This is a genomic window from Metabacillus sp. 84, from assembly GCF_050107715.1.
Classification (GTDB): Bacteria; Bacillota; Bacilli; order Bacillales; family Bacillaceae; genus Metabacillus_B.
Genome location: NZ_JBNILN010000006.1, coordinates 1 through 57,671 on the forward strand (window position 1 = coordinate 1; position 57,671 = coordinate 57,671).

Here is a 57,671-nt window from a genome sequence, read left to right on the forward strand (position 1 = left end):
ATAGTCAACCAGCCTAAGATGCTATATGCACTGTCTTAGGAGGGGCAATGAGATGCCCCTGTCTTGAAGGCTGTTCAAAACAGAAATGGACTGCGAACGTTTAGTCATTCAAGAATCCCACCCGTCATACCGTAAGGTGTAGGGCTTGCGGCTTTAGCCGTGGGAGTCTCAAATAACTAAAGCATTATGAGAGTCTTATAAAGAGCAAAAAGTATGATTGCTCAGCTTTTTAACCATTATGAGGAGGAATGCATTTGAGGAAATTTACACCAATGTTTTGGATTGCAATCAGCATGGGGGCAATTTTTGTAGGATGGGGAGCCCTGTTCCCGAACAATTTATTAGAAGTAATGACCGGTATTAAAACGTTGTTCTTGGATAAGTTCGGATGGTTTTACCAGTTTTCAGCTTCTTTCTTTATTATTGCTGCCATCATCATCGCTTTCAGCAGGTATGGGAAAATTCGATTAGGAAAAGATGAGGATCGGCCCGAATACAGCACCCCGACCTGGTTTGCTATGCTGTTCAGTGCAGGTATGGGTATTGGACTCCTTTTCTATGGAGTTTCAGAGCCCGCTTCTCACTTTTCGACTCCGCCGTTCGGAGATGGAGGAACGGAAGAATCAGCCAGAGTTTCCTTGCGGTATACATACCTTCATTGGGGCTTTCATGCCTGGGCAATTTATGCGGTTGTAGCGCTGGCGCTTGCCTACTATAAGTTTCGTAAAGGGCTTCCTGGTTTAATGAGCGCCACATTGTATCCGTTAATAGGGGAAAAGACAAAAGGGCCAATTGGCTACGCAGTTGATATAATTGCTGTCTTTGCTACTCTGTTTGGAGTGGCCATTTCCCTTGGTATAGGAGCACAGCAGATTAACAGCGGTTTCAATTATTTATTCGGCTGGCCTGTTAACTTTACCACTCAGCTGATCATTATGGGTTTTACAACCATATTATTTATTTATTCCGCAGCAAGCGGATTATCTAAAGGAATTAAATATTTAAGCAATACAAATATGTTCCTGGCCGTTCTTTTATTCTTTGCTTTTCTATTTCTTGGTCCTACACAGTTTGTGCTTGAGCTGTTTTCTACGACATTTGGGTCATACGTACAAAACCTGCCGAGTATGGGATTGCGTTTTTCGCCTTTCAACCAAGAGGATAATCAATGGGTAAAAGACTGGACCATTTTTTACTGGGCATGGTGGATTTCGTGGACGCCATTTGTCGGAACGTTCATTGCAAGAGTTTCGAAAGGAAGGACGGTCCGGGAATTTATCCTTGCGGTCATCATCGCTCCAACTCTTGTGTGCTCTTTGTGGTTTGGGGTCTTCGGAGGGACAGGCCTCTATTTTGAACTCATTCAAGGTGCGGATGTATCAGGTCAAAGTCTGGAAACGGCGTTGTTTTATGTATACAAGCTGATGCCATTTGGAACGGTCCTGACTATTATTTCCCTTTTGCTCATCACCACCTTTTTTGTAACATCCGCTGACTCTGCTACTTATGTACTTGGTATGCAGACCTCAAATGGAAGTTTGAATCCTCCAACCCTGGTGAAAGTCAGCTGGGGACTGATTATGGCCGCTATTGCAGCGATATTAATGGGAACGGGTGGTGTAGAAGGGCTGCAGGCAGCCACGATTATTTCCGCGCTCCCGCTCGGGATTATTCTAATCTTTATGACGGCCGCTCTATTTAAATCCTTCCAGACCGAGCTTTCTTCCGCCAAAAAAGAGAAGGAGAACGTTGAAGAAACAGCTTCACATAAGAAAGCCCAGTAAGAGCCCGGCTTTAAAGAGCATGGGCGAACTTTGAATGGGAACAGTACATTTGTATAGTACATTTACGAAAGCAACACGCTGAAATGGCAGCCTTTTTGCAAGGGCTGCCATTTTATTTATTTTGTGCTGTCTGGAGCGGGTTACAACTTATGCCGCTGCATGATGCAGGCTCCCTTGAACTCCATTCTCAGACCTTCTCTTGATTATCCAGATTCAGTTTTTTATCGTTGCGGTCATCCAGTTTAATAGAAGTGATAAGCCGATCCGTTCCATCCTGAGTCAGTAATTCGCTGTGGACAAGCTTTGCAAGATCAAATAATTCATCCGCATTCCCTTCTATCACTGTCGATAAAGGCGTCACATCACAGTTAAAGCCTTTTTCTCTGATAATTGAAACGGCAAGTTCCACATTTTTCCTCATACTTGTATCATCTGTACCTACAGGGGTGATGGTTAATTCCAATACAGCCATAACTCTCTCCTCCTCATAACCGTTTAGTTATCCGTTACCCTCTCGGATAAAAATGAATCTTATTTCTAAAAGACTAGCAAATGATTTAACCTAAAAACGGATTAGCCTAATCAAAATTTTAAACCAATTAAAGATTGCAATCGCTTGCAGGTGAATGTAGAATGGACTCATATACTGGACCCGAAACGTTTTGGAGGTTTTATGGATGACTACAATTAAGGATATTGCCAAAGCGGCAGGGGTATCTGTAACCACGGTGTCCAGAGCATTGAATGGATATTCTGATGTCAGCGAAAAGACCAGGAAAAAAATTATTGAGATTTCTAAAGAACTTAATTACAGTCCGAACATTCTTGCCAGGGGTCTCGTCATGAATAAATCCAAAACGATTGGATTGCTTGTTTCCGGGTTTAATAAAGAAAGCGTAAAGGATAATTTCACGTTTGAAGTTCTTTCCGGCATTAACCAATGTGCTGCAGAAACAGACTATGACCTCGTGTTATTCAATACTAATTCTACAAAACAGAGAGAAAAGACTTATGCTCAGCTATGCCGGGAGAGAAGGGTAGATGGTGTAATCCTGCAGGGGATTAAAACTGACGATCCATATTTGCAGGAGGTAGTAGAGAGCAGCATTCCATGTGTGTTAATCGACATCCCTATTCAGACAGAACATGTAGGGTATGTTTCCACAGACAATTCATTAGGTGCCGAAAAGGCTGTCAGGCACTTACTGGAGCTCGGGCATCGCAACATTGCCATGGTTAATGGACATGACTTTGCCTATGTTAGCGAAGAACGTCTGAAGGGCTTTAAAAAAGCCGTATCTGATGCGGGAATTCCGGGGAGGGAAGAATGGATTGTCAATGGTGATTTTAAGGAATATGAAGCAGAAAAAGCGGTCTTTGAATTGCTTAAAATTCACCCTTGCATAACAGCCATTTTCTGTGCAAGCGATCTAATGGCTTTTGGGGCAATTAAAGCAGCGGCAAGGCTAAACCTTTCTGTGCCAGAGGATTTATCGGTAGTTGGATATGATGATATTCTGCTGGCAGGCTATGTGTCCCCGAGTTTGACCACAATCGCTCAAAACCGCGAAATGCTTGGATTTCATGCAGCCAGACTGCTTATGGACATGCTTAATAAAGACAGTCAGCCAGCTCACCTTCTTTTGGAAACCGAGCTTAAAGTACGAAAGTCAACTGCACCAGTCAAACATGGAGATTAAGCTGCCTGAGATACAGGACGATATAAACGGCAAGGACTAAAGAGCAGGAAGGATTTCAATTTTCATACTAAAGAAGCTATCGAGGCGTTTTATACATTTTCCGAAACGTTTCGGATAACCAGGAGGCAGACATGGACTATTTAGTTATAAAAGAAAATGATTTATTTTTACTATCAGAGCCTAACGGGGACATTACCCAAAACCATTCCTACGGCCTGGGCCTATACACTAAGGACACAAGGTTTCTCAGCAAAATGGAGCTTAAAATCAATGGGGAAAAACCTGTCCTCCTTTCCTCTGATGGTTCAGCGAATCAGGTATCGCGTGTGCTGCTTACAAATCCGCACATGGAAAGGGATGGCGAGCTGATCTTGTGGAGAGAATCAGTTCAAATCGAAAGAGAACGTTTTATATATGAAGGTGTTTTATATGAAACCATCTATCTGACAAACTACTATCCTAAAGCTGTGAAATTCACGATTGATTTGGCTTTTGATGCGGATTTTAAGGATATGTTTATCGTCCGGGGGTTCCAAAAAGGAAATGTCGGGGCAAAAACCGGTCAAGTATATGATGAAAATTCATATGAACTAAATTATTCCGGGTCCGACGATTTGGAGCGGACAACCAGAATATCATGGGACAAGTCACCGGATGAAGTAAAGGAAAATGGAGATTTCGCGTACAACTTCGAATTGGAACACAGCCAGGAGCAGGCTTTCACCATCATGGTACAGCCCGTCATTAATGGTTCATACGAAATTGGCATCCCGATTCCAGCGAACGAGGCGCTTGAAAAATTAACAGACTCGTATTCAGAATGGAACCGGCAAGCGCCGCTTATGAAGACAGATTTGACTCCATTGCAGCAGCTGGTGGACCGGGGATGGTCCGATCTGCGTGTCTTAATGACAGATATCGGACATGGAGGTTTCCCGGTTGCAGGTCTTCCGTGGTTCGGCGTTCCTTTTGGCAGGGACAGCCTGATTGCAGCTTTGCAAATGCTGTCATTTAATCCTGAGGCGGCTAAAGGTACGTTAAAAACGATGGCCAGTACCCAAGGGACAAAAGTTGATCCGTGGAGGGATGAACAGCCGGGGAAAATCATGCATGAGATGAGGTTTGGAGAGCTTGCAAACACAGATCAGGTTCCTTTCACACCTTATTACGGTACCATTGATGCGACACCGCTTTACCTGATCCTCCTGACTGAATATGTAAGATGGACTGGAGATTTACAGCTTGCTGAAGAACTGATGGACAGTGTGGTCAAAGCCCTTACCTGGATTGATGAGTTTGGGGACAGGGATGGGGATTTGTTCGTGGAGTATCATCAGGAATCAAGCAATGGGATCGCCAATCAGGGATGGAAGGATTCAGGTGACTCCATTGTCCACAGGAGTGGAGAATACGCGGAGACCCCCATTGCCCTGGCGGAGGTTCAAGGATATGTCTATCAGGCAAAAACGGGAGTTGCCGATCTATTTGAAGCACTGGATCTAAAGGATAAAGCAGCCGCGCTTAGAACGCAGGCGGAAGAATTAAAACAGGAATTTGAAAATAAATTCTGGATGGAAGAGCACCAATTCTATGCGATAGCGCTTGATCGGGATAAAAAACAAGTTGGAACCATCACTTCCAACCCTGGGCATGTTCTTTTTTCAGGCATGCTGGAAGAAGAAAGGGCAAAAGCGGTTGCTGACATGCTGACCTCGGAAAAAATGTTTTCAGGATTTGGAATCCGGACAATGGGAGAAGGAGAAGCAGGCTACAATCCGATGAGCTACCATGATGGAAGCATATGGCCACATGATAACAGCATGACCTTGATTGGAATGAGCAAGCTTAACCAGCATGAACAGGCAAAAACAGTTATATCCGGTTTAATAAAAGCAGCCAGCCAGTTTGAATATGAGCGCTTGCCGGAGCTTTTTTGCGGCTATTCATCTTCTATCGGAAAAGCAGTCAAGTACCCCGTTGCCTGTTCACCTCAGGCTTGGGCAGCTGGCACACCGCTCATCATCATCCAGTCCCTTCTGGGATTATTTCCGGATAGTCTGAACAAAAGAATCTATTTAAACCCCGTTCTTTTGGAGGAAATGAATGAGCTGCTTGTTTCCCGCATCAGAGTAGGAAAGGGGCATGTATCCATCAGACTGGTTAAGGAAGAAGGAAAAACAAAAACAGCCATAATTGAAAATACAACAGGCTTTGAAATTATTCAAAAGTAAAAGGGAGGAGTGCTAAACGGATGAAACAAAAAAAGTGGATATCCATGCTTGGCATTACGGCTCTATTAGGATTAGCGATCGCTTCCGGCTGCAGCAGCCAGGAAGCGGATAGCGGATTGAAGAAAACAGAACTCGTTATGAGCGGCTGGGGAGGCAATCCAGTAGAAAAGAAGCTTCTCGAAGAAGTGATTGCTGAGTTTGAGGAACTGCATCCGCATATTGATGTTAAATTCAATGTAATAAATGATCAGTATATGGATGTATTAAAAACCCGGCTTATCGGCGGCACAGCCGCAGATGTATTTTATCTGGATGCATTTGAAGCTCCAGCGCTAATGGAAACTGGAGCTGTAGAACCGCTTAATAAATATGTAACAGAAGATTTTGATCTGGAAGACTTTGAAAAACCCATGCTGGAAGCTTTCAAACAAGGCGAAACCCTTTATGGAGTCCCGAAGGATTATTCGACGCTCGCATTGTTTTATAACAAGGATCTGTTTAAAGAGGCTGGAATCAGTGAACCTCCAAAAACGTGGGAAGAGATGGAGGCTGCAGCGAAAAAGCTTACAAAGGAGGGCGATGTTTATGGACTTGGAGTCCTTCCTAATATTGAAAGGATGTATTACATGGCTGAATCAGGAGACGGACAGGTCATCACTGAAGATCGGGCAACCTTTGCCGATGACAAAGTGGTAAATGAACTTCAGCCCATCCTTGATATGCGCCTCAAAGATAAAACGGCTGCCCAGCCATCTGAAGCAGGGGCGGGCACCAATGCAGGTGAAATGTTCGGACGGGGTAAAGCAGCGATGGTTATGGAGGGGAATTGGAACATCCCTTATTTAGATGAAACCTTTCCTAATATCGATTATGGCACCGCAGAAATCCCAGCCATAGATGGAAAAAAGGGAACGATGTCCTTTACAGTCGGATACGCCATGAATGCCGAGTCAGATCATAAGGAAGAATCGTGGGAGCTAATTTCCTATTTAACTGGCAAGGAAGGAATGAAAAAGTGGACAAGCAAAGGTTTTGCACTTCCGACCCGTAAATCGGTTGCTTCAGAGCTTGGGTTTGATAAAGATGAATTGCGGGGGCCGCTTGTAAAAGGCGCGGAATACGCCACCGTCTGGCAGGACGGTCCATTTCTCCCAATTGTCATGAACAATTTCAATAACCAGTTTTTAAGTGCTTATTTAGGTGAACGGCCTTTAAAAGAAGCGTTGGAAGACGCTGAAAAACAAGCGAATAAAGAGATAAAAGTTACAGAATAAATAATGAAAATGAGAGGTGATGCTGTTTGAAAGCCAGCCGTTCAAGAAGAGAAGCAGGTCAGGGTTTATTTGTTTATGTCTCCTGCTTTGATTATCATCGGGTTATTTGTAATCGCTCCCATTCTTTACGCCGTATTTCTGTCTTTCAATAAAGTTGAACTAATTGGAACCTCCTCATTTGAATTTCGGGGATTAGACAATTATGCGAAAATAGCATTGGATGACAGAGCCATGATCGCACTTAAGAATACCGCCTTTTATGTGGCAGTTGTCGTACCGGTCCAGACGGTTCTGGCCCTTGTGCTGGCTGCATCGTTAAATGCAGGCATGAAAGGCCAAAAATTTTTCAGAGTCGTCTACTTTTTGCCGACCCTTACGTCCTCTGCGGTTCTTACCCTTATATTTATGTGGATGTACAATCAAAACGGACTGATTAATAAAGTCCTGGATTTTCTGCACCTGCCTACCTACAACTGGATTAATGACCCTAGTGTGGCTTTAATCGCTATCATGATTATGAACATATGGGCTACTGCACCATTTTATATGGTCATCTATTTAGCAGCCTTACAGGATGTGCCGGAGAGCTATTATGAGGCAGCAGAGCTTGACGGAGCAAATGCCTTCCAAAAGTTTTGGCATATTACAGTCCCGCATCTCCGTCCGGTGACGTCATTTGTGGTCATCATGGGACTGATTGGCACTTTCCAGCTGTTTGACCAGTCGTATATTTTTTCGGGAGGCTCTGGCGGACCAAACAACTCAACATTAACGGTCGTCCTGTTAATCTATCAATATGCCTTTAAAACACTTGGAACAATGGGCTATGCAACAGCACTGGCCTTTATGCTCGCATTGATCATCCTGGCAGCAACCCTGCTGCAGCGCAGGTTTTCTAAAGAAGAATCACTATACTGAGGAGGGGTTCTGTGAAAAAGAAATCATTTGGCAGAGGGGCTCTATACGCGATCCTGATTGGATATGCGATCATTACCATCATTCCGTTCCTGTGGGCACTTTCCTCTTCCTTTAAAACACTTGGGGAAATTGTAAGCGGTTCAATCAACTTTCTTCCTGAAACGTTTACATTAGAGAATTACAAACAAATTTTTACGACCGAGCCTCTTTTCGGGCGCTGGCTTTTCAACAGCCTCCTAATAGCTGTTCTGGGAACCCTGCTTAATTTACTGTTCAATTCCATGGCGGGATATGCTCTCGCCCGATTAAGCTTTCCAGGTAAGAAGAGTATATTTATCATTATTTTAGCGGTGCTGATGATTCCTTTCCAGGTTACCCTTATCCCTAATTTCCTTCTTTTAAAAGAGCTTGGGTGGCTCAATACCTATCAGGGAATGATAATACCCGGTGCAGTTAATGCTACGTTTATTTTTATGATGAGACAGTTCTTTATTAACTTTCCAAAAGAAGTGGAAGAAGCGGCAGCGATTGATGGCTTGGGTAAATTCGGAACGTTCTTCAGGATTGTCCTTCCATTGGCTAAACCGGCTCTTGCCGCCCAAACGATTTTCGTCTTCATGGCTTTCTGGAATGATTTTATGAGGCCGCTTGTTATTTTGGCGGACCCGGAAATGTTTACGCTCACTCTGGGATTAAACTCATTTAAAGGACAATACATCAGCTATTGGAATTACATTATGGCAGCATCCATGGTCTTCACCCTGCCGATTTTGATTCTTTATGCATTTTTTAATAAATACTTTGTAAAAGGAATTTCTTTCACGGGAGGGAAATAATTTGTTTCCGCGGCCGCAGAAAACTGCTGCAGTACCCTTTATTGATAGTGTCCGGGGGTCGGTCGGGGATGCTTTATTCAGGCCAATAAATTAGCCAGCCGCTTTTCACGCGGCTGGCTTTTGGTTATTTTGTTCTTCTCCTGGTTCGAATCAGAGAAAAAATGGTGATAAGCAGGGCTATTGCTGAAATGATTAAGCTCTCTTTAAGCAGAGGGGTCGTATACACAAATTCTATATCGTAGGTTCCTTTTTTCAAAGGGGTGCCGACGAAAGCATGGTTAACTGTGAGCGTCTTTGCTTCTTTTCCATTCACATATGTTTTCCAGCCTTTGCTGTAAGGAATGGATGTAGTCAGCATTCCATCCTGGATTGCTTCAATTTTTCCTTTGACCCTATTCTTTTCATAATGGATATCGGTTAACGACTGCTTTTGCAGCTGCTCTGCCTTGTCAGTGTCAATTTTCTGGCGATACACTTTAATGGAGGAGACACGATATTCACCTGGGTCAAGTTTAATGGTAACGGAATCTTTTTCATAGGAATGGCCAAGATTTATGACAAATCCTTTTGTAGGATAGGCATATTTGTTTTCAACAGGGAGCTTTTGAGTATGGATGCCTTCAACCTTCATATTGAAGCGCTCTCCCTGTTCCTGTTTCAAATCAGCCTCGACAAAGACTTCATCATCCGTTCCAATCTTCTGTTGATCTATAGGAATGGAAATGGTTCCTTTTTCATTGACAATAAAGATTTTTCCGGATTGTTTTACATTTTTCAATGTGAACGGCTTCTGCTGGTCAATCCGTTCTGAATCCAAGTTCTTGAAATTGAATTTTTCCCAGTTTAGTTCTTTTACCGGTTTTTCGGTATAAACAGCTTGCAGCAGCAGCTGATCCCGCTCAGTGAAGGAAAGCTTCTCCACATCATCTTCAGCAGCATATTGGGTCTGCATAAAACCAATTGGAAGGGCATAAGGGTTCTCATATACCGTTAGTGATTCATTTTGATCCACCATGTCAGCGTTATATACCGGAGCCGCGGAATCCTTCGGAACCATATGATATTTGACACCCATGTAGCTTTCCAAATAAAACCGATTGTTAAAATGGTTAAACTTATTAATGGAGTCATGATCGAATAACACATTATGGCGCTGCTTCAGAAAGTATTGAAGATTGCCGCTGAGAAGACTGCTGTAAGCTCCGGCTCCGTGATAATCCTGATACATCGGAGCGTTGTGGTATTTATTTCCATCGTTGATCATTCGATAGAAGCTTTGGTCGCTGCTTTGAATAGACCGGATGAGCTCAAGCTCAGCTTTGTTTTCAAGTCCCGGCTGGCTGAGGACCCCGCTGTCCATTGTGCTCTGTCCATAGAACGTTCCGAGCGATTTTTTAGAAAAAACAGCCTGTGTTCCAAATGTATTCAGTGCCAGGATCCCTGACAGGAAAAGATAGAAGGCTGTCTTGCCCATTTTTCCCGCGAGAAGGAATAATGGTAAGCATAGGGCCGTCAATCCTAATATGAGCCATTCATAGGATGCAAATGCTGCATTTCTGCTGTAAATGGGCGCAAACAAGCCAAAGCCTAAAACCAGGAATGGAATGAGTGCTCTGGAAGCCTTTATTTTCCCAGCGTTTTCTGCAATTCTGTCTATCAGGAATGCAGATGTTATTGAAACAGAAAAGATGAGCAAGTAGACCCATCGGCTTTGCATTTCTGATAATCCGTTAAAAAACGAGTGCGCAAACGGAATAAAATATAATACATACATGAAAAGGCTCATATACAAAAACGATTTTTCTCTCCGGTTTAAAAATGTGAAGCCAACCGTATATAAAAAGAGCATGGCTACCGGCAGGCCCAGAATGGAATAAGTACCGTCCAGGTTGAACGTCGTTTCCAAAATCCCTGCGTAATACTCCGGAGCGAATGCAAGCGGGACCTCATTTGCTTTTCCGCCGCGGTTTGCTTGAAAGAGCGCATAAATAGAAGGGATGAACGCTGCAGCAGCAAGCCCAAATGCAAGCAGATAAAATTTCCCCCATCCAAAGAAAAAGCGGAACAGGCCTTTAATGGTAAGAGTTTGTTTCGTACCGATAAAAGCAAAAACAGCGTAAATCAATAGAAACACACTGGACTTAAAGGCAAAGTAAAAGTTTGTAGAGAGCATGAGGAACAGGCCGGCTGTAAACAGCCCCCATTTCTTCTCCTTCATCCATCTTTCAAACCCAAGAATCATCAGCGGCAGCCATACCATGGAATCAACCATAAAATCCCAAAGCAGCGAATGCTTAAGGAAGAAAATCGATCCGCCATATAAAAGCGCTCCAATAATAGAGGCCATATAAGTCCGCTTCAGGTATTTCAGCAGGATAAACATGATTAGCATGGAACTAAAGGATTTTAGGATGCTGAGGCCTATTTTAAGCTGAACGACATGGAAGATTGTATCCATATTAAAGAAGGCAGAGGCCCAAAAAAACAGGGACGTGCTGTAGTAATAACCAAACTCACCGAATAAGTCACCGCCAATCCCGTAATTCCATGACCACATCATATTGCCGGATCGAAAGTTTTCACCCAGAAATTTGTGGAAGACAGCCATTTGGGAGAGGGCATCTGAATTAACTGTGAAGTAGGCATCAGATTGCAAAAAATAAAAGTGTGTCACAAAGGAAGCCACAAATAAAAATAAAATGGATAATGCTCCCTTTTTACTGAAAATCGTTTTCATATACAGTCTACTCTCCTATACAGCTTCAATCGGTAGAAGTGCTTGTTTCTTTTTTAGTTTTAAAGACAAATAGCTTGCTGACGGTGTAATTCAGAACAATCACCACAATGTTTACGGCGATTTTGGAAAAGGTGTCATTCACTCTGATCAATTCGACAAGCAGGATCATCAGCCCAAGATCTATAGCAAAAGAGGCCAGACGGAATCCTGTAAACGAGAGGGCTTCTTTTACCAGTGTTGGGAAATCGAATTCTTTGCTGGAAAAGACATAAAGTTTATTGGTGATGAAAGCAAACAGCACAGAAAGAATCCAAGCTATAGCTGTAGAAAATCGGTAATCGATTTGAAAGACGTTCAAGCAGACAAAATAAACGGCAAAATTAATAACAGTGGTCAGTACACCAAAAACGGCATACATGACCACTTCTTTTTGAGCAGGACTAAATTTACCGGACATGACGATACTCCTTTTCAGAAGCACGGTTTGTCACTTTTTCGTCGTTATATTCGTTCACAAAATACAAGGGACGTTTTTTCGTTTCATTGAAGATTCTTCCCAGATACTCTCCTATAACACCTAAAAACAGGAGCTGGATCCCTCCAAGGAAAAGGATAACTGCCATAAGGGATGGGTATCCGCTCACAGGGTCTCCATACAGCAAGGTTTTAGCCACGGTCCAAATCATAAAGATAAAAGCCAGGAATGATATAATCATTCCTGCGAAGGAAGAGACCCGCAGCGGAAAGGTCGTAAACGAAGTGATTCCTTCAATGGCAAGATCGGTTAATTTAAGATAATTCCATTTTGTCTCGCCGGCAGCGCGCGGATCTCTGTCAAAAAGAATTTCTTTTTTGTTGTATCCGATCCAGCTGAACATCCCTTTTGTATACCGCTGTGTTTCTCTAAGTTTCTTTAATGCCTCCACACAGCGGCGGTCAAGCAGGCGGAAGTCACCGGTATCCTCCTGAATCGGTATTCTGGTCGTTTTTCTGAGCAGCTTATAATACTGAGCGGAGGTCCATTTTTTCACCCGCGTTTCACCCGTTCGGGACCTCCGTCTGGCATAAACATCATCATAGCCTTCTTCCCAATAGCGGATCATCTCCGGTATCAGTTCAGGCGGATCCTGCAAATCCGCATCAAGAATGACGAGTGCGTCACCTGTTACATAATCCAGACCCGCAATCATCGCTACTTCTTTCCCGAAATTTCTGGATAAGTCAAGATAGTTTACCCGGTGATCCTTTTCCCTCAAAAATTTAAGAATGGAAAGGGTGCCGTCTTTACTTCCATCATTCACAAACAGTATCTCAAAATCATATTCTATTAATTCATCAATTACGCTGCTTACACGGCTATAAAGACTGTATAATACCTCTTCTTCATTATAAGCAGGAATCAAGATGCTGATTTTTTTCATAATCGTCTCCTTTAGTGTGAAGCCCTTGGTCATGCATATTAATATCACAATTTATCATTATACCACCATTAAAACAGATTGATAAGCGCTCCCCTATTTTAAAAGCTTTAAATTAGTTGGAGAAAGGGTATTTAGCGCACCAGGCGGCAGCAGTTTCCTAACAGAGCTTGACCTTAATTTAGACGATTAAAAACCTGCATGCTTTTTATTAAGGGATTGGGAATTGGAGATAAACAAAAAGTGGACTGAATCCAATACGATTCAGTCCATCATGTTACTCCTCATACTCATAATATAGCTCATCGGCATGCTTGCGGTCGTTTTTCTTCAGGAATGCCAGAATTAACTCAGGTCTCTTAATAAGCACCCAGTCTCCGAACTTGTCAAACTTCCTGGCAGAAGTGGTCATAGCAAAAGGAATAGTACCGAACAGCTTCTTATTTTTTAATCCCCAGATTGAAAGGCGTTTGGCAAAATCACAGTCTTCCGCCATTAACAAATCCTCATTGAATCCGTTGATGGCTTCAAAGTCCTTTCGGTAACACCAGAATATACCAACTGATATGAACCCGTATTTTATTAATACAGGGATGACTAGTGAGGTTAAGGACGCTGCCATTCCAATGGACAGCCTGTCAAACCAGCCCGTAACGCCCCCGCCGATGAACAGTCCTGATGAGAGCAATCGGTCTGCAATGGTTAACACGTATCGATTCATCCGGGTGTCCGCATCAATGGTAATGAGGATTTCCCCTCTTGCAAGCTTTGCTCCTGCGTTTCGGATTTTGGACAGGTTTTTGTCATCGTTTTTGATGGTTATGCAATTGTAGGATTTCGCGATCGCTTCTGTCCTGTCCGTACAGCGGTTTAATACAACAATGATCTCGACCCTGTCTTTATAAGGCTTTGCTGCTGCTATTATGGATTCAAGGCACTTGCCAATAAATTTTTCTTCATTATGAGCAGGGATAATTACCGAAAATTTGATCGATTCATCTTCCATCACTTCAACCCTTTCATACGAAATACATCATAAATCGGATCTGCTAATAAACGGGATAAGAGCCATATATCCCATTCTTCTAAAGGGAAAGCTTGCTGATAAAATTCAGGAATTGTCACAAACCGGTATTGCAGTTCCTTCAGGCTGCCTATAACTTTTGGAAGGGCAGCAACTGTATTGTTTCTGGCACCACTTCCGTACTCGGTGCCATCATGCATGAGAATAATGCTGTTTTTTCTCAGCGTAGCCAAAATTCGCTGGTGTACAAGTTCAGCAGGCATATATTCGAGCCAATCCAAACTGTTTACGTTCCATAGAACGTTCGTCATGCCCATTTCTTTAATTGTCTGCAGTGCCTGTTTGCTGAGCTTGCCGAAAGGGGGGCGAAACAATGCAGGGGACGCGCCAATGATGTGTTTTATTTGCTCTGAAGCAATGCTGATTTCCTCTTTAAGCTCTTTTTTTGAAAGAAGGGTAAGGTCCGGATGTCTCCGAGTATGATTGCCGATTATATGTCCTTCATTATCTATTCTCTTAGTCAGCTCCGGAAATTTCTCTGCTTCATTTCCTATGAGGAAGAATGTGGCCTGGACTTGGTAGCTTTTTAATACGTCGAGGATTTGATGAGTATATAAAGAGGGTCCATCATCAAAAGTGAGGCTAACATAGCGTTGAGATTTGCTCATGCGGTTCAACCTTCCCTTGTGCTGCTCCTTTTCTTTTTTTACGATGGAAAAGCAATTTTTAGGATAGTATATGACCGGTCACATTATATGCTTGTACGAGTGCCCTTTTTACAGATTCGGCCTTGGCAAGCGGGTGTAAGAAGAGGCTTTCCAGCCAGCATGAAAACCCTCGGGATGCTTGAAGCAGCCCGAGGGTTTTCGATGTGAATCGTCTCACTCAGCAGGCTTTTTTTAACAGCCCTTAGAGTTATTTCCCTGTAAACATCTGTGTCCAGTAATTCCCTTCTTTATTGAACCCGATGCCTATATTGGTAAATTCACTGTTCATAATGTTTTCTCTGTGACCTTGGCTATTCATCCACGCGTTTACCACTTCTTCCGGTGATTGCTGGCCTTGCGCAATGTTTTCTCCGGCTGTTTGATATTCCTGACCAAATTTTTTCATCATATCAAATGGGGAACCGTACGTGGGACTCGTATGAGAGAAGTAGTTGTTTTCCTGCATATCATCTGATTTTTCCTGGGCTACATTTGCCAGTGAGTTATCTGCTTTAAGCGGCTCTAACCCATTTTTTTGTCTTTCTTTATTTGTTAATTGGACCACTTGATTTTCGATTGAGGTCATGTCTTCGGCCTCGGGTTTCCCTGGCTGCTGATTTTGGTCAGGCTGCTGTCCCTGATTTGGCTGCTGTTCGGGGGGTGGTGTCTGATCTGGTGCCTGACCGTATCCCGGAGCTTGAGGGGTCTGTCCAGTGTCAGGCTGCTGTGGCATCGGAGCGCCGGGAATCATTCCATTTGGCAGCTGTCCTTCCATATTCGGCTGTGACTGATTGACATTTGAATAATCGACGTTTCTGGTTTTCGTGCTTGGAGTATCAGTATGATATGCCGTCTTTTCCGCCGTTAAATACCCGCTGCTGACCTTTACTTTTTGCTGCTGACTGTTTTCAGCTGCATGTTCACGGGCGGTGTCATTGTTCATAGTGCATCCGGCAAGGATACCGGCTGCGATAACTGGCACAGCCAACAGTGTCCTGTACGTTTTTCTCATCAATCTTTTCCTCCCATTATATAAACCAATTTGACAATACTTATTTTGTCAGCAGGCGGGAAAAACATGATTGGAAAAATATGCAATGAAAAAAGCTATAACCCTTATTGGAATAGGAGTTATAGCTTTTTATTCTTATTGCGAAAAGGGTCCAATAGAAACGGCACATTCATTTTGACTACAATTCGATAAGAAATGGCTTATTTTATTAGGAAGGTCCTGGAATTATAGCGTACATTTTTACCGGGTTTATAGTTGTTCTCGGCATTTCCGCTTGGATCTGCTGCAAACCAGTTGACGGTAGTGGTCTTGGTGATCTCCAGCGACTCAGCTTGTTCTCTCGTTCCGCTTAGCTGGAGCTTTTTTGAACGATAGGTTGGTCTTGTGCCATCAAGGGTGTAGTAAATCGTAGCCGGTTCATTAGTGGTGAAGGTTGCTTCAACTGAGTTCTTGAACCGCCGGCCGTTAGGTGAAATTTTTGATTTTGGAGCTTTCTTATCCATGGAGTATTCATAGGCAACGTCCATTAATCCGAGCAGCCCGTTTGAAAATTCCATTGCTTCCTCGTGTCCTTCTTCAAATGGGGGCTGAAAACCTACAAGCTCCCATTCCTGCTTCTCTTTGTTCCAAAGATCTGCACCCACTTCAAAATTCCAAGCGTAAATTCCTTTTTCATACCAGAGAAAGTCCGCTGAGTTTCCTGCTGCCGAATAGAGCACATCAGGAATTGGACCTGTTCGGCTAGGCAGAATAACCGTACCGCGATGTTCCTGAATTTTATTTAAAATGTGATCAGAAGCCTGCCAGTAATAAGCTTCATCTCCTGCAGAAGGGCGGGGCAGCGTTTCACGCTCCGGTGTATAGGCCCCCGGGGACCACATAAAGTATCCCCCGTAGCTATGAATGTTCATAGCGAATTTGATGTTCGGATTTTGATCCGTCAGCCACACTAAATTCTGGCTTTCAGGTTCTGATGTTTCACTGGGGCCTGCAAACAGACTGCTTAAACAGTTTGAAGAAGAGGCGCCAACGTAACCGTCAAAAACAGAACCGACAGCATGATTCCTGTTTAGATCGACTCCCCAGGAGTTACGGAGACCCGAGTCTGATTGAGCCTCACCGCAATAATTGGTCATGTTTTTCCGCTGCATGTTAAAATCATAAAAACTGTAATGGGCGCCGTCCGGGTTCATGGTTGGAATAATAAAGATATCTAGGTGATCGACAAGCTTTCTTGTTTCACTGTCATGAGAATAGTTCCGAAGCAGACGTTCCGCTGTCTCGACTGAAACAAGAGGAGTGACCCATTCCCTGGCATGCTCCTGTGAATACCCGAGTACACCAGGCTTTGATCCATCGCGGTGCTTTCCAATCCGGATCGCTTTGACCGTAAAAGGATCTCTGGAAACATTGCCCGGTGCTTTCAGATTGTCTGTAAGATTGGCCGAACCCGGTTCAACAATGCTCGTCCCGCTGTTCCCGCGATAAGTGCTGGCTGACAAAATATGGCCCGCGTCCCTGTTTAGAATGTTCACTACATCACGGGCTGTACTTTTCACTTTTGCTTCGTTGTCTGTAGCAAGCTGGACGGTTACTTTCTGAGGCGCAGACTCCACCTTTAAAGGGAGATTCGCTCCGCCATTCTTCATTTCAAGGATCATTCCGTTGCCGCCCTCATGCCCCCATGCTCTTGAAGTAACCACAACGGCTGCGCTTGAATTCTTCCCGATTGTTGCTTGCGCCAGACGCCGGTATCCATTCGTTTTGTTTGGCATTTCTACGATCTCTGCAATATCAGGGTAGGTATTCGCTAAATTTTCGAGCCGGGCATTGATTTCGGTAGGGTCCATATAATGATCCACAAAATTCTGCACGTAATGCCTGCTCGGACGGTCTGGCTTGTCTCCCAGCCATTCTGTTACCTTTAACGAAGACTCCCCGCCTAATGAACTTGTAATGCTTACATTTTTAGGTTTGTCTGTAATCGGGAGCATGAAAGAATGATAAAGGTATTCACCTGCATCCTCAATTTTAGAAAGAACGGCTGTCTTTTCTTCTCCGTTCTCCTTCCAGCTCGCTGTCAGGATTGTACTGGATGCCATGCCTGCAGATGACTTGGCTTCTACATACACGAACATGTCAGACTGATTCTTAAAATAATTGGCCCGTAAAATCTTTACTGTGTCTTCAGATGCTGCAAGCTGTTTTTGCTCCTGCACCATTTTGTTCCGTTCTCCAGCCCTCTGTTTCCACTCCTTTTCGGTTATGAGCGTATCCTTAACGTGAATCCCGTGCATTTTCAGCAACTTAATTTCAGAAGGAGTGACAACAGCATCCACTTCAATTTCTTTGCCATGGTAATGAACCCTGTGTGCTAAATCGATCCCAAGCTCAGTCAGCCTGTCCATTGCCTGACTGTTCGGAATACTAAGCTGTACGACTGAAACCGTTTCTCCATCCTTCATCATTAAAGGATTCTCTTTAGCAGAAGAAGCGGCCACGATTGAATCTTCAGGAGAGAGGGCCAATCCGGTAAAGGCAGAAAAAAGCAAAACAGAAGATATAAGCTTTTTTGATATATTCATACAAAAAACACCTCCTATGTAAATTTAAGGATATTTTATCCTTAAATTTCAGAATATTCAATCATACTTTAGGAGGGCTGTTTTATGGAAGAATTCCCAAGCGCAAACGGTTGCTGTAGCCAACTGCCTATAAATAAATAAGGCTGCTGCAGAAAAAGAAGGGTTCGAGGGGGGAAGAGAACCGGAAAATGATTCATATGAACTGGAGAATGCCGACTTTTACATGGTTTTCTTAGAGGTGAGCCCGGACTTTGACACAGGCTCAATGTTGTTCAAAAAACCTAATAAGAATGGTGTGCTTTCCGCTAGTTTTATATGAGAACCTGGCATAGTAATATGATTAAACAGCCCCTCAGATGCAGATGCAGGATCAGGGGGCTGTTAACAGAATCATGCTCTATGCAAATATAGCTGATTTCATTCTCTTCCATTCCATGGATAAGTCATATAAAAATCTTAAACAGACATTCATTGTTCGCGGAAAAGGAGCGGCCTTTCTGTTTCGTAGTATAAGGATTTGGCCCGGAAAGATCTTATTTCCAGATAATTGATTTAATTCTTTTAGCTGCTGAATGAAGACATTATTTTTCTTTGAAATGGACCATAACGTCTCATGCTGCTGGACATGGTGGATTTCGCACGTTTCGTAGCTGATCCATCTTCCTTCTCCAGGAGATTGCGGTGTTTCCTTTAAAATGCCTCTGGCCTTTATGATCTTCAGCATCTCAAGAGCCCTGAAGTGATAGGAATTATCTTCGACGGCTTTAAACCCTCTATTTTGAATCAGCTTTCTTTTTAACGGGTTCTTTAAAAAATATTCAACCCTTTGAACAGTTTCCAGAGGGTTAGATGAGACAGCCAGATCGCGGCCAGGTACGAATTTTTCTTTGACAGCCGGTGTATCAGATGTCAGAAGAAACCCGCCGGACCCAAGAATTTCATAGGTTCGCTGGGTTAACTGATCCTCGCAGTTTTGCAAGCCGATGATGATTTTGGCGGAGTTGTAGATTTTGTATGCATCTCTGTAATCCACATATCCATGGATCCACTCCCTTGGAATGGGGCGGCCTAAATACTTGCCCATATGCTCCCAGTTCTTTCCCCAAAAGTCTACTCGGATACCATTTTGAATGAGAGGGGCGATAAGAGTTTGCAATGAGGAGGAACGAAACACATCTGGGTTTTCTTTAATATAGTCAGGATAAGCATTGGCGACAACCGCGATATTCGCCCGGTATTCCGGCAGGGGAAGAGTCCGGCGGTGAACACTTTCATGATAGCCGAAATCCAGGTGAGCTGCTTTAATCCCGAGATCCTCGTACATTTTGCATAATGAAGAAGAAACAGTGAATACAAAATCGGGCTTCATCCTTCTGATTAATGGCAGTGTAAAATTGTGAGTATGCAGCGGATCCTCAGTTGCCCAGTAGACGAGCGGAATCTTGGCTTTGGAAACAGCTTCCCTGATCCATATCTGTTTTGCCTCCCAATGCTCCTCAGTCCAGCCGGTTGATACAATTAAATCCGGCTTCACTTTGTCTATCATTCCAGTGAGATTCTCGCTGCTTATCGGCCCTGAAATGACAGCGGTGTGGCCGGCATCCTTAAATCCGTTTGGCAATCCATATATCCACATAGGGTGGCTTTCAAGAAAAAGAACGATCATTTTCTTTTCCCTCCATTTATGATTGGTACAAACTATTACTATGTAAGGGAAGTGAGTGATGGCACGGCATTCGGGGTTTACCACAGCGAACTGTCCGTGCAATGCGTGAAGTTCTGTATTGTGTTGAAGGATTTAAGCTCGCTTGAAAGCCGTGGAATCGCTGATTAATCAGCAGGAACGAATAGATCAGGCAGAAGCATTAAAAAGTCTGCACATCCTCATGCAAATAGATTTGGATCCAGTAACATATTTTTACATTCGCGTTATAGTGTTTCTGTAAAATAATAGTTTAAAAATTCAACTGTGGATAATTTTAAAGCATGTTACATTCAATATGTACCTAACAAATATAACGGAAGAAGGGAAGAAAAGATTCATGAAATTTATAGCTGAAACACTTCCAGACTATCGTATTGCTTATATGCGTCGAGTTGGCCCATACGGTTCTGCAAATATTGGAGTAATGGAAAATTTAAAAAAGTGGGCTAATGAGAAAAATCTATTAGAATCGTCAATTATATTTGCAATTCCGCATGATAATCCAGAGTTAACACTTCCTGAAAACTGTCGTTATGATGCTTGTATTGTGATTCCAAATGATTTTCAAATTAATCATTCAATTTGTGAAAGCGAACTGTCTGGTGGGAAATATCTTGTTTTCGAAGTTAACCATACAGCAGAAGATATACATAAAGCATATAAAAGTATTCTTACAGCCGTACAAAGGGCTGGATACCAAATTGATCATAAGCCCATTATGGAAAGATACACTTACAATAAGGTGCAAAACCATTATTGCGAAATCTGTGTCCCAATAAAATCATGAATTTCCATATACTTGAATATTTTGATATACCATGTGATGCATCTTGTATATACTGAAGAAGAGAAAAGGAAAGGTTTTTAAAAGTTTACATTATAATAGCTTAGCTTAAAGAGAAAGACCTGCAAATTTGCATCACAAACATAAAGCTGCTAATCTGAGCCCGATTCAGCCTCTAACCTAAAAGTAATACGCCAATTAGAACCGTTAGAAAGAAATAAGCCTGCATGACCCTTAATAAAAGGTCATGCAGGCTTATTCAAAACGTCCCAGGCGAGATTCGAACTCACGGCCTACAGCTTAGGAGGCTGTCGCTCTATCCAGCTGAGCTACTGGGACATAGAATAACATTATAATCGATAAACTGAGAAAGGTCAAAAAAATTAGCTTATTAAAGAGATCGTATGTTTGCTATAATGAGTAAGAATACATAACAGCTAGAACAGGCGGAATGAATATGAGAGGAAGCACACATGCAGTTTTGGGAGGCGCCGCAGGGATGGCTGTTGCATATTGGCAGCAGACAGATTCAACGACGGCTGCTTCATTAATTGGAATCGGAGTACTCTCCGGCCTTGTGCCGGATTTGGATGTTAACGGGAAGCTCTCGAATACGTTAACCTCAAGAAAATGGATATATGGTTTGCTTGCTCTGATAGGTGTCCTTTTAGCAAGTGACAGTGCGTTTTCTGAGAGAGGAACCGGACAGTGGCTGGGGATTCTTCTTGGTGCAGGACTGATTACCCTTCCAAGGTTTTTCATGAAGAAGAGAACCATTCTCCTTATAACAGGATTTGTTATTGGCGGAGCAGGTATGATGCTTAATGAACGATGGATTCTTTTAATGGGAATCTATATTTGTGCGGCAGCCACACAGCCGCATCGCGGCATTACCCATTCATTGATCGGTCTGATCTTCTTCGGGTATATCGGTTTTTATTTGGAACAGGATTTACAGATTTCCGGTGTGCATTATACATGTGTGGCCGGATACGCAAGCCATTTGTTTGCTGATCTTAAGGTGCTGCCGGCAAACCGTAAAGGGGTAAAGTGGTTCCAGCCATTTTCAAAAAGGGAATTTTAATGGGGGGCTGTACATGAGCTGGCAGCTGAAAGCATTTTCTGAGTTAACTGCAATCGAACTTTATGAGATTCTTAAAGAAAGAACGAACGTGTTTGTCGTGGAGCAAAACTGTCCATATTTGGAGACGGATGGAAAGGATTTCGTGTCCTTACACCTTTACCGGAAAATGGACGGGGTTATAGTCGCCTATGCCCGGCTGCTGCCTCCCGGGGTGTCATTTGAAGAGGCGTCAATCGGCAGGGTTTTAATGCATGCTGATTATAGGAGGCAGGGACTTGCTGCAGAATTGCTAGCAAAGGCACTGGATGTCATAGTGAGAGAAAAAAAAGAAAAAGCGGTTAAGATTCAGGCACAGGAGTATTTGAAGGGATTTTATGAATCTTTTGGATTCAGGACAGTAACGGGCTGTTATATGGAGGATGGGATTCCTCACATAAATATGGTTTTGCAAGTTAAGTGAGCATGCAGGCGAAATCGGCAGGATATTAATGGATATGAAACCAATCACTGGCATCAATCGACATATACAGTAGGAACTTCAATGATTTTCCTGCTTTTCACTATTTTGTGGTACCATTTAGTTTATGAATATATTCGGGAGGTCTCATTCAACATGTACAAACAGATGACTGCATTAACGGCAGCGCTCACACTGATTCTTTCCACAGGCTGCCAATCACAGGAGACAAATGGAAGCAGCTCGGAGGAATCAGAAAAAACCGTGCAGGAAACAGAACCTAAAAAAGAAACTAAGGAATCAAATGAACGAGAAACAGCCGAGCAGGAAAAACCGGCTGAAAACGAAACGGCCAAGGAAGAGAATGCAGAGACAGATGGTGCTGAGACAGAGGACGCAGAATCTGCTGAGTCCAGCCAGAGCGGGGAAGCGGAAGCGGAACAGGAACAGAAAGAAAAACCAGCCCGCTATGTCTCTCCTTTTGAATTGAGAGACGAAATCCAAATCAGCCTGACGAGAGAAGAGGCAGAGGAGGTACTCCAGAATAAAAAGCCTGAGCAAGTAAAAACGGCTGATGGAACCACGGCTTACCGCTATGATTATATGCCTGAGAACGGATACAAGCCTGCCGTATCAGATCCGGATATTGAAGGAATTATTGCCGGGAAAATGGAAGCCCAGGTATTCATCTGGTATACCCCTGAAAACACAGTGGAACGCTATACCATTTATCATAAAACAGAAGATGGAAAAGCGGTTGAATACCGGGATGAAGGCAATGGAGAAGGCATGGAGAGCATTTTAAACTGAATATTCAAAAGATAAATCTCCTTATCAAAGCAAGGGAATGCACTCATAGCGTTCCCTTGTTTTTTTTTTTGCAAAGCCTCATGGCAGCCGAAAGAGGGACAAGCTCTGAAACACTCAGCTTAACCTAAAATGGTGAATATTCTGCTGCTGCATGTTGCACGGACTTTTTTTTGGACATGTATGCATCCCCCTTTGAATAAAATGAAACAAAAAGGAAGAGGAGAGAACCTCTTATGGATATGAGGAAAAGTATTTGGCCGGTACTGATGGCCGTATGCATTATAGGAGCTTCGCTGTATATGAGTTCATGGGATGCAAAAACTGAAGAGACCGGCAGTCCTCTTCTTATAGGGGGGGAAGAAATTGTTTCGGTGCAGGGGGAGGCAGGGGAATTTCCCCGTCAAAATCCATTTGAAGTTGAAAGCAAGCTAGTCGGAACAAAAAAGGTGAAAGATAAAGGGATTGAATATAAGGTCGAAACGTATCGGGAATATGAAGTGTACACGGACTCTAATGGCGAAATTATTAAAGAGGTTCCAACCTCTAATTTCAATTATTTAAGGTACAGGACAGCAAACTAAAATTCCTGATGTAACGCGGGGGATTTAAGCCACTCATCATCAGCCGTTAAGAAGACAAAACTGACCGATAACCAAAACCGGCCGATCCAGATAAGAAACCGGCCGGTAAACCCTGATGAAATAAAGCATTTCTACGGTGAAACGAACTGATAGATGGCTGCGCCTTTTACAGATGAATTTACAGACGCACATTCGCTGGACGTTTTCAGTGATGTCTTGAAGGGACAGCAGCCTTATCAAAATTCGTGACAAGATCCTTCAAACCGCCGGCAAGCTTGGCGCCTCTAACAGGCTTCCCATGTCCGGTCACAGCTGCAGATGGTTTTAGCTCCTCGAGTTTAGAAACGCTCTCTTTTGCTTCTGTCCAATGAAAAGTGAAATACTGCGGTGGACCGCTGATTTCCAGATCCTGAACCACAACGTGATAAAGGGACTCCTGTTTGACTGTTACAAAAGCATCTCCTGCAATCAGAACCCGGTCCTCTTCTCTTATAAATGACACATGGCCTTTCGTATGGCCTGGAGTATGAACCCATCTCCACCCCTTTAGAAAGGGAACTTCTCCATCCAATGGAAGCTCCTGAACATGCTTATCAAGGTTGATTGCTTCATTCGGATAGTAAGGCGAGAGCTTGGCCATAAGACCTTTCGGAAGCGTACTTCCTTCCGGGTAGTTTTCTTTCCCTGTCAGGTAAGGAATTTCAAATGGATGGGCGTATACAGGAATGTTCCAGTGGTTTATTAATTCAATAATGGCTCCAACATGGTCAAAGTGGCCATGAGTTAAAAGAATAGCTCTTGGCAAAAGGCCGTCTGGAAGGAGCGACTCTGTAAATTGAATGATGGAGTCCGCTGAACCTGTCATGCCGGCGTCCACTAGCACCCAGTTATCCGTGGCAAATTGATCCTGAATGAGGCACACATTTACGATTTGAATAGTTCTGCAATAAACTCCGGGGGCTGCTTCTTCCACTGAGCCGCTATTAACAGAAACAGCCGGAATGTGTTTATAGTCTTTCCCATATTCCAATCTATCCAGCTCCTTTCGGTTCAGAATAGTATTAGTGATACCCGAAAACCTGCACAAATAAAAATCCGGCCTCAGCTGGACCGGATTTGCCTGTTTTTTTCTTTTTGTCTATGCTGCTCATCCAATTTCATATCTAATCGGTCCAGCTGCCTTTTTGACCGGGAACTGGAAGGAAAAAAGCGGACAATGACCGCTGCTGCAAAAAAGAGAAGGCTGAAGCTGAAAATCTGAATAAGAATGTCTCCGGCACCGTAATTCATCCTCTCACCCCTTACTCTGCATTATACCTGCTCAGGCTGGAATGAGGGAGGGGGGTTTTGAGGTATATAGGAGATTCTTGTTTTATTCTGGCTGAACCGCCTGTTGTTTTCATCAGCCGATGATCTGGCGCATGGAGCAGAGGGTTCGCGGTATCTGTTCCGAAAAGCCCTATCCGCTCCAGACAATTTCTCCGCATTTCTTTTCTTTATCAAGCGCTACTTCAAACTGATGTTTTTTATAAAAATGGATAAGACGGTCAACATGATCCCAATCCCGCTCAGCAATGTCGCCGACGATATAGGGAATATTGTGCTGACGCGCTTTTTGTTTCAAATAGTTCATACAGATGGAGCCGTACCCTTTGTTTGCAGGTCCTTTAATGTCTCCGATCTTGATGGTATCTGCTGCTTTGTAAGTGGCCTGAATGGAAAAATCCCACATGCCGCGATAGGAAGATTCACAGTCATTGATCATAATTTTGCAGGCGCTCCCATCATCGATCGCGTGCACGATCACCCATTTGTCTTCCTTGGACTGGTCAATCCCCAGCACTTCACCTTTTCCATTTTGGGCAATTTCTTTCATGTTCGCCTGCATCCTGAAAAGCTGCATTTCCAAGTCTTCTTTTTCTTCCAATAGCTCTTCTGCGTCCTTTTCCCGCCCAGGTCTGGTCTCCGCAAGAAGCATTGCTATACGCCTCCAATCATTTTTGTTTTTTATCATTTATAAAGTATAAGCTCTATTTAAACTTAGGTGATGATTGCAGCCTGCAGGTATTTACTTCCTGCATGGCGGTGAGGTGAGCTTTCTCTGCGCTGCCTGCTGCAGAATCTCGCTTGTCCCGCCGTTCCAGCCGGCACTCATCAACACGTATTTATAATCATCATCGAGCTTTAACATCGCCCAAAAATATTCTAGCCGGACTCTTACACAATTTTTTATTTTACAAGACAATCCATAGGATTTCAAATCTGGAGGACAGCAGTGCGCTGCTTTTTTTGATGAGAAAAAGGGACTTGGAGCCGAAGCTGCTTCGTAAGAATAGAAGGAATTGGAAGAGGGGGACTCGAACATATAGAACAAAGGTCTGATGCAGAGGGGGCATCTACAATGTGGAAAAATAAATTTTACCGGACTCTTTTCTATTCTTTTTGTTTCATTATCATTCTTTACTCAGTTGGGGTCTTTGCAGTTTATTACATGAAAAATATGGAAATAAGCCGTGTTGAGAGAAACAGCAGTCAAAAGCTTCTGCTGCAGCAGGTGCAGGAAATGATGGATCAGCGTATTCAAGTAGCCCTGAATGGGATGATTCAGCTGGAAACAAGTGAAGCCTTCAAGGATTTTACGCGTTTTTCCCATACAGAATTAAAGTATTACCATATGGGCAGGGTACTTCAGGAGCTTCAGCGCAACAAAACAGCATTCTCCAACTATGATTATGATATCTCCTTGATGCTCCAAAATGATGACACGGTCATCACCTCAAAACACACCATGCCAGCCGACCGGTTTTTTAATGAGCTTCACGTGACAAAGGAAGCGAGGAGGAATTTCCAGAATTTTGCGGAGGACACAAGCTGGTCCAGCTATTTTGAAACAGTCTTCCTCTCATTTAATGAGGACAGCGATACTTTTTCTTTTGTGAAAAAATATCGCATCAGCTATGAAAAAACGGCTCTGTTTTTCCTCTCGTTCAATAAAATTAACCTGCTGCCTGAGACAGAAAAAACGAAGAATACCGACCTGATGATTATCTCCGGAAAGGAGATTCTTCCGCTTGATTCAGGAGAAAAGAAAAACAGCGTTTTAAACAGGGAGCTTTTAACTGTGATATCTGAGAAAAACGAACAAGTTCCTTCATACTGGAAAATAGAAAAGGATAACCGAATCATTCATACGATCGGCTCTAAAAGCCTGAAGGATGTGCAATTTGTATACGCGGCCCCTTTAAATGCTGAACAATCCGGTCAAAACAGCCAATGGCTTGCGGCGGCCCTTATTCCTGCTGCCCTTTTGCTTGCCGGATTCGGCATTGCGTATCCGCTTATCCGTCATACGTACCGTCCTGTACAGGAAATGGTCGCTGCAATTAAAGAAGAGGACGATCCAATGGCGGCTGGTGAGGATGAATTTGTTCTTTTTCAGGAAACAGCAAAGCGGATGAGAGAAGCGAACCGGGAACTGTCAAAAGTTCTTAAGGACAACCAGGTCCCTCTTAAAATGAAATTTTTATGGGATGCCGTACATGGTCTTCTGCCTAAACATCAAATTCTTCGCGGCATGGAACAGTTTCAGCTTGAGTGCTACAAAGGAAAAACCACTGTATCAATTATTGAATTCGATTACAGCCGTATGCCGCTTCTTCAGGAGGGAAGATCAAAGCTTAATGCTCAGGCTGTACAGCTTCTGAGGGAAGTTCTTGGTGAAGACGTGCCATTTGAGCTTGCAGAGCTTTCTCCTGGAAGATCCGCTTTAATCACAGCCGGAATTTCATCTGGAGAGTTAAAAAAGAAACTGACGGCAGCCATAAATTTTCTGGATTCTTCGATAAGCCGGCACATTACGGCTGCAATCGGTCAGGAGGCGGATGATTTAGCAAGCTCGGACCAGTCATTCCAGCAGGCTAGCGAACTGCTTGAAAACCGGCTTTCAGTGGAAAAAAAGCAAATATTATGCTGGGACGACCTCTCCGTAAAGTTAATGCAGACTTTTTATTATCCGCTTGAAGTAGAAAAAGAACTGATTCATTATTTTATTCAGGGAAAAAAAGAGGAGGCCTTTCAAATATTAAACCGGATACTGGAAGAAAACCTCGATGAAAAGAACTTGAATAAAACCGCTTTATCCCAATTCGTATTTGCAATGGCTGGGACGGTAAACCGGATTATTCAAACTTCTTCAAGAATTCCTGATGAAATGCTTCACCTTGAGCTTAGTGCCATTCGGGACCGTGAGACCCTGAAAGCAGAAATTGTCAGGACGTTCTCAAAGGCATCCGCTGAAATTACTTCTGTAAGAGAAAGTTCATCTGCTGCATCACGGATTGTCGCTTATATCCATCAGCATTATAATGAAGACCTTTCACTGCAGGACCTTTCCGATTATTTTCAGCTGACGCCAAGTTACATCAGCACCATCTTCAAGGAGTATTCAGGTGAGAATTATAAGGAGTACCTTAATCGATTCCGAATTCAAAAGGCAAAGGAACTCCTCACTGACAGAAACATTAAAGTCAGTGAGGCGGCTAGTCTTGTCGGCTATAATAACGTAAATACTTTTATTCGTCTTTTCAAAAGATACGTAGGATTATCACCCGGGCAATATGTGAAAATGGATTGAAAATTAATTCGAATCAGCAGGGATTGTCCAGTAAGCTTTCTCCCTTCTGCGATTGGTATGTTCTGGCTGATTACCGCTTCAGGCTGCACCCTTTTAACGGGCTCTTGTCTTCGCTTCTCAGCAGCGGGCTTTCTCACCCACCCCCGCTGCTTTTACATGCAGTCTAACCACTTCTTTGGATCGAGCGATTTTTTTTGAATAAATACCCCGGTATGCGGGGGATTTTTTATTACCTATTTTCCTTCTTCAGGGCTTTTAGGCAGGCCCTGATTTAATTTGCTTTAAGGGTGTCAAGTGCAAGCAACAGGCTGATTTCAGACTGCTCGGTTAAATAAAAACGCCCGCATTTTCTCCCCTGCAAGTCGAGTGAACGCCCCATTTTATATTCATTTCTTTTGATAAACCTCTATTTCTTACTAATTTCGTAAAAAATGTGTAAAGGTACAGAAAATTGAGATAGTTATATCCTGCTTCTTTCCTATAAGATGACAACAGGAACTAGAAAGCGCTTACAAGGAGGATGATTCAATAACTCAATGTGCTGCTTGGATCCTCAGCCAGCAAAAAGGTATCTGTTCTGAAAGTCTTGTCAAGGGGGGATGGTTCAGTTTTGGAGCTTTATAAACAAAAATTGAATGAATGGAACACCTACTTCCCGCCACTTACTAAGCAAGATGATTTTGAATTTTTTTGGCAGGAAGCATTGGAAGAGAGCAAAAAGATCCCATTAATGGCAGAAGATGGAAAAATAAACTATCCAATTCGCCAGGCAAATGTTTACAAAGTAATTTATAGAGGGATGGATGGAACACCCATCCACTCGTATTTGCTTCTTCCGGATACACCCAAGCCTCACCCGTGTATTATCCGATTCCACGGATATGGGGGATCTAAGGGGTCTCCGGCTCAATACATGCATTGGCTTATTCAGGGCTATGCGGTTCTGGCAGTTGACTGCAGAGGACATGGAGAGACGGGTGATTCAGCCTCATATTCTAGAGGCCATGACGGTTCCTGGGCAACGATGGGTTTGGGAAACAAAAGGGAGTATTATTACTTCCGGGTTTACACGGATGCTATCCGTGCAGTTGATTTTATCATGAATCATCCGGCGATTGACCCTAATCGCGTAGCTGTTATGGGAGCAAGCTTTGGGGGCGGGATCAGCCTCGCTATCGCAGCCCTTGACGAGAGGCCATGTTTATTCATCGCTGATGTTCCGAATATGTGCCACATTGAGCTCGCGCTCGAACAAAAGCTTGAAGGCTCATTAACCTACATTGAATCCTACTTAAACAAATACCCGGATCGAACGGATAAGGTGTTAACAGCTCTCTCCTACTTTGACCATTTGAACTTTGCAGACCGGATTAAGAGGCATATCCGCATTTCGGTCTCATTAAAGGATGTCATTTGTCCTCCCCTTTCGGTCATGGCTGTTTACAATCGAATCCAATCACAAAAGTCACTGCTCGTTTATCCGTATTCAGGACATGATATTGCAGCTCATCCTCAGCACGTTGACTCTACAATCGAATGGATTGCCAAGCATTTATAAACCATTATTAACTCAAAAAGGCTATAGGGGGAAAACAGGATATGAAAAGAAAATGGACGAATGGATTTCTTATCGCGGTCCTCATCATAACGGCTTTGATGGGAGGATGCAGCAGCACAGCAAGTAATGGGAGCGGTGAAGGTAAAAAAGATACTGAAAAAATGACCTTAACCCTTGGGTACTACTCTTCCGGGACAACGGATAAAAGCATGAGTGAAGTCATTAAAAACTTTCAAAAGGAAAACCCAAACATCGAAATTAAAACACAGACAGCTCCATACGGACAGTTCTTTCAAAAGCTTGATACGCAGATAGCAGCAGGAAGCCAGCCTGATATTTGGCTTTCGGATGGGGTTTTTGTACAGAAATTCGCAGAACGTGATGCGATTCGCGATTTAACACCTTGGATTGAAAAAAATCTAAATACGGATGATTACTACGGTTTTGATTTTAACAAAGATCCGGAAGGAAAGTACTGGGCCGTTCCGGAAGGCGTGCAAATTGCTTCTCTTTTTTATAACAAAGATATGTTTGATAAAGCTGGGGTCGATTATCCGACAGAAGAATGGACATGGGATGATCTTAAGGAAGCTGCTGCGAAGCTGACGCTGGATGGAAATGGTAAAAACGCGACTCAGTCAGGTTTTAATCCGGATTCCGTTTCACAGTATGGCTATTCTTTCTTTAACATTACGGAGGGCTGGTTCCCGATCTTGAAATCATTTGGAGGAGATGTCCTGGATGAATCCCTTCAAAAATCTGTAGTGAATTCTCCGGAAAATAAAAAAGCGCTTGATTGGATCATTGACGGGATGAACAAGGGCGTCATTATTGATCCGGTTGATCTTGAAAGCTTCCAAAGTCCATTTTCTCCTTTTCCAAGCGGAGGAGCTGCGATGGTGACTGGAATTTATGCACGGACGATGGCAGCAAATGAAGCCGGTCTTAATTACGATGTAACGTTGATGCCAAAAGGACCCGATGGGAAAAGAGCGACTTCCGTTATTGCAAACTCATGGGTAATCAGTTCGAAAACAGATGACAAGAAGGCTGAGGCTGCGTGGAAGTTTATTCAAAACTGGGTTACAAACGATGACGTCCAGGAAGAATGGGCAAGGCTTGGTGCAGCAGTTCCTGTAAAAAAATCGGTCGTGGATTCCGATGTGTTCCTAAAATCCAGTGAGACTCCGGCAAACAAACAAGCGTTTGTCGACAGCTTTGAGTTTGCAGAAACCCTTTATACAAACGCTGTGTGGAATGAATGGAATCAAAAGTTTACAGACACGATTTATCCGGCTTTCAGAGGGGAGACGACTTCAGACCAGGCATTGAAAAATGCAGATCAGGAAATCCAGAAGGTGCTGGATCAATTTTATAAGAAGTAATGGAAGGGTGCAGACAACCTTATGAAGGAGATAAAGATAAGCAGTCAGGAGACCATCGTTTCTGTACCGGAGCCTAAAAGAAGCTGGTGGAATGAAGGGAGGAAGTGGGGACTGATCATGGTCCTCCCTTACCTTATTCATTTTGTGTTTATTGGGATTACATTTGCAGCATCCCTTTATTTCAGCTTTACGAACTATGATCTCCTCACTCCCCCTGAGTGGGCGGGTTTGGACAATTATTCTAAGCTGGCTGAGGAGCCTTTGTTTTGGAAGTCATTCGGAAATACTTTGTATTTTACTGTTTTATTTGTCCCTTTGCAGACAATTCTCGCATTAATTTTAGCGGTTGCCCTCAACCAAAAATTAAAAGGAATGAAGCTTTTCAGGATGGCTCATTTTATACCCGTAATATCTTCCTGGGCGGTTATCAATTTCGTGGCAGATGCTATATTTAATCCCCGTTTCGGAGCGGGGAATCATATTCTGACAAGTCTGGGGCTGCCTGCTCAAAAATGGCTGAATGATGAAGCGATGGTCATTCCATTGCTGGTCGGGATTGCTGTGTGGAAAGGCGTCGGCTATATGATGATCATTTTCCTGGCGGGTCTGCAGAATATACCCGGAGAGCTTTATGAAGCAGCTGACATTGATGGAGCAAGTTCCCTTAGGAAGTTCTTTAAAATTACAATGCCTTTAATATCAGCAACCACATTTCTCGTATTAATTCTGAGCACGATTCATACGTTTCAGGCTTTTGAACAGATTTATGTTATGACAGGGGGAATTCATGATGTGGCGCAAATGGGAGGACCGAACAACTCCAGTCTTGTGCTCATGCTTTACCTTTACCGGGAAGGCTTCTCGTTTCTTAAGATGGGCTATGCGTCTGCTATTGCGTGGGTATTGTTCGCCGTCCTCTTTATCTTTACGATGATTCAAGTCTTCGTCCAAAAGAAATGGGTGTATTACGATAAATAAAAAGAAGGGGGCTTCGGACATATGCAGCATTCCCGTCAGAGAAAATGGACAGCTTATGTGATTATTGCCATCAGTTCGCTAATCATGGTTGTCCCGTTCCTAACAGCACTTTCAAATTCTTTGAAAACCTATGCCCAATACACGAAGGTGCCTCCCGTGTGGATTCCGGATCCAGTACAATGGAGCAATTATCCTGAGGTTTTTCAGCTGTCGAACTTCGGACAATATACGCTCAACAGCGTGATCGTCTCCGTCCTGGCGATTACGGGGAGCGTTCTCTCAAGTTCCATGATCGCCTATGCATTTGCAAGGCTTGATTTTCCTCTCAAAAATACATTATTCATGCTTGTTCTCGGGACGATGATGATCCCGCCGGTTGTAACGATCATCCCGCAGTTTATTATTTTTAAGGAGCTTGGAATGCTGGACACCCTCACCCCTTTATGGATTCTGGAATGGCTCGGCCAGCCATTTGGAATTTTTCTAATGAGGCAGGCATTTATGAATATTCCGGTGGACTATGAAGAAGCCGCAAAACTCGATGGCTGCAATCCATTTCAAACGTACTGGAAGATTTTCCTGCCAATGTGCAAGCCTTATTTGGCTACTTTAGCTATTTTTACTTTCCTTTCAAAGTGGAACGAGATCCTTGCACCTGCCATCTTTATCTCAACAGAAGAAAAATACACACTTCCGCTCGGAGTTCTCGCGCTTGGAGGCCAGTTCTACGGAAACGAACAATATATGGTTGCCGCTGCGTTAATGAGTCTGCTGCCGATATTAATCGTGTTTTTATTCGCAGAAAAATACTTTGTCCACGGTGCCGGCTCATCCGGTCTGAAGTAGGAAGCGGATGCAGCATTTTCGGCTGGCCATTATTGGAGCTGGAGCCATATTCAGCAATCATAGACAGGCAGTCAGCCAGGTGCCCGGGCTTGAGTTCATTGCGGCGGCTGATCTTGATGAAGGGAAAAAAGCGCAAATCACCGGACAGGGCCTTGCTTATTATAAAGATTACAAAACTATGACACTTTTGGAGAAACCGGATGCAGTTGTGATTTCGCTTCCACATCATCTTCACAAGGAAGCAGCTATCTGGTGTGCCGGACAGAAATGTCATCTGCTAATTGAAAAACCGCTTGCAATCACTTATCAGGATTGTCTGGAAATTGAACATATTTGCGATATAATGGAAATAAAAGTAATGACTGCTCATGTTCAGCGCTATTTTCCTGAAAAACAGGCAGTGAAAAAGATCATAGTATCCCGTAGGCTGGGGAACCTCTTGGGGATCCTAGACAAAAGGCATCTGCCCTATTTTCATTCCGCCAGGCCCGGCTGGTTTTTTGAGAAAGATCAGTGCGGCGGAGGAATTTTTATGAACCTTGGAGCTCATTCTTTCGATAAGATTCTATGGCTGACAGACCAGAGGCTTGAGGCGGTCAGTTCAGATCTAAAATGGCACACCCGCTACCAGGACATAGAAAGCTCCGGTTGCGCATTCTTTAAAACGGAGAAGGGAATCCCGGTTAAAATTGAGCTTTGCGGCGAAAACGATGATTTTGTAAATCAAACCGAGCTCCAATTCACAAAAGGAAAAATTTTATTGGAAACCGGCGCTGGTGCAAGGGTTTTTTCAGATGGCAACTGGTCCGTGCTTTCCCATTCAAATGTTGATCCGTTCAATGGGCTATATGAGGAGTCTCAACGGCTGTTATCTTCAGCAGCTGAGCGGACAATGTTCATAGAGGAAGCAAAAGAAATCGTTCATCTCATTGAAACCATTTATTCACTTAATAATAATTTAGGCGGGTGTCCATAAGGGAACCCGCTATTCCTGCAAATCCGTGCTGTATGGGAGTGCTTTTGGGGAGGGGGAGAAAAAATGAGAAATAGAAATAAACTGTTGATTATGCTTGCTTCAGGTTTGCTGATGTATTCAGGATCAGCGTGCAGCCATCCAGTTGCCGCACCCAAAAAAGAAAATACGGAAAACGAAGAAGAAAAAGTGGATCATCGCTTTAGAGCAAGCAAAAAACCGTTGGAAATGACGATTCATCTTCATTATAATGACGGAACGGTTATATTTAATGATGATTGGAGCACATTCAAAAAAGCTGCGGAAGCTACAAATATAAGCCTCAAAGGTGTGGCTCCCCAAATCTCAACTAAAAGCGAAGAGGCATTCAATTTGATGATTGCTTCCGGAAAAATCCCGGATTTTGTTTTTGAGAAAAAAGAAAATCTTAATAAATATGGAAAGGAAGGAGCCTTTATCCCGCTTGAAGATTTAATTAAAGAACATGCTCCCCATATTCAAAGCTATCTCGATAGGATGCCGGAGATCATGAAGGTTTCAAAGGCTGCTGATGGCCATCTGTATTATCTGCCTTTTATTGCAGACGGAGAAGCAGCTGAAGGCTGGTTTATCCGCAAGGATTGGCTGGATAACCTTGGACTTGAGGTGCCGCAGACAGTGGAGGAGTATTACAAGGTGCTTAAGGCTTTCAAAGAGAAAGATCCGAATGGAAACGGCAAAGCAGATGAAATTCCTTTTTTTACGAGAATCAATACAAGAATCTTTGATTTGGCCACCCTCTGGGGAGGATTCGGTGATTTTTATGTCGATGATGGTAAAGTGGTTTACGGTCCGATGCAAAAAGAATTCGGAATCGCGATGCAAAACCTGGCGAAATGGTATGATGAAGGGCTAATAGATCCTGAAATTTTCACGCGGGGTGCCTTGTCGCGGGATATATTGTTCGGAGAAAACAGAGGCGGTTCAACTCATGACTGGTTCTCGAGTACCACAACGTATAATCATATTTCTAAAAAACACACGCAGGACTTCCTGCTAATCCCCATGGCTCCTCCAGAGAACTCAAACGGAACACGTATAGAACCGACCATTCGATCACCGTTTAATAATTACACAGGGATCGCAATCGGCCACTCCGTTAAGGACCCTGAAGCGGCGATAAAATATTTGGACTACTTCTTTACAGAAGAGGGGAGAAGGCTGATGAACTACGGCGTGGAAGGGGAAACGTATACGGTGGAGAATGGAAAGCCCGTATTTAAAAAGGATGTGTTAAACAGTCCGGATGTCCCGGGAGCGCTGCGCTCTATAGGTGCCCAGATCATGTTCGCTTATCATCAGGACTTTGAATATGAAAAGCAATGGATGGATCCCCTCGCCCTCGAAGGTGTAGAAGATTACGTTCAGAATGATTACTTTATTAAAGAAGTTCCGGCTCTGAATTTCACAGAAGCAGAAGAGAAAATAAAAAATGATATAGAATCGGAGATTACGGCGTACAGGGATGAAATGATCCAGAAATGGATGATGGGTGCAGAAGAAGTAGATTTTAAGAAATTCTCAATAAAGCTTCAGGATATGGGGATTGAAAAACTGATCAACGTTCATGAAGAGGCTTATAAAAGGTATTTAAGTGAATGACTGCGTATACAATCTCAAGTTAGCTGCCAATGATCTAACTCCAAATAGGTTATTGAATTGCCTCCGCACTATGTAACCAAAGCAGATAGTCCGTGCCGGTTTATAACGACTGGCACGGGCAGATGGCCCCGCATTACCCGTCAAAATCCCACCTCATGACTAAAGCCTCAACATAAAATCACATATTTCATAATATTTAGATAAATAAATGATTTCTATATACTTTACTTATACAAGGAAAGGAGTGGTGGAATGAAAAGGCATTTGATTATATGGGCTGCTTCTGCAGCGGCCGCAAGCCTCATTCTGACAGGAGGAAACCCGGAAGCTGCTTCTGCAGCAGAAACCCCATACTATGGGAAAGAGTACAGCCAGCCTCAACAAGTACTGGACTTGTATCCAGAGCTGGAACCACAGGTTATGACCCCGGCATTTTCACGAAAGGGTGAGGCATTCACATCCCAGGAGGAAATGGAAGAATATGTAGATGATCTCCAGAAGAGAACGAGCCATCTTACGGTTAAGGAAATAGGAAAGTCTGAGTCAGGCCGATCCATTCTAGGTCTGTATTTTTCTAAAGATAAAAAGATCTACCCGTCCTCTCTTTCAAGAAAGCCTACAGTATGGCTTCAGGGACAAATTCACGGGAATGAGCCTGCTGCAGGAGAAGCAGTCCTCGCTATGGCAAAAAAGCTATCCGGAAAATTCGGAAATGATGTTCTGGACCATATTAATGTCATTATCGTACCGAGAGTGAATCCCGACGGCTCTTATCTGTTCAGCCGTCAGCTTAAAAACGGGCTGGATGGAAACCGGGATCATGTGAAGCTTGAGTCAAGAGAGCTTCAGGCTATTCACAGCGAGTTTAACAAGTTCATGCCCGAGGTTGTAATTGACGCGCATGAATATGGAGCAGGCCAGGAATTCAGCAAACTGGGACTTCTAAAGTATCATGACGTCCTGCTGCTGTCAGGGAAAAATCTAAATATCCCGGAGCGGATCCGGAACATTTCAGATGAACTTTATATTGAGGACACAGAAGAGGCATTGGATCAACAAGGCTTCTCGAATGAACCCTACTATACAGCGGTTCTGAGCAGCAGCAATGAAATCGAATTGGAAGAGGGAAGTACGGAAGCGAGAATAGGGCGGAATTCTTTCGGTTTGTCACCTGCTATCTCCTTTTTAGTAGAGACCCGGGGCATTGGGATCGGAAGAGAGAATTTTACAAGAAGGGTAGCCGCTCAGATAGCCACTCATGAAAACTTGATTAAAACGACTGCTGACAATGCACGCAAAGTAAAAGTACAGGTAGCTGGAGAAAGGCTGAAGCTTGTAAAAAAAGGACTTCTCCCAAATGATCGGGACAAGATTGTCATAGACAGTGAAAACACGGCTGTTCAAGGCAAAACTCTTGAAATGATCGACATAGAAGAAGGCAGGGTAAAAGAGGTTCCTGTGAAATATAAGAGTGCTTCTGATGCGAAAGCAACACTTGTAAGAGAAAGACCGACGGCGTATATCCTGGAGCCCGGGCAGGAAGAAGCTGCAAAAAAGCTTAGAAATCAGGGATTAAAAAGCTTTACACTTAGAAAAGACAAAACTCTTCCCCTCGAAGTGTTCACCGTATCCAATAAGAAAGAAGACCGGCTTTATGAAGGAATTCAGCTTCATGAAATATCAGCTGAAATCAGCAAGCAGAAGCGAACACTTAAGAAAGGCAGTATCATCTTTTTAACGGCTCAGCCTCAGTCCAATCTGCTCTCTCTATCTCTTGAGCCCGAGTCCGTGGACAGCTATGAAAGCTTTGGATTTATTCCTTCTGAAAAGGGGAAACAGCTTCCGGTTTATCGGTATATGGAGGATCTTCGACAGCTGAAGTAAAAAATAGCTGGATTTGATTTTTTTAGTATGGTAGAATAAGAACAAACGTTCTGTTATCTGCCATGGATACTAATAGTCAGCTATTTCAAAGGAGGACGAGGGTATGAGCAGGGTTCGATTAATTCCATTTAAATTAGAGGAAGTACTTGATTCGGCTACGGAAGAAACCCCTTATGGAATTCAGATGATTAATGCACCGGAGCTGTGGGAACAGGGAGTAAAGGGAAAGGCCGCTGTCATCGCAATCCTTGACACAGGCTGTGATTCAAGCCACCCGGATTTGAAAGACCGCATTATCGGCGGCAAAAGCTTTGTTGAAGGCGATGAGGGGGATTACAGTGACTCCCATTTCCATGGGACACATGTTGCAGGCACCGTGGCAGCAAGTCTGAACGGGCAGGGAGTAACAGGAGCAGCCCCTGAGGCACAGCTGTTGATATTGAAGGTTCTTGGAGACGATGGGAGCGGTTCTTACGAAGGAATCACCGATGCCATTCGCTATGCAGCCGAATGGAAGGGGGAGAACGGGGAAACAGTACGCGTAATCTCCATGTCACTTGGTGGTCCTGAGGATGTTCCTGAACTTCATGAGGCAATCCGCGACGCTGTTGCTAAGCAAATTCTTGTCGTCTGTGCTGCAGGCAATGAGGGCGACGGAAGGGAAGAAACATCTGAGCAGGCTTATCCAGGGTTTTATAAGGAAGTAGTTCAGGTAGGGGCTATAAACGAAAAAAAGGAACTGGCAGACTTTTCGAATACGAACGATGAAATTGATCTCGTTGCACCCGGAGTGAATATTTTATCCACCTACCCCGGCGGCAAATATGCAAAGCTATCCGGGACTTCTATGTCTACCCCTCATGCATCTGCAGCAGCAGCTCTTCTTATTCAAAAAGAAGAAAAAGAATTTGGAAGAGCACTGACAGAACCTGAGGTCTATGCCCAGCTTTGCAAAAATACAGTCTCGATCGGTCTTTCCAAAAAAGCGGAAGGCAACGGGCTCGTATTTCTTAGGGCAAGTGAACAAGAGAGAGCAGATACGAAAAAGCCGTCTGCCGAAGCTTCTAAATAATCGATCAAGCTTTGTCTGATGTGGAAACTTTTGAGAGCCGCTGCGGGTATGGGCGGTTCTTTTGTTTTGGCTATGTTAAAGCGTGGTTTTTTAAAGCGAATGCCTGGAGCAAAAGTCAACAGCGCTTTATTGATTCAGCATTGCAACTTGTTAAGAAAATTGCCGTATAATTATTGCCGGCAGAGTAACCAGCAGATGTTTTTTGATTAAGCCCTGCGGCTTATCCGAGACCTTGCCTGCATGGCGGGTAAAGAGGATTAAAAGGCTCAGGCAGATGAAAAAGCAAGGTGGAAGCAACTAACAAAAAATATGAGAACGCACTATAAAAAGTAAAAAAGCAACGGCTCCCCGGCCGCTGCTTTTTCCATTTAGAAGTGTTCGATAGAATGCACCAGATTAGAAGGTTTAGCTTCTGGAGAGGGTGAAGGATGTTGTGCACTCGCATTGGAGTTCCGAACCAGCAGTCACCTGGCAGTCCTAAGATTCTAATACCCTATATGATCATCAAAAAAGAAAGCAACGATGATAACGAAAACTAGAAGAATGGATGATAGATTCATAAAATGGGCATACTTTGTAAAATAAAGAATTTTCGCCAGGAAATACAATAGTACGGATAATACTGAGCACGCCATACAAATCTTAGAGGTCAGCCTCATAATGAATGATCTCCTTTATCTTTTTCCAGTGCTCCCCTTAAATAAAACGTATTCTTTATTTATATTCTATACCCATAATCTATTCGAAAGTAATGACGCTTTTATGTACCAATTACAAAAGAGGATAATGGATGTGTTTCCCATTCATTATTGGCAGGAAAGGGTTCCTAATGAATCATCAGCATATAAAATAAAGGGATTATTGTAAGATGAATGTCTTGGGCAGATGTACTTCCGATACGTGAGGCTGTCCCTGAGTATAAGCATCCGTACCTGCACACCGGTCCCCGTAAAGCTTATTTCCTATTATCGGGAATGTCTAAGCTTCAGCATGCATACCTTTTGTTTGAAGGTACAATCAATCGGGAGGATGAGTGCAGTTGAAGGAATTTTTCCAATTTAATAAGATGATTACACCGGCTATTATAACGATTATTTTTTATATCGGAAGCGGGATCAGTGTCCTTACAGGATTCATCATGATGGTTAATTCTTCAGATTCAATGACGCCAGGTCTTCAAGTATTGATGGGACTTTTTACAATGCTGCTCGGTCCGTTTGCGATTCGGATTTATTGTGAACTCCTTATTGTGATGTTCAAGATGAATGAGTCTCTTGGAAAAATTGCTTCTGACCGGAATGAGGATGAAGAGAAGCTTGTTTAAAGCTTGCTTAATCGCTCATGGAAGGATACACTACTAGTAAATATAAGGGAACGGGAGCTTGCAGAAGCAGGCTGAGAGTGGGGCTAATCTGCCGCAGACCGGAGGAACCTGTTGGATAATGCCAGCGCAGGGAGAATGTACAGCTTTATCATGTTCTGATGATAAAAGGCATTTTGCTCCTATGCGAAATGCCTTTTTTGCTGTTTATCAGGTGGAGGATCCTTCGGCAGGCGCCCTCCCTTTCCGGAAGCAGGGGAATGGCAGAGGAGGGGCAGTTCAGGGCTGCGGCAGAACAATGCGCACCCTGCAGTAGGTTATTTTCCACATACCTGCGCTTTCGGCCGTGCTTGCGGGATGCAGCTCTTATCCGGAGAGGATGAATAAAAATGAATGGAAATGATGCTGGGATTTTACTGACCAAAGTGAGAAAGACCAATCCGCTTATACATAATATCACGAATATTGTCGTAGCTAATTTTACAGCCAATGGGCTTCTTGCCCTGGGCGCATCCCCGGTTATGGCGGATGCAATCGAAGAGGTGGAGGAAATGGCTGCAATGGCGGGGGCCCTGGTATTGAATATCGGCACCCTGAATAGCCGGACAGTGGAGTCTATGCTTCTTGCGGGAAAAGCGGCAAATAACCATGGCGTGCCGGTTGTATTGGACCCAGTAGCAGCAGGAGCAACAGAACTGAGGACTAAATCAGCCCAAAGAATTTTAGAAGAGGTAGAAATAGCGGTCATTAGGGGAAATGCAGCTGAAATTGCCAATGTGGCTGGTGAGAAATGGACGATTAAAGGCGTGGATTCAGGAAAGGCAGAGGGGGACATCAAGGAGCTTGCCATTTCGGCAGCATCTACGCTTCAAACAGTTGTTGCCGTTACCGGTCCTGTTGATTATATTTCAGACGGAGCCCAGGTTATTTCCGTTTCAAACGGTCACCCAATCTTGACGAAAGTGACGGGCACCGGCTGTCTCTTAAGCTCAACTGTAGGAGCTTTTTTGGCGGTCGAAGAGAATCATCTTTCCGCCGCATCGGCTGCGCTTGCTTTCTATGGTACGGCTGCTGAAGCAGCCGTAAGGAATGTGAAGGACCTGGGACCGGGAAGCTTCCAGATGGAGTTTATTAATCAGCTCTCATTAATCAGTGAAAAAGATGTGTCAGAACGGTCAGCTATTGAAGCGGGAGGGGTGTAGTATGACGAAAAAAGCATTAACGATAGCCGGATCCGATAGTGGAGGCGGTGCCGGGATTCAGGCTGATCTTAAAACATTTCAAGAGCTTGGTGTTTATGGAATGAGCGCGTTAACAGCAGTAACAGCTCAAAATACGCTCGGTGTGCATGGAGTTTATCCATTATCGGCCGAGGCTGTAACCTCGCAGCTGGAGGCTGTAGGGGAGGATCTTTCTCCTGATGCTGTCAAAACAGGGATGCTTTTCAGCGCAGACATCATAAAAAATACTGCAGAATCAATCAGGAAATTCGGATGGACAAACGTGGTAATTGATCCAGTTATGATTGCAAAGGGCGGCAGCACTCTCCTGCAGAAGGAGGCAATAAAGGCCATGGTTAAAGACTTGCTTCCGCTTGCTTCAATTGTCACCCCGAACCTTCCGGAAGCAGAGGCGCTAACAGGAAAGGAAATTCGCTCTGAAGCGGATAAAAAAGAGGCCTGCTTCGCCGTAGTCGGAATGGGGGCTGCTTCCTGCCTCATTAAAGGCGGCCATGATGGCGACGAAGAGCAGTCCTCTGATCTGTTTTATGATGGAGAGAGCTTCACCAGGCTGACAGGGAAGCGGATTAATACAAAACACACTCACGGGACAGGCTGCACATTTTCAGCTGCTCTTGCAGCGGAACTGGCTAAAGGGGTTTCCCTGCAGGAGGCCGCTGATACAGCAAAACAATTTATCCAGGCCGCTATTGAAGAAACGCTGGAAATAGGAGCAGGTCATGGGCCGACGAATCATTGGGCATACCAGCAAAGGAACAGAGCCAATGATTAAAAACGCGCTGTCTCTCTATTTCATCGCAGGAACTCAGGACTGTCCTAAAGGGATAGAAGAAACCCTTAAGGAAGCAATAGAAGGCGGAGTGACCATCTTTCAATTCAGGGAAAAGGGGAAAGGATCGCTTCAATCCGCCGAAGCGCGTGAAAAGCTGGCAGTTCGGCTTCAAAGCATTTGCAGAACCGCAGGAATTCCCTTTATTGTCAACGATGATGTGGAGCTCGCTCTCACAATCGGAGCAGACGGAGTGCATGTCGGACAAAATGATGCAAAGGCAAGTGAGCTCACCACCCTTTTAAAAGGGAAAATTTTAGGTGTTTCCGTTCACAGTGCAGAGGAAGCAGAGCGGGCGCTTGCAGATGGAGCGGATTATGTGGGAGTAGGTCCCGTTTATCCCACCTCATCAAAAGAAGATGCAAAAGAAGCAAAAGGAACAGCTATAGTGGAAGAAATCCGGAATGCCGGAATAGATGTGCCGATGGTCGGCATAGGCGGAATAACAGCTGAAAACGCAAGGGCTGTCAGAAGAGCTGGTGCTGACGGGGTATCTGTCATATCAAGTATCAGCAAGGCTGAAAGTCCCTTGCTGGCTGCAAGAGAATTAAAGCGGGCTGTCCTGCTGTAAAGTGCAAAACGCCTAGCTTTTTTTAGCCAGGCGTTTTGTTTCTCTGCTTCTTTTCTTTCTTTTATAGTAGCCGCTGATTTTTAAATATTTTTGGTAGCCTTTGCGAATTCTTTCGAGCATCCACCGGGGAATCTTCAGCTTTTTATACCTGGTGAGCGGAAGATACAGCCGGAAATAGGCTTTCTTAAAATCTTTCCACCTTGGACAGCTGAATTCCTCCAGAAAGTCAGAGACGTCAATAACGTAGCCTCTCCCACCCTTCATCATGACATTTTTCCCGTGAATATCGGTTGGATTGAGACCTTTACTGCGTGCGAAGGAAATGGCAGAATCCACATCCTCAATGACCTGTCTGGGGATGAATTTCCCTTTGCGCAAAGCTTCGTATAGGGTCAGGCCTTCCAATTTTCTTAAAACTAAATAACGGTCTCCCGAACTGTACATCTCCGAGTAAAAAGGGTGACTCCCAAGCTGCTGATAAACGCGTCTTTCTTTATCAGCACCTCCCCGGTTGTCTGCATATAGCTTTACTATTTTTCCTGGAAGTTCCTTGTGTTCAAAGACAGCAGCGTAATTTCCCCTTCCGAGTAAGCTCCAGCCTTCAGGAATGTTTTTAACATGGACCGGGTCAAAAGGATCGATGCTTTTAACCGTCACTTTTGCTGCTAATTCTTCTATTATATTCATCTGATTTATCACCTCAGGGAACAATAGGCCCCTCGCTCCATTTTCTTAAGCTGCCTTTGTGAAGATTCTGCTTCTTTTAAAGAGATGGCGGCAATATTATATTTTGATAAACCTATCATACTCTTTTCTTCCGGTCCAGTCATCTACTTAATCGAATGCATTTCTTAACCCTTCCTGTTGAATTAAGAGGAAGGGGGCAGGGAGGTTATTCAGTTCCACTGAAGCCTCTTGGTTTATAAAATATTGGTATGTTATTCTAGTTATTGGAGTAAGTAAATTCAGCAGAAAGCATGTGATGGTGTTGTCTAAATCTATTATTCTGTTCGTCTTGGCAGGCTTGGCCGAAATAGGCGGCGCGTATTTAATCTGGCTCTGGATTAAAAATGGCCTGCCGGTTTGGTATGGGGTACTTGGAGGGCTTGTACTAATCGTGTATGGAATTCTGCCTGCATTGCAGGATTTCCCTAATTTTGGAAGGGTTTATGCTGCTTATGGCGGTCTGTTTATCGTCTTGGCCCTTTTGTGGGGATGGGGGATCGATGGAAAGGCACCTGATTTTTATGACGCGTTAGGAGCGGCATTATGTCTGATTGGGGCTGGCGTCATTCTATGGGCGCCGCGTTAAAAGAAATTTTCTCTTCTATCAGGGGCAAATGAAGTTTCCAAGCTGATAGAATCTGCATACTCTATCAGCGAAAGGAGGGGACTACATGAGCTTTTTATGGGGAAATCGAACGAATGATGCAATGGGGGCTGCAAACGGCAGCGGTCATCGATACCGCAGCGTCCAAGCCAAATCTGCTAATAGCGGCTGCAGAAACAGCAGAGTGCAGGGCAGTTCAGATAACGGCGGCTGCAGAAACAGAGTGCAGGGCAGTTCCGATAACGGCACCTGCAGAAAAATCCAAGGTACTGGCGGCCGCCATGCAAGGAGAAAAGAAAATGTCCAAGGTGCTGCCAATCACTGCAGATCAGGGAATTGTTCAAGGTTTTGTTCAAATGTCTGCAGCACTTTGTTTCCGTTAGGCTTTAGTCAATGTTACAGAGACTGCAGATCTTGTCAGAATGAATAGACTCCAGCAGGTTAAATGCTGATTCTCCACAGGGTTCCTGTGGTGTTTTTTTTTGATGCATAGGGTGGAACCTGTTAGGGTGAGCGGCTATATATAGATGGCAAGCGCCGGAAGGAAAACTATAAAGACAAAACCTGCTTTCTTTCTTTGTATATAAAGGTGTTAAACCTTATAATTAAAGGCACCATCCCTGTAAAGGAGTTTCATAGAGTTGAAAATTAAAATAATTGCTATCCATTTACTCGCAACTGCTGTGCTAACCGGCTGTGCGGATATTGAATCAGCCAGAGGCCCTGCACCCGGCAGCGAAAAACAGCAGGTGGCCGATTTTGAAGAAAAAGGCAAAACTATTCCTGCTAAAGTGATTTCCGTTACAGACGGGGACACGATTAAAGTAGAGCTTGAAAATGGGCTTTCTGAAAAAGTCCGGCTGATCCTTGTGGATACTCCCGAAAGCAGAGGGAAATATGAAGGAAACCCTCAGCCATTCGGAAAAGAGTCATCAGACTTTACACGAAAGCATCTGGAAGGTAAGGATGTAGAGCTGGAGCCTGGGGTAGAAGAAAGGGACCGGTATGGCCGGATGCTCGCGTACATTTGGATAGACGGAAAGTTGTTTAATGAACAGCTGCTTGAGAACGGCTTGGCAAGAGTTGCGGTATATCCGCCTAACACAAAGTATTTGGACTCCTTCGAAAGAACAGAGGAACAAGCTCAGCAGGATAATAAGAATATCTGGTCTCTTGAAGACTATGCATCGGAAAATGGATTTGAAGAAAAAAGAGAGGCTGAAATTCCTGATTCAGGCACTCGCGAGGTGTTTGATCCAAACGGAGAAGACCGTGACTGCGGGGATTTCAAGTCCCATGAAGAGGCTCAGGCGTTTTTTGAGGCCGCAGGACCAGGAGATCCCCATCGGCTTGACCGTGACGGAGATGGTTTCGCTTGTGATAAGTAATGAAATCATGCTTTTCGTTATAGTGGATAAGCCCATTCATAGATGCGCAGAATGAGGATGAGGTGATTATTTATGAGCGGCTCCTTCCAGGTATTCTCGCTTGAGCACGTTTTAACACTCTTCATCATACTTATCTTTTCTCTTCTGATTTTTTTTCTGCGCACCAGATTTAATCTTATTCGCTATTCTCTCGGATTTCTTTTGTTCGGGTCGGAAGCGGCAGAGCACATTTGGAAGTTTGCGGCTGGAGAGTGGTCCGTCTCTGAAGATCTCCCTCTCCATCTGAGTGATTTGGCTGTTTTGTTATCAATTATCATGCTGTTCACCAGTAGCCGGCTACTGTTCGCATTTCTTTGGTATGCAGGATTGGCCAGCTCGTTTCAAGCGATTGCGACTCCGGATCTCGGTACGTACTCGTTTCCCCACCTTATCTTCTTCTTGTTTTTCCTTTCGCACGGAGGAGTGATCATAGCATGCCTTATGTTTGTTTTTCAAGGCTATAAACCTGGTCTTCAGTCGTTATGGATAACGGCAGCGGTCATCACTCTTTATGGTGCTGCTGTTTACGGCTTAAATCAGCTGCTGGGCTCGAATTACTTATACCTCATGAAAAAACCAGAAGGGAATTCCCTTCTGGAATTTTTAGGGGCATGGCCTTGGTATCTTTATAATATGGAGGCGGTCATGCTTGTAAGTTTTTTTCTGCTGTATCTTCCTTTTTCAAAGCGCAGCCGCCCATCAGTCGATTTTAGGTAGCGGCTTGACAGCAGGACCCTCCAGAATCTCTCCATCCGTATTGAATCTGGAGCCGTGGCAAGGGCAGTCCCATGACCTGTCTCCATTGTTCCATTCCAGGTCGCAGCCCATATGGGTGCAAACAGGCTTTACGAGGGTCACGTTTCCTGCAGTGTCCCTGTAAGCACCGGCCTTCTGCCCGTTTACTTTTAGCTTCGCTCCCTCATCCTTTTGCAGTTCATCCACATCCTTGTTTGAGTGATTGAACTTTCCTTTTACGAATGCTTTGGCAGTGTCTGTGTTTTGTTTAATAAATTGTGACGCTGAGGCTGACTTGGAAGCTGAACGAAATGGAGAATACAAGTCTGCGAAAGGGTTATCCTTTCCAAGAATGGAATCTGCAGCAATCTGAGCAGATACTGTTCCATTTGTCATTCCCCAAAGACCGTAGCCGGTGGTCATCAGTATATTGGGCTGCTGCTTTGTTATGGGTCCCGCGTAGGGGACTCCATCCAGTGTTTTTAAATCCTGGGTTGACCATCGGTAGCGGATGTCACTTGCGTCTAAATATTTCAGGCCGTATTCAGCGAGTGCTTCATAGCATTGGTAAGTATCTTCAGTCTGGCCGGTTTTATGTCCTTCGCCGCCGATCAGGACAAGCTTTTCTCCATTATCTTCTGCAGTTCTCAATGAGCGCACTGGGTCATCTGCACTGATATACATGCCTTCAGAAAATGGAGACGCTGTTCTGGCTGCAAGAATATAGGATCTTTCAGGTTCCAATTTCGCAAATTGCAGTCCGGAAAAATCTGCAAACGGATAATGGGAAGAAATGATGACATGCCTCGCGCTTACCTTATGTCCTTCAGATGTAACAATTGCCGGCATTTCTGATTTTACAAGCTCTGCAGCACGGGTATGCTCATAAACAAATCCCCCGGAGCTAACGAATTCCTTCAGCAGACCTGACAAATAAGCAACCGGATGAAATTGGGCCTGATTTTTAAGGCGGATAGCAGATGTTACAGAGAAAGGAAGGGGAGTGCTGTCAGTCAATTCGGCTGGTATTCCAAGCGTTTCATATGCTTTGTATTCAGAATGGATCTTTTCTGCCCCGCTGTCCGTTGAGGCATACAAATAGGCATTTTGAGTACGAAGCTGGCAGGATATTGACAGCAGATCTGCTGTCTCCCGAATAAATCCAAGGGCTTCTTCGTTTGCCATGTAATACTGCTTTGCCCGTTCATCTCCATGATTGTGAATAAGTGAATCGTAGATCAGTCCGTGCTGGGAAGTGATTTTGGCTGTCGTATGGCCGGTTGCACCGCTAAGAATACTTTTTGCTTCAATTAAGGCGGTCTGAACTCCTGATTTTTGCAGGAGATAGGCAGCTGTAATTCCTGTAATTCCACCTCCCACAACCACCGCATCAACTTTTAAGGATTCTGCAAGCGGAGGGAACGATAATTCCTGTTCAACGGGTCTCCATAAAGAAGAGGAAAAAAGTGGCAAGTTCGTTTCGGCAAACTGACTTTTCAATCCATTAACCTCCTGCAAATAAAGATAGTTATCTATACCCTCTCCATAGGTTTTAAATCGGCTGAGGAAGAGTGAGTAGTTTAAGGAAAGGGAAAAGTTTAAGACATGTTCTCAATCATTGGAGGATATGTATGAAGTATAGGAAAGGATGGATCAGATGAAAAGCTTTAAGGTTCTTGCAATAGTCAATGTGCTGGCCTATATAGTTATGGTAGGGGTAAATTTTTTGGCAAATGCTCTCCCTATAAACGGACAGACAACGGGTGAAGTATCAGCGGGAATCCCTGTGCTGTTTGAACCGGCGGGCTATGCATTCGCCATTTGGAGCGTTATTTATATACTCCTCGCGATATGGGTTGTGCGCGCGTTTTTTGCCCCGGTTGCAGAGAAAAACGTTTACAGGGAAATTGGCTTTTACTTTGCTGGGAATGCTCTGCTTAATGCTCTATGGATTGTGCTCTTTCATTATGAATTATTTAATCTGACTATTTTTGCAATGGCAGGGATTCTGGGAACGCTGATTACTATTTATTCCTTAATTGAAAAATCCGGTCAAACCACTTTTTTCCTCAATGTTCCGATTTCTGTCTATATGGGCTGGATTTCCGTAGCGTCGATTGTGAATGTATTTATTGTATTTGAAGCCAACGATATCAGTTCATTTCTTGGACTTGGAGAGCTTGCCTGGACGATCATCATGCTGGCGGTCTCAGCTTTACTCGGTGCATATATGATTATGGGTAAAAATGATCTTGCATACGGACTGGTCTTTATATGGGCTCTTGTCGCTATAGCGGTTAACCAGATGTCTGCCGCACCGGCAGTAGCGAGAACGGCCGCAGCTGCAGCCATTTTGCTTGGGATTTTATCCGTATATAAAGTCAGCGTTTTGCTCATGAAAAAGAAGCTTTAACCTGCCCGCAAAAAAGACCCTGTTTTTCCGTCACTAATGGAAGTAAGGCTGCATCCATTCTTTTGTCTTTATTGAAAAGAGGGAGCACGTTTAAAACAATCCAGGTTTATAGAAGGTCAATTCCCGCTGATTTCCGTTCCAGACAGCTCTTGATATTTGCTACGCACCTAGATTTTATTGTCCGTACTCTGATTTTATGGTCCGTACTTTTCATATAAAGACTTTTCGGCATAATTCGAGCATGTTCGCGCTGTTCTAAGGGCAGAAATTCCACCCGGTTTTGTCCCGCATATTGGTATTTGCTACGCACCTAAATTTTATTGTCCGTATTCTGGTTTTATTGTCCGTACTCTGGTTTTATTGTCCGTACTTGCAGTTTTATTGTCCGTATTCTGATTTTATTGTCCGTACTTTTCATATAAAGACTTTTCGGCATAATTCGAGCATGTTCGCGCTGTTCTAAGGGCAGAAATTCCACCCGGTTTTGTCCCCATCGGCCGGTTTCTCGCATCGCAGCTGCGGGGTCTTCTCATTTGTCCCGCAGGATATAGCTCGGAGTATGTCGCTTTCCGCTCAAAGCAGCCTGATAAAAACAAAACGATTTTCATAATGAAACCCCCGTTTCAGTGTGAACAACGGGGGTTTCTCAGCTGGACGTTTAGACAGCCCATGCTGCTTATTTTAAATCGGTCTTATATTGCATGTAGACAACCTGCGTCACAAGGAAATCCTCGAGCCCGTGCTTGCCATCTGCACCGCCAAGGCCGGATTGTCTCATGCCGGCATGATAGCCTTGAACGGCTTCAAAGTTTTCCCTGTTGACAAAAGTTTCGCCAAAGCGGAGGTTATTGGATACGTACATCGCTTCGTTATAGTCATCGGTATAGACAGATGAAGATAACCCGTATATGGAATCATTTGCCATCCGAATCGCTTCATCCAGGTCCGTATAGGTAGTAACCGGAAGAACAGGTCCAAAGATTTCGTCTTTCATGATATCCATGTCATCCGTCACATTGGCAAGAACAGTTGGTTCAAGGAAGAAGCCGCCGTTCAATCCTTCAGGACGCTTGCCGCCAGCCATGACCTTTGCTCCTTCATCAATTGCCTGCTGCAAAGCATCTTCCACCGTTTTCAAGCGGTCGGCGCTGACTAACGGCCCCATTTCTGCATCTCGGTCGTTAACGGCGTCTCCGACTTTCACCTTTTTGAATGCAGCTGCAAGTTTATCAATAAATTCGTCGGCAACGGATTCATGCACATAAACTCTTTCTGCATTCGTACATGCTTGTCCGGCATTGGTAATCCGGGAAGTTTTAATGTTTTCTACCGCTAAATCCAGATCAGCATGCTTCGTTACGATGGCCGGAGCTTTACCGCCAAGTTCAAGATTGACTTTCGTGATGTTTTGGGCAACTGCTTCCATAACCTTTGTTCCGGCTCCGATGCTCCCTGTCATCGTAATCATCGCTACTTTCGGACTGCTGGCCAGAGCGTTTCCGATCGTGGAGCCTGTACCGGTAATCATATTGTAAACACCTTTAGGAAGGTCCAGGTTCGAGATGATTTTGGTTAATTCAGCTGCGGTGTTTGGAGTCTGCTGACTCGGCTTTAATACGATAGAGCATCCTGCGATCAAAGCGGTAGCTACTTTTCTTGCAAAGATAAAGACCGGAAAGTTCCATGGAACGATGCCGCCGATAACTCCGATCGGGCGTTTATGAAGAAAGATATTCTCATTTGGACGGTCACTTTGTATGACTTCTCCCTCGATTCTTCTTGCCCATTCAGACATGTATCGAAAATAATCAACAGCAAGGTCTACTTCCGCAGAGGACTGTTCATACGGCTTACCTTGCTCTTCAGATAGCAGGGTAATCATTTTTTCCCGATTCTTCTCAATTTCGTCACCAATTTGACGGACAATTTTCCCCCGTTTATTAGAAGGGACTTTCTCCCACTCTATTTGTGCCTTATAAGCCGCGTCAATCGCCTTTTCTGCATCTTCTTCTGTGCTGTCCGGAATACGGGATATCACTTCCCCGTTTGAAGGATTAACAATATCAATCCACTCGCTGGAAGAAGAATCAACATATTCACCGTTAATATAAAGCTTATGCTCTTGCATGTTTGAATGCCTCCTCTTTCAATCTGTGTCTACTAAGGTGTTCCACGTTAATTTGCATCTGAAACATTTGAACCGGTTAAAAAAACGGAAGTCTAGTGGAAAAGGCCGTTTCTAGCAGGTATTTGCCCATAAGCAAGAATCGCGAAAAAGGCTGACATACAGCTTTCGGTGTCATACGTTCCTGGAGCTGAAGATAAAAAAATTCTTTATTACTGGGTTATTCCTCATACATAAGAGGGGTATATCATACTATGTTCAGATGAAATCGTTCTTTGAAATTTAGCTGAGACGCAGATGGCAAGCGAATCTGTTTAACTTGTTCAGCAGGAGAGGGGAGTCTTAGATGGAAAATACAATGGAGGAGCGGGACCCATCCAAATCATTTTTGCCAATTGTTTTTTAATTCGTTCATGGTTTTGCCTATCCACACTTTTTTCAGTTCATCTGAAAAGACAAAATCCTTTGACTGAAGCAGTCTGAGATCCAGGTGGATCAGCCTGGACTGGATCAGCCTTCTTTTTATGTACAGGCATTCAAGTTTTAGCTGCATATGTGAATCCATTAAAGAATGGAAGGTTTGCAGCCCGCCTGTCAGCTGCTGGAGGTACTCTCGATACATATATAGCATTTTTCGGTTTTGAAACGATTCGATTTTCCTGAAGATCTGCTTAGTCGTTCCTGCTAATGGATTTTTCAATTCCACTCACGCTCCGATCAGCTTGTTTTTCATTCATTATATGGAGAATATGAGCTAAAAAGAAGAAGGTTTCTAAGGCGGATCCGTATTAAATACTTAAACTTGGCTGTTGATTTCCGCTGCACGCGTTCACTTTCCGCGGGGCGGGCGGTGAGCCTCGCGACTGCGGGGTCTCACCTGTCCCGCTGCTCTTAGCTCGGAGTCTCACGCCTTCCGCTCCAATCAACAGGTGTGAAAAATCAACACCATGCTTTAATAAAGCAACATAATAAGGAAAAGTGAAACCATTTTTAAATACGTTTCGTAATAGGATAATTAAGAAAAAGGAGAGGATTCACATTGAGAACGGCTAATCCTGTAATGAAGTCTTTTGAAAAACAATTCGGCTATACAGGCGGTAAACGGATGACCCTAATGGGGACTGTGCACAAATCCTTTTTGCTGCTGTTTATTTTAGTTGTATCAGCAGGTGCAACCTGGGCATATGCAGCGCAAGGGGATAATGTGGCGCCGATGATGATAACCGGAGCCATCGGGGGACTGATCTTTGCGTTAATTACAAGCTTTGCCCCAAAAGCCTCTCCCATTACAGCTCCTGTATATGCGGTTCTTGAGGGAATGTTCGTTGGAGGAATTTCTGCTTATTATTCAAGTATATATGAAGGAATCGTTATGCAGGCCGTACTTATTACAATGGGGATCTTCCTTGGGCTGCTTCTTGTATACCGAAGCGGGCTGATTCAAGTAACTCGTAATTTCCGGCTTGGCGTGGCTGCAGCCACGATGGGCGTTTTTATGGTTTATCTGATTTCTTTCGTTCTTAGTTTTTTTGGGATTGCAGTCCCGTTTCTCCATGAATCAAATATGATTGGAATAATCATTTCTCTTGTAATTATCGTGATTGCTGCTTTGAATCTCGTTTTGGATTTTGATTTTATTGAACACGGGGCTGCAAGCGGACTGCCTAAACATATGGAATGGTATGGCGGATTTGCTTTGCTGGTCACGCTAGTATGGCTGTACCTGGAAATTCTTCGCCTTCTTTCGAAGATTAATTCCAGAAGCTAACGGCAGCTGCCTCCTTAAAATGAAGGCTTTGTTAAAGCATAGTGTCGGTTTTGGCAGATTCCGGGCTAAGATAAGAGCAGCGGGACACGTAAGACCCTGCAGGCGAACAGCGGCGGAGAGGACTACCGCCGCCTGCCCAGCTGCAATTATCAGACCAATTGAACTTAGACTTGATGAAAAAGGGGTTTTTTTATCGGCAATTGGAATACTAAGGGAAATGTGAAGGGGGGGACCAGATTGGAACACCGCGAAGATGAAAAGCAAATCCTGAATATAGACCCAGCAAGGCTTGTTCAGCATCCGAAGAATAAAGATGGCGCTGCGCTATTTTTAAAAGAATCTTATCATTTGCTTTCTGAAGAAGATGTGGGCCTGCCATCTGAGGATAGGTAAGGTAAGGAGATGCCGATCATGCTTTAGATTCCTTACTCTCACAGCCTTAATTTTAGTTTCAACCGGATTCCCATGTACAGTGGCGGGAGATTGAGTTTTCCAACCATCCGGGGTTCCCTGGCCGAAGAAGTGAGGGCAAAGACAAATGTTCATTTTGTAGTCTCGAGTACAGAGAATTAGCAGACATAGTTGGGGTTGGAGCTTTGCTCCGGCCCATTTTTTCAGTCTGAACGTGGTCCGAGCTGAAAATTCTGCTTTAGATCACAAAACAATCTCTTCAGCCTTCTTGCTAAATAACAAAATACTCGAGACAAGACAATTCTTGCACCCCGGCCGGCATTGCCTTCTGCAAAACAGCGCAGTTAATCTTCAAGCCTCTTGGATAAAGCCCTCAATTTTCCTTTCCAATCCTCTGCAAGCTGCTGGACTTCCAGTATTTTTTGAATGGCTGCAGCGTCCCTGCGGTTATGAAAGAAGGTATGGTGAATATCTGCTACAGTGATGGATGTTGTCCGCTTTATCAGCTGAATACAATCTGTATTCCTAATTACTCCAGGCCTGATAACTCTAAAAAAATAGCCTGTATAGCCAGTCTCAATCACTCTTGAAAGAAGCTGATTGATACCAGTATGCCGGTTGATCGTCGCACAAGGATAGCGTCCTTGCGATATTTCTGCCAGTACAGTTCCGATTTCGTATTGGTCCCCTATGCAGACCTCTTTCTCGGTCAAGCCGGAAAGTGTTAAGTTTTCACCAAAGGCTGCATGCTGCAATTCCTTGCCGAATTCTTCCTTCCATACATTATAATGTTCATATGGATAGACACACAGTACCCGGTCAGGACCGCCGTGAAATGAGTGATTGGCAACATCATCATCAAATACTTTTTCTGCTGAGACCGTAAGCTCTGCTGCTGGTGATTTGCTGATTCCTGATTCATATGCTTTTCCGTGCTGATCCATCAGCCGTTTAGGTTTTCCTTTGCTCAGGTATTCAATTCTCATCGCGGACACCTTCCTCATAAAAATAGGCGCTTTATTCCCCTCATCCATCCTCGTTTTTGCATAAGATGAAGAAGAAATCGGCTTAGTTTGAATTTGATTGACAGGTTTCGTGAAATTATGTAATGTCAATGTGTGAATACAATATATTCTTCGTTAGGTGAGGCTCCTGTGTGGAGAGACGCTGCTGCCCAAAAATGTCCAAAGACGCCAATGGGTCAACAGGAATCATCGGCTTAAGGTGATTTTTAATGCAGCTGGATCTTTTTCCTATGCTGCACAGTGCTAAAGCTCTACGATGGAAGAATGAAATGCTTGTTTTTTGCACGCCTTCATTCCCGGTGTGTTTTTTTTATAGGGTTAGCTGCTTAGCGAGCACTCAGTAAGTTAATCATATCACTTGAATTAATTTTTTGGGAGGTAACGGCATGGAAATTCCCCGATCGGAAATGTCACAGACGATTGATTCAGATACTCACGGTATGCATTTCGCGGAATGGAACCTGCCTTTACTCTTTGCTGTCTGGGAGGCCTCCGCGGAATAGTAAGGAGGACACCTCATGGTGAAAAATATGACATATGATGAAATCCTGCTGCGGATTATCCTTCTTCTGCGGGATGGCAAGCGCAAGGAATTCAGGGAACTGATTGAAGAGCTCCAGCCCTACGATATGGCGAGTGTTTTTAAAGAAATGCCTGAAAAACACTATGCCCGCTTTTTATCCTTTATGAATGTTGACGATATTACGGTTCTGATGCAGGAATTAGAAAGACCTTATCAGCTTGCCCTTTTTAATAAAATCGGCAAGGTTAAAGGCGTTCATGTAATGAATAAAATGGATAATGACGATCTGGCACAGCTTTTGGAGGAACTGGATTCTGAGCTGAAAGATCAATTGCTTTCAAGTATGGAACAAGAAGAGTCCGAAGCAGTTCAAACGCTGATGAATTACCCGCCAGAGACAGCTGGACGGATCATGACCAATCGATATGTATGGATTCCGAACCATTATACGGTCCGGGATGCTGTAGTCAAGCTCAAATCCTTCGCGGAAATTGCAGAAGCAATCAATTATCTATATGTTATAAATGAACAAAAGCAGCTTGTAGGAGTCATTTCTTACAGAGACCTGATTTTAGGTGAACGTGATGAACTGATTGAAGACATCATGTATACACGTGTTATATCCATTAAAGCAGATGCCGATCAGGAGGAAGTAGCCAGACTGATTGAACGGTATGACTTTCTGGCTTTGCCAGTAGTTGAGGAAAACCACGTACTTGCAGGAATTGTTACAGTAGATGACGTGATTGATATCGTAATCCAAGAAGCCAATGAGGACTATGAAAAATTTGCCGCCTCCGGAAAATCCATTGATTTTGAAACGAAGGCATTAACCGCAGCATATCGCCGGCTCCCCTGGCTGATTTTGCTGCTGTTCATCGGTTTGGTTTCCGGAAGCATTATTAGTGTATTTGAAGGAACATTAAATGAGGTGGTAGCCCTCGCCTTTTTTATGCCAATGATTGCGGGTATGACAGGGAATACAGGTACTCAGTCTCTAGCCGTAGTGATTCGCGGCCTCGGACAAAATGATCTGGATGCCAGAATGGTTGGAGGTCTGATACTCAGGGAACTCAGGGTCGGACTGTTAATAGGGGCCGTCTGCGGAATGTTGATTACTGCTATTGCTGTGATTTGGCAGGGAAATCCGCTGCTCGGACTGGTAGTCGGTTCATCCTTGTTTTTAACCCTGATCATTGGTACGATGGCCGGCACCGTCATTCCAATTGTGCTCAACAAATTCGGAATTGATCCTGCCATAGCATCCGGCCCCCTGATTACAACCCTGAATGACATTTTGTCCCTGCTTATCTACTTTGGCATTGCCACTTCATTTCTCAACCATTTGCAATAAAAAAGCTGACTCAGTTCATTCTGAATCAGCTTTTTTTTATAGGGTCAAAGAATCGGTTTGTACTCTGATGAGTCGGCTGGGAGCTCATATTGAGAAGTTTATCCAAATGCTGGCTTGCTCTTACCGTTTCTTTTGCAGTATATCCATGCTTCCCGGCAATATCAACCATTCTCTGGCGATACTTTTCCACAACCGATTCATACAGATTCACCGAACTCCCTCCCTTTTTGTTTTATTGTTTTCCCTTTTCCGGATGGCAACGATTCCTTCTGCTTATATTATATCGAAAGAATAATCAGTAATGAAAGGATTATTTAGGAAAAGAGTTAGACAAAAAAGTGCATTATTTGACAAAAATCTCATTAATTTGCTGAATATACATAAAAGTCATTTCTTTTAGAACTTTCTAATAGTAAAATAGGAGGGGGAATTTAGAATCAGGGGGGATACAGATGATAAAAAAAGAAAAAAAACCGAAAAGTGTCAGAAAGCTGCTTGTAACGGGCTTTAGTATTTTGATCGGTTTAAGTGTACTGATGGCAGCATTGAACTTCGGAGTTATTTACAAAACTAAAATGGATACAGAACGGATTGTTAATAAAGAAACGGCTGCGCTGATACTGGATGAAAAGCTATCCTATAATCTTGCACAGCAGGCTTCATCCATCAGAGCCTATTTTCTTTATGAAAATCCTTCTTATAAAGAAGAATACGAAGCACTGAAAAAAGAGGGAGCAGCTTTACAGCAGCAGTTATTGGATCTGAATTCTTCAGAGGAGATCAAAACCTTAATTGCCAAAACGAGAAACTGGCAAAAGCTGTTAGAGGAGGAAGTGATTGAACCGTATGAAGGTGGATTCAGAATCCAGGCTGTTCAAACATTAGCGAAAGAACCGCAAACCGTGTCCAATGAACTTATAAAAGAATATCAGGAAATTGCTCAGCACAGAGAAACACAGATCATGGATTCGGGTAATCAGATTATAAGCGGAGGAGAAACTGCTTCACTCATCATCCTTATTCTTTCTGCACTTATTGTCTCAGCAGGACTATACATAGCTTTTCGAATGTCTAAAATGATCGCAGGTCCCATTTCCCTTCTTACAAAAAAACTGAATGAAATAACTGAAGGACAGCTTACCAGAGAAGCCCTTCCCTCCAATTCCAAGAATGAGCTGGGACTGCTGATTAATTCGGCAAACACGATGAACGATACCCTCATTTCACTTGTCGATGGAATTAAATCGGCCGCAAGGGAGGTTGAATATCAAAGTGACAGACTTCAAAGCTCATCGATACAAGTTAAGGAAGGCAGTGAACAAATCGCTTTTACTATGAATGAGCTGACGCTGGGAGCTGAACATCAGGCTGGCACGGCTGCAGACATGTCAGAAAATATGGGGCATTTTCTTGCGAAGATCAATGAAGCGGCGGCAGGAGGAGAATCCGCGTCAAAATCATCTGGAGCCGTGCTCAAGGAAACAGAAGCCGGAAGCAGGCTGATGAAACATTCTATAGAAGAAATGAATAAAATCCATAGCATTATGGAGACTTCAGTTACGAAGGTGGCGGGTCTGGATGAGCAATCCAAAAAAATTTCAAAGCTGATGGAAGTCATCCAGTCCATTGCGGACCAAACGAATTTGCTTGCCTTGAATGCCGCGATAGAAGCGGCCAGAGCAGGAGAACACGGGAGGGGTTTTGCGGTGGTAGCTGATGAAGTCCGCAAACTTGCCGAGCAGGTATCCCTTTCAATAGGAGACATTGATCTTATCGTTCAAAGCGTGAGGTCTGAAACAAAGTCGGTTGCAGGAGAGCTGCGCTCAGGGTATGAGCAGGTTCTGATAGGGAAAACTTCAATTGAAAAAACAGGTCAGACGTTCGAGGTGATCCGCGGTCAAGTTGGCGCAGTGACTGCAGGCATCTCAATGATTTCCAGCCGGCTAGAAGATTTGCTTAGCAGAGGAAGAAAGATGGATGA

52 protein-coding genes, 1 tRNA gene and 1 riboswitch (1 of these 54 running past the window's edge) are annotated in these 57,671 nt (G+C 43.8%); of the genes, 33 read left to right on the plus strand and 20 right to left on the minus strand.

Annotated elements, in window-relative coordinates:
• Window positions 1-254: 254 nt before the first annotated feature.
• On the plus strand, window positions 255-1,784 hold the full coding sequence (locus ACQCV8_RS12190) for a BCCT family transporter (protein ID WP_426844914.1): 1,530 nt from the start codon (window positions 255-257) through the stop codon (window positions 1,782-1,784).
• 187 nt (window positions 1,785-1,971) lie between these two features.
• On the opposite strand, the gene ACQCV8_RS12195 is transcribed toward ACQCV8_RS12190, so the two are convergent.
• Complete coding sequence (locus ACQCV8_RS12195) at window positions 1,972-2,256, minus strand: MTH1187 family thiamine-binding protein (RefSeq protein ID WP_426844915.1); 285 nt, start codon at window positions 2,254-2,256, stop codon at window positions 1,972-1,974.
• A 205-nt stretch (window positions 2,257-2,461) separates the two neighbouring features.
• On the opposite strand from ACQCV8_RS12195, the gene ACQCV8_RS12200 reads away from it, so the two are divergent.
• The 5 genes from ACQCV8_RS12200 (at window position 2,462) to ACQCV8_RS12220 (ending at window position 8,743) form a co-directional block, all read left to right on the plus strand.
• A complete protein-coding gene (locus tag ACQCV8_RS12200) occupies window positions 2,462-3,484 on the plus strand; it encodes a LacI family DNA-binding transcriptional regulator (protein WP_426844916.1) in 1,023 nt (340 codons plus the stop codon).
• A 131-nt stretch (window positions 3,485-3,615) separates the two neighbouring features.
• Window positions 3,616-5,715 (plus strand): glycogen debranching N-terminal domain-containing protein, encoded by a 2,100-nt coding sequence (locus ACQCV8_RS12205; RefSeq protein ID WP_426844917.1) that lies wholly within the window; start codon window positions 3,616-3,618, stop codon window positions 5,713-5,715.
• A gap of 20 nt (window positions 5,716-5,735) precedes the next feature.
• Window positions 5,736-6,989: an ABC transporter substrate-binding protein gene (locus tag ACQCV8_RS12210; protein ID WP_426844918.1), complete on the plus strand. Its 1,254-nt coding sequence runs from the start codon at window positions 5,736-5,738 to the stop codon at window positions 6,987-6,989.
• A gap of 75 nt (window positions 6,990-7,064) precedes the next feature.
• A complete protein-coding gene (locus ACQCV8_RS12215; RefSeq protein WP_426844919.1) occupies window positions 7,065-7,907 on the plus strand; it encodes a carbohydrate ABC transporter permease in 843 nt (280 codons plus the stop codon).
• Between the two features lie 11 nt (window positions 7,908-7,918).
• Window positions 7,919-8,743: a carbohydrate ABC transporter permease gene (locus tag ACQCV8_RS12220; RefSeq protein WP_426844920.1), complete on the plus strand. Its 825-nt coding sequence runs from the start codon at window positions 7,919-7,921 to the stop codon at window positions 8,741-8,743.
• Window positions 8,744-8,867: 124 nt separating this feature from the next.
• On the opposite strand, the gene ACQCV8_RS12225 is transcribed toward ACQCV8_RS12220, so the two are convergent.
• The 8 genes from ACQCV8_RS12225 to ACQCV8_RS12260 form a co-directional block, all read right to left on the minus strand.
• Window positions 8,868-11,480, minus strand: a complete 2,613-nt coding sequence (locus ACQCV8_RS12225) for a YfhO family protein (RefSeq protein ID WP_426844921.1) — start codon at window positions 11,478-11,480, stop codon at window positions 8,868-8,870.
• 25 nt (window positions 11,481-11,505) lie between these two features.
• On the minus strand, window positions 11,506-11,937 hold the full coding sequence (locus tag ACQCV8_RS12230; protein ID WP_426844922.1) for a GtrA family protein: 432 nt from the start codon (window positions 11,935-11,937) through the stop codon (window positions 11,506-11,508).
• Window positions 11,927-12,901: a glycosyltransferase family 2 protein gene (locus tag ACQCV8_RS12235; RefSeq protein ID WP_426844923.1), complete on the minus strand. Its 975-nt coding sequence runs from the start codon at window positions 12,899-12,901 to the stop codon at window positions 11,927-11,929. Before ACQCV8_RS12235 ends, ACQCV8_RS12230 begins: the two co-directional genes overlap by 11 nt.
• Before the next feature lie 274 nt (window positions 12,902-13,175).
• Window positions 13,176-13,904, minus strand: a complete 729-nt coding sequence (locus ACQCV8_RS12240; RefSeq protein WP_426844924.1) for a glycosyltransferase — start codon at window positions 13,902-13,904, stop codon at window positions 13,176-13,178.
• A complete protein-coding gene (locus ACQCV8_RS12245; protein WP_426844925.1) occupies window positions 13,904-14,590 on the minus strand; it encodes a polysaccharide deacetylase family protein in 687 nt (228 codons plus the stop codon). The genes ACQCV8_RS12240 and ACQCV8_RS12245 overlap by 1 nt, the downstream gene beginning before the upstream one ends.
• Window positions 14,591-14,837: 247 nt before the next feature.
• Window positions 14,838-15,641 (minus strand): CAP domain-containing protein, encoded by an 804-nt coding sequence (locus ACQCV8_RS12250; protein WP_426844926.1) that lies wholly within the window; start codon window positions 15,639-15,641, stop codon window positions 14,838-14,840.
• Between the two features lie 200 nt (window positions 15,642-15,841).
• Window positions 15,842-18,226, minus strand: coding sequence for a M14 family metallopeptidase (locus ACQCV8_RS12255; RefSeq protein WP_426844927.1), 2,385 nt, complete (start codon window positions 18,224-18,226; stop codon window positions 15,842-15,844).
• A gap of 397 nt (window positions 18,227-18,623) precedes the next feature.
• A complete protein-coding gene (locus ACQCV8_RS12260) occupies window positions 18,624-19,892 on the minus strand; it encodes a glycosyltransferase family protein (RefSeq protein ID WP_426844928.1) in 1,269 nt (422 codons plus the stop codon).
• Between the two features lie 376 nt (window positions 19,893-20,268).
• On the opposite strand from ACQCV8_RS12260, the gene ACQCV8_RS12265 reads away from it, so the two are divergent.
• Window positions 20,269-20,718 carry an AraC family transcriptional regulator gene (locus tag ACQCV8_RS12265; protein WP_426844929.1) on the plus strand — a complete coding sequence of 150 codons (450 nt, stop codon included), beginning with the start codon at window positions 20,269-20,271 and terminating at the stop codon, window positions 20,716-20,718.
• 262 nt (window positions 20,719-20,980) lie between these two features.
• Here the strand turns inward: ACQCV8_RS12265 and ACQCV8_RS12270 are convergent.
• Window positions 20,981-21,054 (minus strand) — tRNA-Arg (locus tag ACQCV8_RS12270).
• A gap of 118 nt (window positions 21,055-21,172) precedes the next feature.
• On the opposite strand from ACQCV8_RS12270, the gene ACQCV8_RS12275 reads away from it, so the two are divergent.
• From ACQCV8_RS12275 to ACQCV8_RS12290, 4 genes are all read left to right on the plus strand, one after another.
• Complete coding sequence (locus tag ACQCV8_RS12275; protein WP_426844930.1) at window positions 21,173-21,799, plus strand: metal-dependent hydrolase; 627 nt, start codon at window positions 21,173-21,175, stop codon at window positions 21,797-21,799.
• Between the two features lie 13 nt (window positions 21,800-21,812).
• Window positions 21,813-22,259, plus strand: coding sequence for a GNAT family N-acetyltransferase (locus tag ACQCV8_RS12280; protein ID WP_426844931.1), 447 nt, complete (start codon window positions 21,813-21,815; stop codon window positions 22,257-22,259).
• Between the two features lie 153 nt (window positions 22,260-22,412).
• The gene (locus tag ACQCV8_RS12285) at window positions 22,413-23,066 is read left to right on the plus strand and encodes a hypothetical protein (RefSeq protein WP_426844932.1); all 654 of its coding nucleotides are present in this window, start codon (window positions 22,413-22,415) and stop codon (window positions 23,064-23,066) included.
• A gap of 233 nt (window positions 23,067-23,299) precedes the next feature.
• On the plus strand, window positions 23,300-23,647 hold the full coding sequence (locus ACQCV8_RS12290) for a hypothetical protein (protein WP_426844933.1): 348 nt from the start codon (window positions 23,300-23,302) through the stop codon (window positions 23,645-23,647).
• Between the two features lie 205 nt (window positions 23,648-23,852).
• Here ACQCV8_RS12290 and ACQCV8_RS12295 read toward each other — a convergent pair whose 3' ends face one another.
• The 3 genes from ACQCV8_RS12295 to ACQCV8_RS12305 form a co-directional block, all read right to left on the minus strand.
• The gene (locus ACQCV8_RS12295; protein WP_426844934.1) at window positions 23,853-24,677 is read right to left on the minus strand and encodes an MBL fold metallo-hydrolase; all 825 of its coding nucleotides are present in this window, start codon (window positions 24,675-24,677) and stop codon (window positions 23,853-23,855) included.
• Window positions 24,678-24,748: 71 nt separating this feature from the next.
• Window positions 24,749-24,937, minus strand: coding sequence for a hypothetical protein (locus tag ACQCV8_RS12300; protein ID WP_426844935.1), 189 nt, complete (start codon window positions 24,935-24,937; stop codon window positions 24,749-24,751).
• Window positions 24,938-25,106: 169 nt separating this feature from the next.
• The gene (locus tag ACQCV8_RS12305; protein WP_426844936.1) at window positions 25,107-25,625 is read right to left on the minus strand and encodes a hypothetical protein; all 519 of its coding nucleotides are present in this window, start codon (window positions 25,623-25,625) and stop codon (window positions 25,107-25,109) included.
• 423 nt (window positions 25,626-26,048) lie between these two features.
• Here ACQCV8_RS12305 and ACQCV8_RS12310 point away from each other — a divergent pair, with 423 nt between their 5' ends.
• From ACQCV8_RS12310 to thiE, 13 genes are all read left to right on the plus strand, one after another.
• Window positions 26,049-28,280, plus strand: coding sequence for a helix-turn-helix domain-containing protein (locus ACQCV8_RS12310; protein WP_426844937.1), 2,232 nt, complete (start codon window positions 26,049-26,051; stop codon window positions 28,278-28,280).
• A 610-nt stretch (window positions 28,281-28,890) separates the two neighbouring features.
• Window positions 28,891-29,838, plus strand: coding sequence for an acetylxylan esterase (locus ACQCV8_RS12315; RefSeq protein ID WP_426844938.1), 948 nt, complete (start codon window positions 28,891-28,893; stop codon window positions 29,836-29,838).
• A gap of 41 nt (window positions 29,839-29,879) precedes the next feature.
• Window positions 29,880-31,223, plus strand: coding sequence for an ABC transporter substrate-binding protein (locus tag ACQCV8_RS12320; protein WP_426844939.1), 1,344 nt, complete (start codon window positions 29,880-29,882; stop codon window positions 31,221-31,223).
• Between the two features lie 21 nt (window positions 31,224-31,244).
• Window positions 31,245-32,201, plus strand: coding sequence for a carbohydrate ABC transporter permease (locus ACQCV8_RS12325; protein WP_426844940.1), 957 nt, complete (start codon window positions 31,245-31,247; stop codon window positions 32,199-32,201).
• 21 nt (window positions 32,202-32,222) lie between these two features.
• Entirely contained in the window at window positions 32,223-33,047 is an 825-nt protein-coding gene (locus ACQCV8_RS12330; protein WP_426844941.1) for a carbohydrate ABC transporter permease, read from the plus strand.
• A 7-nt stretch (window positions 33,048-33,054) separates the two neighbouring features.
• The gene (locus ACQCV8_RS12335) at window positions 33,055-34,023 is read left to right on the plus strand and encodes a Gfo/Idh/MocA family protein (RefSeq protein WP_426844942.1); all 969 of its coding nucleotides are present in this window, start codon (window positions 33,055-33,057) and stop codon (window positions 34,021-34,023) included.
• Window positions 34,024-34,086: 63 nt separating this feature from the next.
• Window positions 34,087-35,661 (plus strand): extracellular solute-binding protein, encoded by a 1,575-nt coding sequence (locus tag ACQCV8_RS12340; protein ID WP_426844943.1) that lies wholly within the window; start codon window positions 34,087-34,089, stop codon window positions 35,659-35,661.
• Between the two features lie 252 nt (window positions 35,662-35,913).
• Entirely contained in the window at window positions 35,914-37,545 is a 1,632-nt protein-coding gene (locus ACQCV8_RS12345) for a M14 family metallopeptidase (protein ID WP_426844944.1), read from the plus strand.
• A gap of 103 nt (window positions 37,546-37,648) precedes the next feature.
• Window positions 37,649-38,617 carry a S8 family peptidase gene (locus tag ACQCV8_RS12350; RefSeq protein ID WP_426844945.1) on the plus strand — a complete coding sequence of 323 codons (969 nt, stop codon included), beginning with the start codon at window positions 37,649-37,651 and terminating at the stop codon, window positions 38,615-38,617.
• A gap of 1,039 nt (window positions 38,618-39,656) precedes the next feature.
• Complete coding sequence (locus tag ACQCV8_RS12355) at window positions 39,657-39,941, plus strand: DUF4282 domain-containing protein (RefSeq protein ID WP_426844946.1); 285 nt, start codon at window positions 39,657-39,659, stop codon at window positions 39,939-39,941.
• Between the two features lie 386 nt (window positions 39,942-40,327).
• Window positions 40,328-41,140, plus strand: a complete 813-nt coding sequence (gene thiM / locus ACQCV8_RS12360) for a hydroxyethylthiazole kinase (protein WP_426844947.1) — start codon at window positions 40,328-40,330, stop codon at window positions 41,138-41,140.
• A 1-nt stretch (window position 41,141) separates the two neighbouring features.
• The gene (thiD, locus tag ACQCV8_RS12365) at window positions 41,142-41,951 is read left to right on the plus strand and encodes a bifunctional hydroxymethylpyrimidine kinase/phosphomethylpyrimidine kinase (protein WP_426844948.1); all 810 of its coding nucleotides are present in this window, start codon (window positions 41,142-41,144) and stop codon (window positions 41,949-41,951) included.
• A complete protein-coding gene (thiE, locus tag ACQCV8_RS12370; protein WP_426844949.1) occupies window positions 41,944-42,579 on the plus strand; it encodes a thiamine phosphate synthase in 636 nt (211 codons plus the stop codon). The genes thiD and thiE overlap by 8 nt, the downstream gene beginning before the upstream one ends.
• A gap of 12 nt (window positions 42,580-42,591) precedes the next feature.
• Here the strand turns inward: thiE and ACQCV8_RS12375 are convergent, their stop codons facing one another.
• A complete protein-coding gene (locus ACQCV8_RS12375; protein ID WP_426844950.1) occupies window positions 42,592-43,266 on the minus strand; it encodes a serine/threonine protein kinase in 675 nt (224 codons plus the stop codon).
• 301 nt (window positions 43,267-43,567) lie between these two features.
• Here ACQCV8_RS12375 and ACQCV8_RS12380 point away from each other — a divergent pair, with 301 nt between their 5' ends.
• The 4 genes from ACQCV8_RS12380 (at window position 43,568) to ACQCV8_RS12395 (ending at window position 46,053) form a co-directional block, all read left to right on the plus strand.
• Window positions 43,568-43,891 (plus strand): YnfA family protein, encoded by a 324-nt coding sequence (locus ACQCV8_RS12380; RefSeq protein WP_426844951.1) that lies wholly within the window; start codon window positions 43,568-43,570, stop codon window positions 43,889-43,891.
• Window positions 43,892-44,004: 113 nt separating this feature from the next.
• The gene (locus tag ACQCV8_RS12385; RefSeq protein WP_426844952.1) at window positions 44,005-44,292 is read left to right on the plus strand and encodes a hypothetical protein; all 288 of its coding nucleotides are present in this window, start codon (window positions 44,005-44,007) and stop codon (window positions 44,290-44,292) included.
• A gap of 258 nt (window positions 44,293-44,550) precedes the next feature.
• Window positions 44,551-45,297, plus strand: coding sequence for a thermonuclease family protein (locus tag ACQCV8_RS12390; protein WP_426844953.1), 747 nt, complete (start codon window positions 44,551-44,553; stop codon window positions 45,295-45,297).
• A gap of 72 nt (window positions 45,298-45,369) precedes the next feature.
• Entirely contained in the window at window positions 45,370-46,053 is a 684-nt protein-coding gene (locus tag ACQCV8_RS12395) for a TIGR02206 family membrane protein (RefSeq protein WP_426844954.1), read from the plus strand.
• Here ACQCV8_RS12395 and ACQCV8_RS12400 read toward each other — a convergent pair.
• On the minus strand, window positions 46,036-47,571 hold the full coding sequence (locus ACQCV8_RS12400; RefSeq protein ID WP_426844955.1) for an FAD-dependent oxidoreductase: 1,536 nt from the start codon (window positions 47,569-47,571) through the stop codon (window positions 46,036-46,038). The two genes, ACQCV8_RS12395 and ACQCV8_RS12400, sit on opposite strands and share 18 nt — an antisense overlap.
• Window positions 47,572-47,728: 157 nt before the next feature.
• Here ACQCV8_RS12400 and ACQCV8_RS12405 point away from each other — a divergent pair, with 157 nt between their 5' ends.
• Complete coding sequence (locus ACQCV8_RS12405; RefSeq protein ID WP_426844956.1) at window positions 47,729-48,484, plus strand: tryptophan-rich sensory protein; 756 nt, start codon at window positions 47,729-47,731, stop codon at window positions 48,482-48,484.
• A 398-nt stretch (window positions 48,485-48,882) separates the two neighbouring features.
• Here ACQCV8_RS12405 and ACQCV8_RS12410 read toward each other — a convergent pair whose 3' ends face one another.
• From ACQCV8_RS12410 to ACQCV8_RS12420, 3 genes are all read right to left on the minus strand, one after another.
• Window positions 48,883-49,092, minus strand: a complete 210-nt coding sequence (locus ACQCV8_RS12410; RefSeq protein WP_426844957.1) for a hypothetical protein — start codon at window positions 49,090-49,092, stop codon at window positions 48,883-48,885.
• 68 nt (window positions 49,093-49,160) lie between these two features.
• Entirely contained in the window at window positions 49,161-50,612 is a 1,452-nt protein-coding gene (gene aldA / locus ACQCV8_RS12415; RefSeq protein WP_426844958.1) for an aldehyde dehydrogenase, read from the minus strand.
• 379 nt (window positions 50,613-50,991) lie between these two features.
• Window positions 50,992-51,309, minus strand: a complete 318-nt coding sequence (locus ACQCV8_RS12420) for a hypothetical protein (protein ID WP_426844959.1) — start codon at window positions 51,307-51,309, stop codon at window positions 50,992-50,994.
• 339 nt (window positions 51,310-51,648) lie between these two features.
• Between ACQCV8_RS12420 and ACQCV8_RS12425 the strand changes: the two genes are divergently transcribed.
• The gene (locus ACQCV8_RS12425) at window positions 51,649-52,377 is read left to right on the plus strand and encodes a Bax inhibitor-1/YccA family protein (RefSeq protein ID WP_426844960.1); all 729 of its coding nucleotides are present in this window, start codon (window positions 51,649-51,651) and stop codon (window positions 52,375-52,377) included.
• 237 nt (window positions 52,378-52,614) lie between these two features.
• Window positions 52,615-52,770, plus strand: coding sequence for a transcriptional regulator SplA domain-containing protein (locus ACQCV8_RS12430; protein WP_426844961.1), 156 nt, complete (start codon window positions 52,615-52,617; stop codon window positions 52,768-52,770).
• A 362-nt stretch (window positions 52,771-53,132) separates the two neighbouring features.
• On the opposite strand, the gene ACQCV8_RS12435 is transcribed toward ACQCV8_RS12430, so the two are convergent.
• On the minus strand, window positions 53,133-53,774 hold the full coding sequence (locus ACQCV8_RS12435) for an MOSC domain-containing protein (protein WP_426844962.1): 642 nt from the start codon (window positions 53,772-53,774) through the stop codon (window positions 53,133-53,135).
• A 142-nt stretch (window positions 53,775-53,916) separates the two neighbouring features.
• A riboswitch (M-box (ykoK) riboswitch) is annotated at window positions 53,917-54,082 on the plus strand.
• A gap of 249 nt (window positions 54,083-54,331) precedes the next feature.
• Between ACQCV8_RS12435 and mgtE the strand changes: the two genes are divergently transcribed.
• Window positions 54,332-55,690, plus strand: a complete 1,359-nt coding sequence (gene mgtE / locus ACQCV8_RS12440) for a magnesium transporter (RefSeq protein ID WP_426844963.1) — start codon at window positions 54,332-54,334, stop codon at window positions 55,688-55,690.
• A gap of 25 nt (window positions 55,691-55,715) precedes the next feature.
• On the opposite strand, the gene ACQCV8_RS12445 is transcribed toward mgtE, so the two are convergent.
• On the minus strand, window positions 55,716-55,901 hold the full coding sequence (locus ACQCV8_RS12445) for an aspartyl-phosphate phosphatase Spo0E family protein (RefSeq protein WP_426844964.1): 186 nt from the start codon (window positions 55,899-55,901) through the stop codon (window positions 55,716-55,718).
• 241 nt (window positions 55,902-56,142) lie between these two features.
• Between ACQCV8_RS12445 and ACQCV8_RS12450 the strand changes: the two genes are divergently transcribed.
• A protein-coding gene (locus tag ACQCV8_RS12450) for a methyl-accepting chemotaxis protein (protein ID WP_426844965.1) crosses the window boundary here: on the plus strand, window positions 56,143-57,671 show its 5' portion. The gene runs 172 nt beyond the window's last position; 1,529 of the gene's 1,701 nt are visible here — the first part of the coding sequence; the start codon lies at window positions 56,143-56,145; the stop codon falls past the right edge of the window.

Coding starts and splice junctions, on each gene's coding strand:
- ACQCV8_RS12305 (WP_426844936.1), bottom strand. CDS start 25,625: ATGCTTCTTGCGGAGACCAGACCTGGGCGGGAAAAGGACGCAGAAGAG.
- ACQCV8_RS12395 (WP_426844954.1), top strand. CDS start 45,370: ATGAGCGGCTCCTTCCAGGTATTCTCGCTTGAGCACGTTTTAACACTC.
- thiD (WP_426844948.1), top strand. CDS start 41,142: ATGACGAAAAAAGCATTAACGATAGCCGGATCCGATAGTGGAGGCGGT.
- ACQCV8_RS12285 (WP_426844932.1), top strand. CDS start 22,413: ATGTACAAACAGATGACTGCATTAACGGCAGCGCTCACACTGATTCTT.
- ACQCV8_RS12245 (WP_426844925.1), bottom strand. CDS start 14,590: ATGAGCAAATCTCAACGCTATGTTAGCCTCACTTTTGATGATGGACCC.
- ACQCV8_RS12345 (WP_426844944.1), top strand. CDS start 35,914: ATGAAAAGGCATTTGATTATATGGGCTGCTTCTGCAGCGGCCGCAAGC.
- thiE (WP_426844949.1), top strand. CDS start 41,944: ATGATTAAAAACGCGCTGTCTCTCTATTTCATCGCAGGAACTCAGGAC.
- ACQCV8_RS12250 (WP_426844926.1), bottom strand. CDS start 15,641: ATGAGAAAAACGTACAGGACACTGTTGGCTGTGCCAGTTATCGCAGCC.
- ACQCV8_RS12310 (WP_426844937.1), top strand. CDS start 26,049: ATGTGGAAAAATAAATTTTACCGGACTCTTTTCTATTCTTTTTGTTTC.
- ACQCV8_RS12200 (WP_426844916.1), top strand. CDS start 2,462: ATGACTACAATTAAGGATATTGCCAAAGCGGCAGGGGTATCTGTAACC.
- ACQCV8_RS12260 (WP_426844928.1), bottom strand. CDS start 19,892: ATGATCGTTCTTTTTCTTGAAAGCCACCCTATGTGGATATATGGATTG.
- ACQCV8_RS12280 (WP_426844931.1), top strand. CDS start 21,813: ATGAGCTGGCAGCTGAAAGCATTTTCTGAGTTAACTGCAATCGAACTT.
- ACQCV8_RS12385 (WP_426844952.1), top strand. CDS start 44,005: ATGATGCAATGGGGGCTGCAAACGGCAGCGGTCATCGATACCGCAGCG.
- ACQCV8_RS12405 (WP_426844956.1), top strand. CDS start 47,729: ATGAAAAGCTTTAAGGTTCTTGCAATAGTCAATGTGCTGGCCTATATA.
- ACQCV8_RS12275 (WP_426844930.1), top strand. CDS start 21,173: ATGAGAGGAAGCACACATGCAGTTTTGGGAGGCGCCGCAGGGATGGCT.
- ACQCV8_RS12340 (WP_426844943.1), top strand. CDS start 34,087: ATGAGAAATAGAAATAAACTGTTGATTATGCTTGCTTCAGGTTTGCTG.
- ACQCV8_RS12300 (WP_426844935.1), bottom strand. CDS start 24,937: ATGAATTACGGTGCCGGAGACATTCTTATTCAGATTTTCAGCTTCAGC.
- ACQCV8_RS12230 (WP_426844922.1), bottom strand. CDS start 11,937: ATGTCCGGTAAATTTAGTCCTGCTCAAAAAGAAGTGGTCATGTATGCC.
- ACQCV8_RS12235 (WP_426844923.1), bottom strand. CDS start 12,901: ATGAAAAAAATCAGCATCTTGATTCCTGCTTATAATGAAGAAGAGGTA.
- ACQCV8_RS12435 (WP_426844962.1), bottom strand. CDS start 53,774: ATGAGAATTGAATACCTGAGCAAAGGAAAACCTAAACGGCTGATGGAT.
- ACQCV8_RS12210 (WP_426844918.1), top strand. CDS start 5,736: ATGAAACAAAAAAAGTGGATATCCATGCTTGGCATTACGGCTCTATTA.
- ACQCV8_RS12410 (WP_426844957.1), bottom strand. CDS start 49,092: ATGAAAATCGTTTTGTTTTTATCAGGCTGCTTTGAGCGGAAAGCGACA.
- ACQCV8_RS12255 (WP_426844927.1), bottom strand. CDS start 18,226: ATGAATATATCAAAAAAGCTTATATCTTCTGTTTTGCTTTTTTCTGCC.
- ACQCV8_RS12290 (WP_426844933.1), top strand. CDS start 23,300: ATGGATATGAGGAAAAGTATTTGGCCGGTACTGATGGCCGTATGCATT.
- ACQCV8_RS12320 (WP_426844939.1), top strand. CDS start 29,880: ATGAAAAGAAAATGGACGAATGGATTTCTTATCGCGGTCCTCATCATA.
- ACQCV8_RS12335 (WP_426844942.1), top strand. CDS start 33,055: ATGCAGCATTTTCGGCTGGCCATTATTGGAGCTGGAGCCATATTCAGC.
- ACQCV8_RS12215 (WP_426844919.1), top strand. CDS start 7,065: ATGTCTCCTGCTTTGATTATCATCGGGTTATTTGTAATCGCTCCCATT.
- aldA (WP_426844958.1), bottom strand. CDS start 50,612: ATGCAAGAGCATAAGCTTTATATTAACGGTGAATATGTTGATTCTTCT.
- ACQCV8_RS12375 (WP_426844950.1), bottom strand. CDS start 43,266: ATGAATATAATAGAAGAATTAGCAGCAAAAGTGACGGTTAAAAGCATC.
- ACQCV8_RS12240 (WP_426844924.1), bottom strand. CDS start 13,904: ATGGAAGATGAATCGATCAAATTTTCGGTAATTATCCCTGCTCATAAT.
- ACQCV8_RS12265 (WP_426844929.1), top strand. CDS start 20,269: ATGAAATTTATAGCTGAAACACTTCCAGACTATCGTATTGCTTATATG.
- ACQCV8_RS12350 (WP_426844945.1), top strand. CDS start 37,649: ATGAGCAGGGTTCGATTAATTCCATTTAAATTAGAGGAAGTACTTGAT.
- ACQCV8_RS12205 (WP_426844917.1), top strand. CDS start 3,616: ATGGACTATTTAGTTATAAAAGAAAATGATTTATTTTTACTATCAGAG.
- thiM (WP_426844947.1), top strand. CDS start 40,328: ATGAATGGAAATGATGCTGGGATTTTACTGACCAAAGTGAGAAAGACC.
- ACQCV8_RS12330 (WP_426844941.1), top strand. CDS start 32,223: ATGCAGCATTCCCGTCAGAGAAAATGGACAGCTTATGTGATTATTGCC.
- ACQCV8_RS12195 (WP_426844915.1), bottom strand. CDS start 2,256: ATGGCTGTATTGGAATTAACCATCACCCCTGTAGGTACAGATGATACA.
- mgtE (WP_426844963.1), top strand. CDS start 54,332: ATGGTGAAAAATATGACATATGATGAAATCCTGCTGCGGATTATCCTT.
- ACQCV8_RS12225 (WP_426844921.1), bottom strand. CDS start 11,480: ATGAAAACGATTTTCAGTAAAAAGGGAGCATTATCCATTTTATTTTTA.
- ACQCV8_RS12325 (WP_426844940.1), top strand. CDS start 31,245: ATGAAGGAGATAAAGATAAGCAGTCAGGAGACCATCGTTTCTGTACCG.